Source organism: Pseudomonas arcuscaelestis (genome assembly GCF_016881005.1).
GTDB lineage: Bacteria > Pseudomonadota > Gammaproteobacteria > Pseudomonadales > Pseudomonadaceae > Aquipseudomonas > Aquipseudomonas arcuscaelestis.
This window is the reverse complement of the sequence record NZ_JACOPV010000004.1, coordinates 1-57,671: the sequence shown is the minus strand read 5'-3', so window position 1 is coordinate 57,671 and position 57,671 is coordinate 1. Positions and strand designations below refer to the sequence as shown.

At 58.8% G+C, this 57,671-nt stretch carries 42 protein-coding genes (1 of these 42 running past the window's edge); 24 read left to right on the top strand and 18 right to left on the bottom strand.

Translation table 11 applies throughout. From position 1 onward, the window contains the following. Window positions 1-777, bottom strand: the 5' portion of a protein-coding gene (locus tag H8F21_RS06635; protein ID WP_203584165.1) for a site-specific integrase. 2,340 nt of this gene lie to the left of the window's left edge; only the first 777 of its 3,117 coding nucleotides appear in the window; it begins with the start codon at window positions 775-777; the stop codon falls past the left edge of the window. After that, window positions 774-3,110, bottom strand: coding sequence for a site-specific integrase (locus tag H8F21_RS06630; RefSeq protein ID WP_153428243.1), 2,337 nt, complete (start codon window positions 3,108-3,110; stop codon window positions 774-776). Before H8F21_RS06630 ends, H8F21_RS06635 begins: the two co-directional genes overlap by 4 nt. A 569-nt stretch (window positions 3,111-3,679) precedes the next feature. Between H8F21_RS06630 and H8F21_RS06625 the strand changes: the two genes are divergently transcribed. Beyond that, on the top strand, window positions 3,680-4,228 hold the full coding sequence (locus H8F21_RS06625; protein ID WP_153428244.1) for a hypothetical protein: 549 nt from the start codon (window positions 3,680-3,682) through the stop codon (window positions 4,226-4,228). 123 nt (window positions 4,229-4,351) lie between these two features. Here H8F21_RS06625 and H8F21_RS29520 read toward each other — a convergent pair whose 3' ends face one another. Beyond that, window positions 4,352-4,957, bottom strand: coding sequence for a DUF6088 family protein (locus H8F21_RS29520; protein ID WP_228393571.1), 606 nt, complete (start codon window positions 4,955-4,957; stop codon window positions 4,352-4,354). Window positions 4,958-5,529: 572 nt separating this feature from the next. Between H8F21_RS29520 and H8F21_RS06620 the strand changes: the two genes are divergently transcribed. Both H8F21_RS06620 and H8F21_RS06615 read left to right on the top strand, forming a co-directional pair. Continuing rightward, window positions 5,530-8,877: an STY4851/ECs_5259 family protein gene (locus H8F21_RS06620; RefSeq protein WP_236171968.1), complete on the top strand. Its 3,348-nt coding sequence runs from the start codon at window positions 5,530-5,532 to the stop codon at window positions 8,875-8,877. A 5-nt stretch (window positions 8,878-8,882) separates the two neighbouring features. Next, window positions 8,883-15,071, top strand: a complete 6,189-nt coding sequence (locus H8F21_RS06615) for a DEAD/DEAH box helicase (protein WP_203584163.1) — start codon at window positions 8,883-8,885, stop codon at window positions 15,069-15,071. 160 nt (window positions 15,072-15,231) lie between these two features. On the opposite strand, the gene H8F21_RS06610 is transcribed toward H8F21_RS06615, so the two are convergent. Beyond that, complete coding sequence (locus H8F21_RS06610) at window positions 15,232-15,723, bottom strand: RES family NAD+ phosphorylase (RefSeq protein WP_203584162.1); 492 nt, start codon at window positions 15,721-15,723, stop codon at window positions 15,232-15,234. Then, window positions 15,720-16,190, bottom strand: coding sequence for an antitoxin Xre/MbcA/ParS toxin-binding domain-containing protein (locus tag H8F21_RS06605; RefSeq protein WP_203584215.1), 471 nt, complete (start codon window positions 16,188-16,190; stop codon window positions 15,720-15,722). Before H8F21_RS06605 ends, H8F21_RS06610 begins: the two co-directional genes overlap by 4 nt. 413 nt (window positions 16,191-16,603) lie before the next feature. On the opposite strand from H8F21_RS06605, the gene H8F21_RS29515 reads away from it, so the two are divergent. Beyond that, a complete protein-coding gene (locus H8F21_RS29515; RefSeq protein ID WP_236042932.1) occupies window positions 16,604-16,774 on the top strand; it encodes an AbrB/MazE/SpoVT family DNA-binding domain-containing protein in 171 nt (56 codons plus the stop codon). Between the two features lie 362 nt (window positions 16,775-17,136). On the opposite strand, the gene H8F21_RS06600 is transcribed toward H8F21_RS29515, so the two are convergent. Further along, the gene (locus H8F21_RS06600; protein WP_203481056.1) at window positions 17,137-18,048 is read right to left on the bottom strand and encodes a hypothetical protein; all 912 of its coding nucleotides are present in this window, start codon (window positions 18,046-18,048) and stop codon (window positions 17,137-17,139) included. A gap of 414 nt (window positions 18,049-18,462) precedes the next feature. On the opposite strand from H8F21_RS06600, the gene H8F21_RS06595 reads away from it, so the two are divergent. The 16 genes from H8F21_RS06595 to H8F21_RS06520 all read left to right on the top strand — a co-directional run bounded on the left by H8F21_RS06595 (window position 18,463) and on the right by H8F21_RS06520 (window position 38,262). After that, window positions 18,463-18,780 carry a DUF3077 domain-containing protein gene (locus H8F21_RS06595; protein ID WP_203481057.1) on the top strand — a complete coding sequence of 106 codons (318 nt, stop codon included), beginning with the start codon at window positions 18,463-18,465 and terminating at the stop codon, window positions 18,778-18,780. Window positions 18,781-19,049: 269 nt separating this feature from the next. Further along, the gene (locus H8F21_RS06590) at window positions 19,050-20,492 is read left to right on the top strand and encodes an SrfA family protein (RefSeq protein ID WP_203481058.1); all 1,443 of its coding nucleotides are present in this window, start codon (window positions 19,050-19,052) and stop codon (window positions 20,490-20,492) included. Between the two features lie 17 nt (window positions 20,493-20,509). After that, window positions 20,510-23,587 (top strand): virulence factor SrfB, encoded by a 3,078-nt coding sequence (locus H8F21_RS06585; protein WP_203481059.1) that lies wholly within the window; start codon window positions 20,510-20,512, stop codon window positions 23,585-23,587. Continuing rightward, window positions 23,584-26,277: a virulence factor SrfC family protein gene (locus H8F21_RS06580; RefSeq protein WP_203481061.1), complete on the top strand. Its 2,694-nt coding sequence runs from the start codon at window positions 23,584-23,586 to the stop codon at window positions 26,275-26,277. Before H8F21_RS06585 ends, H8F21_RS06580 begins: the two co-directional genes overlap by 4 nt. 4 nt (window positions 26,278-26,281) lie before the next feature. After that, window positions 26,282-27,304, top strand: coding sequence for a hypothetical protein (locus H8F21_RS06575; protein WP_203481062.1), 1,023 nt, complete (start codon window positions 26,282-26,284; stop codon window positions 27,302-27,304). After that, complete coding sequence (locus tag H8F21_RS06570) at window positions 27,304-29,259, top strand: vWA domain-containing protein (protein ID WP_203481063.1); 1,956 nt, start codon at window positions 27,304-27,306, stop codon at window positions 29,257-29,259. The genes H8F21_RS06575 and H8F21_RS06570 overlap by 1 nt, the downstream gene beginning before the upstream one ends. A gap of 5 nt (window positions 29,260-29,264) precedes the next feature. After that, window positions 29,265-29,963, top strand: a complete 699-nt coding sequence (locus tag H8F21_RS06565) for an ABC transporter ATP-binding protein (protein ID WP_203481064.1) — start codon at window positions 29,265-29,267, stop codon at window positions 29,961-29,963. Then, window positions 29,947-31,170 (top strand): ABC transporter permease, encoded by a 1,224-nt coding sequence (locus H8F21_RS06560; RefSeq protein WP_203481065.1) that lies wholly within the window; start codon window positions 29,947-29,949, stop codon window positions 31,168-31,170. The genes H8F21_RS06565 and H8F21_RS06560 overlap by 17 nt, the downstream gene beginning before the upstream one ends. Window positions 31,171-31,261: 91 nt before the next feature. Beyond that, window positions 31,262-32,710, top strand: a complete 1,449-nt coding sequence (locus H8F21_RS06555; RefSeq protein ID WP_236042939.1) for a formylglycine-generating enzyme family protein — start codon at window positions 31,262-31,264, stop codon at window positions 32,708-32,710. A 70-nt stretch (window positions 32,711-32,780) separates the two neighbouring features. Further along, window positions 32,781-33,467 carry a hypothetical protein gene (locus H8F21_RS06550; RefSeq protein ID WP_203481116.1) on the top strand — a complete coding sequence of 229 codons (687 nt, stop codon included), beginning with the start codon at window positions 32,781-32,783 and terminating at the stop codon, window positions 33,465-33,467. 9 nt (window positions 33,468-33,476) lie between these two features. Further along, the gene (locus H8F21_RS06545; protein ID WP_203481074.1) at window positions 33,477-33,980 is read left to right on the top strand and encodes a hypothetical protein; all 504 of its coding nucleotides are present in this window, start codon (window positions 33,477-33,479) and stop codon (window positions 33,978-33,980) included. 44 nt (window positions 33,981-34,024) lie between these two features. Further along, window positions 34,025-35,431 (top strand): vWA domain-containing protein, encoded by a 1,407-nt coding sequence (locus tag H8F21_RS06540; RefSeq protein ID WP_203481076.1) that lies wholly within the window; start codon window positions 34,025-34,027, stop codon window positions 35,429-35,431. 12 nt (window positions 35,432-35,443) lie between these two features. Beyond that, the gene (locus tag H8F21_RS06535; RefSeq protein ID WP_203481078.1) at window positions 35,444-36,703 is read left to right on the top strand and encodes a VWA domain-containing protein; all 1,260 of its coding nucleotides are present in this window, start codon (window positions 35,444-35,446) and stop codon (window positions 36,701-36,703) included. Window positions 36,704-36,810: 107 nt separating this feature from the next. Further along, window positions 36,811-37,164, top strand: a complete 354-nt coding sequence (locus H8F21_RS06530) for a DUF4190 domain-containing protein (RefSeq protein WP_203481080.1) — start codon at window positions 36,811-36,813, stop codon at window positions 37,162-37,164. Window positions 37,165-37,179: 15 nt separating this feature from the next. Continuing rightward, window positions 37,180-37,644 carry a DUF805 domain-containing protein gene (locus H8F21_RS06525; protein ID WP_236042931.1) on the top strand — a complete coding sequence of 155 codons (465 nt, stop codon included), beginning with the start codon at window positions 37,180-37,182 and terminating at the stop codon, window positions 37,642-37,644. A 177-nt stretch (window positions 37,645-37,821) separates the two neighbouring features. Beyond that, entirely contained in the window at window positions 37,822-38,262 is a 441-nt protein-coding gene (locus H8F21_RS06520; RefSeq protein ID WP_203584161.1) for a CBS domain-containing protein, read from the top strand. Window positions 38,263-38,278: 16 nt separating this feature from the next. Here the strand turns inward: H8F21_RS06520 and H8F21_RS06515 are convergent, their stop codons facing one another. The 3 genes from H8F21_RS06515 to H8F21_RS06505 form a co-directional block, all read right to left on the bottom strand. Beyond that, on the bottom strand, window positions 38,279-38,917 hold the full coding sequence (locus tag H8F21_RS06515) for an NADH:ubiquinone oxidoreductase subunit N (protein ID WP_136473948.1): 639 nt from the start codon (window positions 38,915-38,917) through the stop codon (window positions 38,279-38,281). Between the two features lie 71 nt (window positions 38,918-38,988). Further along, window positions 38,989-39,231, bottom strand: coding sequence for a DUF2789 domain-containing protein (locus H8F21_RS06510; RefSeq protein ID WP_203481084.1), 243 nt, complete (start codon window positions 39,229-39,231; stop codon window positions 38,989-38,991). A gap of 61 nt (window positions 39,232-39,292) precedes the next feature. Then, a complete protein-coding gene (locus tag H8F21_RS06505) occupies window positions 39,293-39,751 on the bottom strand; it encodes an aminoacyl-tRNA deacylase (RefSeq protein WP_203481086.1) in 459 nt (152 codons plus the stop codon). Window positions 39,752-39,853: 102 nt separating this feature from the next. Between H8F21_RS06505 and H8F21_RS06500 the strand changes: the two genes are divergently transcribed. Next, on the top strand, window positions 39,854-41,239 hold the full coding sequence (locus H8F21_RS06500; protein WP_203481088.1) for an NfeD family protein: 1,386 nt from the start codon (window positions 39,854-39,856) through the stop codon (window positions 41,237-41,239). A gap of 2 nt (window positions 41,240-41,241) precedes the next feature. Beyond that, the gene (locus H8F21_RS06495) at window positions 41,242-41,988 is read left to right on the top strand and encodes a slipin family protein (RefSeq protein WP_203481090.1); all 747 of its coding nucleotides are present in this window, start codon (window positions 41,242-41,244) and stop codon (window positions 41,986-41,988) included. Between the two features lie 34 nt (window positions 41,989-42,022). Here the strand turns inward: H8F21_RS06495 and H8F21_RS06490 are convergent, their stop codons facing one another. From H8F21_RS06490 to H8F21_RS06465, 6 genes are all read right to left on the bottom strand, one after another. Next, window positions 42,023-43,441 carry an efflux transporter outer membrane subunit gene (locus H8F21_RS06490; protein WP_203481092.1) on the bottom strand — a complete coding sequence of 473 codons (1,419 nt, stop codon included), beginning with the start codon at window positions 43,439-43,441 and terminating at the stop codon, window positions 42,023-42,025. Then, a complete protein-coding gene (locus tag H8F21_RS06485) occupies window positions 43,438-44,313 on the bottom strand; it encodes an efflux RND transporter periplasmic adaptor subunit (protein ID WP_203481094.1) in 876 nt (291 codons plus the stop codon). The genes H8F21_RS06490 and H8F21_RS06485 overlap by 4 nt, the downstream gene beginning before the upstream one ends. Continuing rightward, window positions 44,310-44,522, bottom strand: coding sequence for a DUF1656 domain-containing protein (locus H8F21_RS06480; RefSeq protein WP_136473941.1), 213 nt, complete (start codon window positions 44,520-44,522; stop codon window positions 44,310-44,312). Before H8F21_RS06480 ends, H8F21_RS06485 begins: the two co-directional genes overlap by 4 nt. Then, window positions 44,519-46,609 carry an FUSC family protein gene (locus tag H8F21_RS06475; RefSeq protein ID WP_203481096.1) on the bottom strand — a complete coding sequence of 697 codons (2,091 nt, stop codon included), beginning with the start codon at window positions 46,607-46,609 and terminating at the stop codon, window positions 44,519-44,521. The genes H8F21_RS06480 and H8F21_RS06475 overlap by 4 nt, the downstream gene beginning before the upstream one ends. Then, the gene (locus H8F21_RS06470; protein ID WP_203481098.1) at window positions 46,606-47,058 is read right to left on the bottom strand and encodes a MarR family winged helix-turn-helix transcriptional regulator; all 453 of its coding nucleotides are present in this window, start codon (window positions 47,056-47,058) and stop codon (window positions 46,606-46,608) included. The genes H8F21_RS06475 and H8F21_RS06470 overlap by 4 nt, the downstream gene beginning before the upstream one ends. 87 nt (window positions 47,059-47,145) lie before the next feature. Beyond that, entirely contained in the window at window positions 47,146-47,970 is an 825-nt protein-coding gene (locus H8F21_RS06465; RefSeq protein ID WP_203481099.1) for a tetratricopeptide repeat protein, read from the bottom strand. Between the two features lie 206 nt (window positions 47,971-48,176). Between H8F21_RS06465 and H8F21_RS06460 the strand changes: the two genes are divergently transcribed. Beyond that, on the top strand, window positions 48,177-49,196 hold the full coding sequence (locus H8F21_RS06460; RefSeq protein ID WP_203481100.1) for a helix-turn-helix transcriptional regulator: 1,020 nt from the start codon (window positions 48,177-48,179) through the stop codon (window positions 49,194-49,196). A gap of 51 nt (window positions 49,197-49,247) precedes the next feature. On the opposite strand, the gene H8F21_RS06455 is transcribed toward H8F21_RS06460, so the two are convergent. Genes H8F21_RS06455 through H8F21_RS06445 form a run of 3 tightly spaced genes read right to left on the bottom strand, consistent with a single transcriptional unit; the run spans window position 49,248 to window position 54,145 of the window. Continuing rightward, a complete protein-coding gene (locus H8F21_RS06455) occupies window positions 49,248-50,609 on the bottom strand; it encodes an HlyD family type I secretion periplasmic adaptor subunit (RefSeq protein ID WP_211202107.1) in 1,362 nt (453 codons plus the stop codon). Window position 50,610: 1 nt separating this feature from the next. Then, window positions 50,611-52,767, bottom strand: coding sequence for a type I secretion system permease/ATPase (locus H8F21_RS06450; RefSeq protein ID WP_203481102.1), 2,157 nt, complete (start codon window positions 52,765-52,767; stop codon window positions 50,611-50,613). A 40-nt stretch (window positions 52,768-52,807) separates the two neighbouring features. After that, window positions 52,808-54,145: a TolC family outer membrane protein gene (locus H8F21_RS06445; RefSeq protein WP_203584160.1), complete on the bottom strand. Its 1,338-nt coding sequence runs from the start codon at window positions 54,143-54,145 to the stop codon at window positions 52,808-52,810. A 344-nt stretch (window positions 54,146-54,489) separates the two neighbouring features. Here H8F21_RS06445 and H8F21_RS06440 point away from each other — a divergent pair. Continuing rightward, the coding region (locus H8F21_RS06440; RefSeq protein ID WP_203584159.1) for a retention module-containing protein at window positions 54,490-57,671 on the top strand (3,182 nt) is incomplete at its 3' end.

Sequence of the window (57,671 nt, the reverse complement as noted above, 5' to 3'; positions counted from 1 at the left end):
TAATAACTCAAATACTCGCTCCAGAGAGCCGGGCTGGTTCTGAGAGCACACTCCTCCTACGGCCAGAGCCGCCTGAATACATTTTAGTTTTCCCTCCTTTCGAGCCAAATGCGGCTTGTTCTCGGCCAGATCTGGAGCGCAGCGCGATATAAATGCCAGGGTTATTGGATCTGGAAACCATTGCCGCTGCTCAGACTCGGGTTGACCGCGAATTGAAAGCTTCAGCCGAAACTCTGGAGCTCCAGATATCCACAGGGCCTGCCCTGGATCAAGCTGAGTAAGCGCATTAAGTTGTGGGATGTCCATCAGGGCACCGTAGTAGGCAGCACTCAGAAGGAGTACCCCAATACGCTCATGGGACGTAAGTTTTTCAAGATCGAGTCTGATTGCACGTTCTAGCGCATTGATAACACCTCGACTGGCCGACAGATTCTCTGAGGTGTACAGGTCTGGATTAATCGGATTAGGGCGGCGCTGCGTTTCGATCGCTATCCGAGCCAGCGGCAAGCTCGGATTAAAACGCTGCGCCCGACGCGTCACGTCTAGCAGCGTGTTGCGTAATGTCGAGCTTTCGAGCTGATTCTCGAGATTTTGCATCTCCTTGATGGGAAAGCTACGCAGCGAACGTTGTCCGCAGAGCCATTCACCGATGCTGTTACCGGAGTCTTTGCAGCGCTCCTGGAGTGTCAGAAGATATCCATTTTTCCACTCTGGATCATGTTTATCCGGGTTCCAGATAACTGACAGCATTTCATCCGAGAGGATTGAGCTATTCATGCATCAACCTCCATGACCAGATGGCTATTGCGAACCATCCAGCCAAGCTCCCGCATGAGCGGCAACAAATAGGCATGAAGGTCTTGGACGTAAGTACGCGGGCAAAAGCTCGAAAAAGCATCTTGTGGCTCTTCGCCACTCAGCCAATGCCCCATGAAAGCCGAAAGTGTTTCAGGTGGGCATCCGCGCTCGGCGAGCTCCGTTCTTAACAATTTGCGGAATCCATTCACTGGATGAGGTGTGAAACCCTCAATCTGGCACATTGCAGCTTTGATGTGGAGCGGCCGAATTTCCTCGTAGGAAAGACATCCCCCGTCGGCTAACCGGAGAAAAAAACCGTTAGTAGGGGCCGGCAGCTGGGGTAGATGAGGCTCAAGTTGTGCGGTAATTGCACTGCAGTGAGCCTTATAGGCCTGTAACTGTCGCTTTAACTGGTCAGGCAACACCACAAGGCGACTCATATGCCCATCATCTGCGCCTTTATCACCCAGCGCGCCGCATGCCCCGCGCGATTCAAATACGTCTGCCTGCCTCAACGGGTTACGAATGGCTCGACATCCAGTTGCCATAAAAAGCATCTGCACAGTCCACAACGACAGGCAGTTGTGCCAATGAACAAGCTGCTGAAGACCTTTTCGAGGGCGTTTACGCAGCACTACCAGCAACGCCTCAAGATTAGCTTTTACCGTATCCAGCCGAAGGCAGTTTCGGGCACCAACAGCCGCCTCCGGAACAGCGGGAATCGGGGCACTAGGAGCCTCCAGGCCCACGGTGGCATAAACCGCAGCCAACACCCGCTGAACTGATTGGCAATACAGGCGTCGTAGATAGTTGATGCTGTACTGGCTGTAATACAGTGGCGTGTTGGCCGATAGACAAGGCATCCCCGATAGCATGGTGGCTGCAACCACATCGTGAGTGTCCGCGATGATTTGGCGATGTAGATAGGAGCGCACCTTGTGCATCGTGTAGCGAGGATCTTCGCCCCCAAGCTCGCTCAACAAGGTTCGGACTTCACGCTCGACGTCTTTGATCTTGCAGGTGATAACGGCAGAGCCATTCACCGGCGACAAGTCCCGGATTGCCATAACGAGCGCAGCTGCCCCAACCATATCTGGTACCGCGATTGCTGGTTGAGACTCTCGAACGGACTCTCGAGGCAAGTGCTCTTCCGCTGCATAGTCCGGTGTCGGTGCAAAAAATCTAAACTCCGCCGGCCCTGCCTCATCAGCCAGAACCAACTCCAGCACCGTGCTCGGGCGCGTATTCCGCTCAGCTATCCGCAGCTTTTTGCAGTCCTCAAGTGATCGACCAAACCACAGCATGAGATGAAGCACCAGCAGTGCCTCCAAGCGCCTCCGGATCTGTATATGCGCCAGTGCTGGCGCAGTACGAATACGTTCCCTACAGAGCATAAATTCATCAGTGACTCCAAACAGGAGGTTCGCTAGCTCATACTGCGTGAGCAGGTTGTAGCCAAACGGTAAAAATTGCCGACTGCGAGAAATATGAGCGAGCATGCCCTCATGGCTGAGCAATTCAGCTACATATGGTCTGACATCACCCCTTGTATCGATCAAACATATTTCGCGCGCTGTGGTTATTTCGCCCAGCGGCAGTGCTTCATCTAAATCATCGTCTAGCGGTTGAGGCGCCACGAAACTTATATATCCAGGGAGCAAATCAGGGTCGTCAGGATCCTCGAGCGGGAACTCGGTAGCCCCTCGGCTAATCAGTACACCCAGGCCTGCGCTATTTGAACCGCCATGCTGACGATGGCCACCGCCACCGTGACGTTCTGGCGGTTCCTCACCACCCAGGTAGCGGGCGAGACGAACGATTGGTGGGTAGTATTCTGCTAGGTAGTCGATTGATCTGCCGGCGTCGAATTGGCGGCAGCCCTGGGCAAATACGGCAGAGCTGGACCATATATTGAGATCATCTGGTATGGACAGTATCTGCAGTGCGCAGAGCGCTCGGAGTTCAAGGTAGGCGCTGTATCTCTGACCGCGAAGACCCAGACCATCCGCCCTTTGCTGGTAGACCACAAGCAGCTGCCCAATAAGACGGTAGTAATCCTGCTTGCTTTCTGAATCCGCAGGTTCGTGCCACAGCGTCGCATATGGGAACGCGTGCTCCTGTACCCCCTTACCGATGACCGGGTTACGCGCACGCCGCTCATCTCCCTGGTAAAACATGGGGCCCAAAGCCGCAATAAAATCAGGATTGTTTCGGATTGAAATAATCCAACGGCACTCGTCCCGCCAGGCTCTGAGATCGCACGCACCTAGGCTGAGCTCCGGCGGTACGTCCATGGCATCAAGCGCATTCACGAGCCCCTGCATGACTCGGGGGAAATCAATTAGCTGCGGGTGAACATCTAGAAACCTCAGCATCTCCGCTATAACACCAACATCACGCCCCGCATCTGCAGCCAACACTAGCAGCTGTGCATGTCGTGAGTCAGGGCTGATGTGTGACTGGTCCACACTCTCCGAATGATTGGATGTGTCTGGCATTTTATGGGCTCTCACTTTTTTGGATTACTACCTGATAGTGGAGGTCCCAAGGCCACAGTTTCTGGGGTAGAGCTACGCGCCAGGCAATTTTATTTTTGAGTTATTCAAAATCCTGCGCATGCGCGGAAAATCGCCGAACACACTGCAACGATGCCATCAAAGAAAGCACTGAAATTTCCGCGCAATGCGCGGGTTTGCCTAGCAAATGAGGTTCGCCTAACCCGTAATCAGAAGGACGCGGTACATGCCGAAGAAATAGGGTAGAACCCAGCGATATCAAATCCCGACTGCATCAACCTGAAAATCAGGGGTAGTCCAACCGCACTCTGAATACGAGGTCAGGCAAAAACTGTCTGGCTGCATCTCGTTTTAGGAGCACGTATATGGGTGACTGGAAGGCATGCATCGGTAAGATGAGCGACCGCGAAATAGCGAGGCGATTTGGCCTTGGAGCGAGCAGTGTCCGGCGTTACCGCCACTCAATTGGCATTCCTGAGTTTCACCCTGAAGACATTGAGTTGCCGACTGGACTGATTGAGCAACTCGCTACAAGAACAAACTATCAACTGGCAAAAGAATTCGGGATTTCCATCAAGCACATCAAGCGAAAACGAGGTGAGCTGGGAATTCAGGAGCCCAAGACTGTCCGGGAACGCTTCAAACCCCTTGAGGACATCTGGACCGATGAAGCCATTGCCATGCTCGGGCAGATGCCTGATACGGAGGTCGCTGATCGTCTGGATATCAGTAACTTTCCAGTCAAAAAGAAACGTCACGAGCTTGAAATAGAGGCATACAAACGTCCGACACCAGGGATAACACCTGAAATTGCATCTGCGTTTGGTGTCGTTTCCGACGCTGAGCTCGCAAGCCAGCTGGATGTGTCAGTGAGTTACATCCGCAAAGCGCGGATCAAGGCGAGCCAACAATAAAACGCTGATTCGCTTTCAAAGCAGATAAGACGGGCAGTCAGATCAGATGACTGACTGCCGACTACCGAGTCAGTCAAGCTTTAAAACCGCGTACGAACGGCCTCACCACCTGATGCGCAGGGCTCATTCAGCTAGCGAGACACGCATCCATTTGGGCATGTTGCAACCCAACAAGGTGGCCAGCTCTTCGGGGTGGAGTGCTGATTTAATCGCTTTGACGCACTCCTGAGTAGCGCCATCTTTACCGAGATAGTAAAGGGCGCTTATAGCCATCCCAACCCTGGTTCCTGCGCACTGCATAACCATCGGAGCCGCATGCACGAGCCAGATCTCGGCCTTCCCGAGAAGTAATGATCGGCTGGGGCCACTCGTGTAGTAGATCGGGATGACCGGCATTTGTGTGCTCAGCCCGAATTGCCTCACTGCATCAGCACCGTGAATCTGAAGCTTCCAACGACTCTGCCTGGCAATCAGACTCAACAAGTCCCAGAGCCCGGGGCAACGAATCCGTCCGGTGTATTGGCTGAATTTTGGCCGTATGTAGATGCCACGGTACACGCGCACAAGCTCACCGCGGCGAACCAGCTGGGTGACTGCCTTGGAGATGGCAGAGCTTGGACCAAGCTCTGCAAGACACCTGATGCTGAAAGGCTTGCCCCTGCGCAGACGCTTAACACGCTGCGTGACGAGGTGAGATACCGACTGTTCAGAGTAATGAAGGCGGGACATCGTTACCGTGTCGAATCTAGGGTGCAATGCCAACTAATGTTTGCCGGGCAGAAAGCTGCAAAGCCCGGAGTCTTGGGAGATCCCATACAGACCAATCTGGATCAGTGTGCACGATCATGACTACGCTCCGTCTTAACCTCCTGCTGCTCCATCCACTTGGCCAGGCCCCATATCGTGGTTCCGAGCACCAGCAGCAGCCAAAGCAACCATTGCGGAACTTGATATTCGGTACTTAGCCAGAGCCCGATGCCACCGCAAAATATCGCTACGCAAAACCATCTCATCAGCGTGCACTCCCATTCCCGATTACCTTCGAGATACTACGGTAACCCGATGTTCGGCTCTGTTAACGCTGGTGCCAGAAATTTCGTCAGATCCCAGGCTGGGAAACGAGAATGACCTATTGGTGGATATGAGAACTTCGCCATCCGGCACTTGGCTCAGTTATCGAACACCTCGTCCCAAGCACCACGAGCTAGATGAATCCGTCGCCTTGTTTTGAGATTGAAAAAAGGACACGATCCAAGGACAGCCTTTGAGGCAGCTCACTCGTTCAAAAAAAGGATTTATGTGTGTCGCTTGTCCAATGGATTTCAGATTTTTTATATAGGCGTGGACTGCAAGAGCCGGATGGCCGCCCCCTATTCGCCTATAAAACCTCATCAGAAGAATTCGAGACACTGCGTCAGCTTTTGCATGGGCTCAACGTGGGGCAACACCCGCACTCCGAATATGCTCAGGCCTGGCTACTTTTTGCGGCCGAATGGTGGAAGCGCGAATATCCGGGAGGAGCATGGCGCTGGGGACCACTGTGCGAGGCAGCCGGCCAACAGGGATTGCCCCACGACAAGACCCGCAGGCTGGTCATCGACGGACGCCACCTATGGCGTCTGCAGACCGCAATCAAGAATGAAGGTAAGCGTTTCATTGGCCTGGTCGCGGTGAATGGCGGCCTACCCATGCGCCTGGTCGAGTCGGCACAGGGGGGGCTGTCCGGCCTGCTGCGCATGGTCACCGAACAGGCGCTGCGTTACGAGCTGCAGGATGAGCAGCTGCGGCAAGCCATCGAAGCACAGGCCGAACTCTTGCCCGCCTGCTACCAGCAGGCGCCGGTCTACGAGCTGCTCGACAATCTGGTCAAGGCGGTGCTGCACATCCGCAAGACCTATGCCCTGCAGGGTGCCCAGGATCCGATCGACAAGCTGCAGGAAGAATGCCCCCACTGGGAAGAACTCTTCCCCATCGCCCTCGACTCCCAGGCCGCCGCGAGCCTGATCAAGGGGCTGGTCAGAGGCGTCATCAGCATCACGCCGCAATCCCGGCGGCCTCCTTTCCAGATCCAGCGCGGCCTACGCTTCAGTTCCGATGGATCCATTCCCGTATATGAGCTGTCCTTTGCGATGCAGGCCCAGGCTAGGCGCGATCAGGTTGCCGAGGCACTTGGGATGGCCGTGGATGCGCTGCCACCGCACTTCCAGCTACTGCTGCGTATCGGCGAGAAGGAGCACCTGGTTGGCGAAGCCCTGATCAGGGACGATGAATATCAGTTGATCGCCAGGCCACTGCCGGCCATTCACAATCTGCACGACGCAGCCCAACTGATCGTCAGCCGCTGGGGCGCAACCTTGCACATCGCCAACCTGCCGGGCGGCGAAGCTCTGAGTCCTGACGAACCGCTGATCTTCGAGAGTGCATATCCCTTTGCCCGCCTGCTTGCCCAAGGCGATGCGCTGGTAAAAGGCGCGTCGGCACTAGCGGCAATGCCAGCAAAAACCGTCGTGTATACCGAAGAGGGCGATGCTCGCGAGCTGTATGACTGCCTTGCCGACGGGCAAATGCTACTGGAGCTGCCCGCCGGCATTACCCGGCTCACCTATCGACAACAACCCTTCGTTGTCACCATCAGCGCCAGCGCTATGCGCCACCCCGATGCCTACTGGCAGGGGAACAGCCTGGAGGCACTCTCCGTCCCGGGACCGCTGTTCCGCGGCACGCCGCGGCTGCGCATCGAGCAGGGGACAGGCTTCTCCAGCTACGCGCCCGCCCATGAGCTGTTTGTCCGCACGCAAGGCAAGGAGCTACCGCTCGCCCTGGCCCAGGCGCCGGGGTTGTGCCGGCTGATCTGGCGCAAGGATGGCCATCGCCTACTGAACACCCGCGCCATGCTCCTCCCGGAGGAGGCGTCCATCACCTACGTTCCGGGCGCCAGCACCCTCGAGGGCAGCATTCGCCTTAATCTCTGGCCTGATGTGCCCGTGCGCTGCGAGAGCGAACAGATCGCCCTGGAGCGCCGCCATGACGGGACAGGCCTGACCCTCCGTCTGAAGAGCACCGGCAGCCGGCCGGCCACCACGGTTCTGCTTTGCCTGCAGTGGCCCGACGGCGAGCAGAGGCTCACGCTGCCCTTCCCGGGCTATGGGGTCACGCTGCTGCGCAACGAAACCCTTCTCAAACCGAATCAAGCCATGACCCTCGAGGATCTGATCGGCTGCCGCGCGGTGATGATGTCGGCACAGGGCGCCGAAAACTGGCAGGTTCGCCTGACGCCCAGCGGCGCCGATGCCCGCTCCACGCTCTCTCAGGAAATTCGCTACACCGGGACTCGTGAAATCCGCCTGTTCGAGCTGATCCCGGCGATACAGCAGATGTTGTCCTGCCACCCGGGGCTCGATCATGTCGTGCAGCTAGAGTTGATTCATGCCCACCAGACCCACGCTCGCCTAAAGGTGGGCCGCTACTCGACGCGCATCCGCCTGCACAGCCAGCGCGAGATGGCGTCACTGAACGATAGCGGCTCCGACGTTCTGCTTGAGCAGCCGCAAGCCGAGGGTCTGATATTGGGCCTGCCACTGGCAGAACCAGAACATGACCCGGTCAGCCTGCCGCTGCATTTTTCCGAACAGGTGTTCACCGGCAGCTGGCTGGTCAGCCTGCCAGACGATGCCGTCGGCCCTTGGTTGCTGTACACCTCTGCCGAGTCACCGCTACACAGCCGTGCGACCATCGTGCCACCGACCGCGAGCCAACTCTCGAAGCCCCTGTCCCCGCTGCGCAAGGCGCTCTGCGAAGCCAATGGCGAAGAACGCATGTGCCAGCTACGGGCTGCGCTACACACCATGGCAGCAGACCCGGAAGCCGAGGACTGGCAGACACTAGAGCTGCTGCTGGACCGGCTGCACCACCTGCCACTGGCCAGCCTAGACATCTGCCAGGCACTAATCCGCGAGCCGCAGGCTCTGACCACGGCAACGCTGCTGCTGGACGATTTCTCCAGTCGGCTGGCAGAGCGCCTGCCCTGCGAGTTGCCCTTCGAGTGGCTGCTGATCGCGCCAAAGCACTGGTTCGACACCTTCGCGACTCTGCGCCAGCAGCTGGCAGCCGACAATCCCCGCCTGCTATCGGTGATCCGCAACGACATCCAGAGCAAGAGCCAGTTCCTTTCACGCTGGCAGCCGGCACTGCGCTTTATCTTCGATCAGGGCTTGCACCACTCGTTCGATCTACAAAGCCCCGATGTGGCGTTCCTCCTGAGAAATCCGGCGATGCTCACCGACTCCTGGTTGTCCCAACTGCTGGATGGCGAGCACTCGGCCATGCAGCAGATGTTCCGACGCAATCCTGCTGAAACCCATCAATATCCTGGCAGTGGCAATACGGATATCGGGGCATTCCTAAAAACACCCCACGGGCAAATGCTCCTCGGCCACTGCAAGCTCCCCGCCAACGACTTCAAGCTGACCACAGTCATGCTGCCCTTCATGGCCGCCTTCGATACCCACTCCGGCCATGGACAGCAGTGGCAAGCCGATCCGGCGCGCCTGTTCAGCCTAAGAAACGTTCGCCAGTTCGATACGGTCTGGTTTGACTCCGCCTATCAACTCGGCCTGGCCATGGCGCAAGCCGCCTCGATGCAGAAGTGAATCCCATGCTCTATCAGAAGAACTATTTCTCCGCCCTTACCGGCAACCTGAGTATCCGCAGCGAGCGCGCCGCCCAGGGCCTGCTCAGCCTAGGCAATCCGCAGCTGCGCCAGTTCCTGCATGATCAGCTGACCGCCGCCGCCGGCACTCCGGGCGCCTGGCTGGCCGACCCAGTCTTCGAACCAACCTTCGGCTGGCAGGAAAGCTCTGAAACCATGAGTTCACTGGCCGGCGGTAACCTACTACACCGACGCCTTGCCGAAGCCATGGAATCTCCGCCCAAGGACCTTGCCCAGGAATATGCTTTCCCCAGCAACCGCCATCCCTTCACTCACCAGTTGGTGGCCTGGGAGACTCTCAACCGCGCGGAGCCGCAATCGCTGGTGGTAACCAGCGGCACTGGCTCGGGCAAGACCGAATGCTTCCTAGTGCCGGTCCTCAACCACCTGGCCAAGGCAATCGACGCTGGCGAAGACCCGGAAGGCGTTCGCGCCCTGTTCATCTACCCGCTGAACGCGCTGATCAACTCGCAGCAGAACCGCCTGGATGCCTGGACCGACGGCTTCGACGGGCAGATTCGCCACTGCCTGTACACCGGCGCGCTGGAGAATGAGCGCAAGGCTTCCGACCTGCAGTACAAGGGCCAGGTGATCGACCGCAAGAGCCTGCGCGCCAGCCCGCCGCAACTGCTAGTGACCAACGCGACCATGCTGGAATACATGCTCATCCGCAAGGATGATGAGCCGATCCTGCAGAAGTCGGCGGGCAAGCTACGCTGGATCATTCTTGACGAAGCGCATACCCATATCGGCTCTCAGGCTGCGGAGATGGCGCTGCTGCTCCGCCGGGTGATGCTGGCCTTCCAGGTCAAGCCGCAGGATGTGCGCTTCGTCGCGACCTCGGCCACTTTCGGCTCGGATACCCAGACCATCGAGAGCCTACGCAGATTCCTGGCCGATATCGGCGGAGTGGATCCGACGCAGGTGCATGTCGTGCAGGGCCACCGGGATATCCCTGCCCTGCTGAACGCTACCCCGAATGCCGAGCAAGACACCCCCGACGCCATCGGCGCCATCGAAGCTGACCAAGAGCAGTCGGCGCTGCGCTACCAGCGCCTGGAGGCCAGCCCGACCGCTCGGCGGCTGCGTGCCCTGTTCATGCCCGATGGCCAGGTAAAGCCGCAAAGCCTGCAAGGGCTGACCCACGAGTCCGGTCTCACCCCGGCGCAGGTACTCGCCTGGCTGGATCTGCTGTCTGGCACCAAGAATGCCGAAGGGCTGTCCTTTCTGCCGCTGCGCGCGCACCTGTTCCATAACGTGATTCCGGCGATCCGCGCCTGTGTGGACCGCCACTGCAGCCACAAGGCCGGAACCGCGCTGAAACATGCCGACTGGCCGTTCGGCATGGTCTATTTGGAGGAGCGGACTCACTGCCGCTGCGGTGCGCCGCTGATGCCGCTGGTGTCCTGCGAGGAGTGCAACGAGAGCTTCCTGCAGGCGGCTACTAAGGGTAGCAGCGAGCTGGTCGACCCGACTCAACAACAGGTCGACGAGTTCGCCCTCGACGAAGATTCTACGGGGGCCGAGGATCAGGCCGAAGATACTGTGTCATCTATTCAGATCCTGATCACTAATCGCGTCGTCAAGAATTATAGTGCCGACTTCCTCGATCGCACCACCCAGCGATTGACACCCAATCGTCCCGCGGATGGCGGTATCGAGCTGCAGCTCTTCCGCACCATCAAGAACGAATGCCCTTGCTGTGGCGCCAATATCCAGGGCCGCAGCCTGCTACGTCCGGCGCGCATCGGCACGCCGTTCACCCTGAGCACGGTGATCGGCACCCTGCTGGAATTCTGCCCACCAGATCCGATGCCTACCGGCAAGCCTTTCCAGGGCCGCAAGCTGATTTCCTTCACCGACAGTCGCCAGGGCACGGCGCGGATTGCCATCAAGCTGCAGCAGGACTCCGAGCGCAACCGGATCCGCGGGCTGATATATCAGCGTTTGCTGCAGGCACAACCGATCGATGGACTGTCCGCAGAGGACTTGGAGGATCTGCAAGACCTACAAACAGCAACGCAACTGAGTCGTATCGAGCAGAAACACCTGCAGTCTTTGCTCGACAGGCAGGCTGAAGCTGCAAAGGGAGCGGAAATAAGCTGGACAGATATAGCCAACCATCTGGCCGGCACCCCAGAGCTGCAGATGGGTATGCTCGACTACTACAACAACCTCGCTCCCAATACGTTCGGCAAGCAGGACAGCATCGCCCTGGCCAACATGCTACTGGCGCGCGAGTTCTATCGCCGCCCTAAACGCGCCAACAGCCTGGAAACCCTGGGCCTGGTGCAGGTCTGCTATCCCAAGCTGGCCTGCATCACCAGCAAGCCCATGGCCTGGCCTGCGCATCTGGATGTCGAGTCCTGGCGTACCTACCTGAAGGTGCTGCTGGACTTCTTTGTCCGCGAAAACACCATCCTGAACATCAACGAGCGCTGGCAGTCGCTGATCGGCGCACGCATTCGCCCCAAATGGGTCGTGGCACCAGTTCCTGGGCAGAAGCCTGAAAAGCTGCAGAGCCGTTTTGTCCGCTGGCCGACGGTAAATACCGTCAATGGTATCCAGTCACGGGCTATCCTGCTGCTCTGCAAGGCATTCAACTGGTCGAATGCGGTCCATCAGGATCAGATCGACTCAATCCTGAATGAGGCTTGGCGCGTACTGACCCAGCAAATAAACCTGCTGACTTCATTCGGCGATGGCTACCAACTCGATCTCAAAGAACTGAGTTTCCGGCTGCCCGAAACGGTCTATCTGTGCCCGGTATCGCGGCGCTTCATCGACACCCCGTTCGAGCAACTCAGCCCCTACACCCCACGCACCGACCGCGACATGGTCGTCCGGGTAACGCCGTACCGCCTGCCACGCCTGCCGGAAGAGCTTCTGCATGCACCGGGCGATGCCGGCCTGCTGGCGATCCGCGACTGGTTGAACAACGAGCCGCGAATCCAGCAACTGCGCAAGGATGCGCTCTGGTCGGACGTCATGGACCGGGTCATCGAGGGCGGCCACTACTTCCGCGCCGCCGAACACTCGGCGCAGCAGCCGAAGAACAAGCTGGACAGCTATGAAGCGCTGTTCAAGACCGGCAAGCTGAACCTGCTGAGCTGCTCGACCACTATGGAAATGGGCGTGGACATCGGTGGCATCAGCGTGGTGGCGATGAACAACGTGCCCCCGCACCCGGCCAACTACCTACAGCGCGCCGGGCGTGCCGGGCGCCGCCGCGAGGGACGCTCGCTGGCCCTGGCCGTCTGCAAGAACACCCCGCACGACCAGAGCGTGTTCAACAACCCGCTCTGGCCTTTCAATACGCCCATGCGCATGCCCAAGGTGTCCCTGCAGAGCCCTGATCTGGTGCAGCGCCACGTCAATGCCTGGCTGCTGTCGCACTGGCTCAAGCACGTGGTCGCGGCCCAAGAAATCAAGTCGATGACCACCGGCGCCTTCTTCCTAGACGGCGAACTGCCTATGTCGCTGGCCGCGCGTTTCTGCCTGTGGTGCGACAACCAGGCGGTCGATGCCGAGGCGCTGGTGGAGCAGGCACTCAGGGACATCACCCGCCGCAGCATCCTCGATACCACCCCGCAGCGCGAGCTGTTCAAGCATGCCAGCCACCGCATGGCCGAGATCATGCAGGCATGGCGGCAGGAGCATTCGGCCAGCCAAGCCCTGCTGCTGCAGATTGCAGACAAGAAGGCCGTCGCCTCCCGCGCCATGGAGGCGCAACTCAGCCGCATCGAGAAGGAGTACCTGCTCAGCGAGCTAGCTGACCGGCGCTTCCTGCCGGGCTACGGCTTCCCGACCGATATCGTCAGCTTCGACAACCGCTGCATGCATACCCTGAAGCGGGAGGAAAACGACCAGCGTGAGGACAACCGCGCACGCTATCGCTCACTGGCTTCCCGCGACCGCATCACCGGCCTGCGCGAATATGCGCCGGGCGCCGAGCTGGTCATGGACGGGCTGGTCTACAAGTCTTCCGGCATCACACTGAACTGGCACGCGCCGGCATCTGCCGAAAACATCAAGGAATTGCAGCTGTTCAAGAAGGCCTGGCATTGCCCCAAGTGCGGCGCCAGCGACACCGCGATCACCCCCGGTCTGGAGATCAACTGCCAGGCATGCGGCGCGCCGATCGAGCGCGAAAACATCCGCGAATACTTGGTGCCGGCCGGCTTTGCCGTGGACTTCTTCGACGAGCCGCACAACGACATAAGCCGCCTGCAGTATGTGCCGGTCAAAGCGCCCTGGCTGAACGTACCAGCCAGCTGGGTCTGCCTGGTCAACCCGGCGCTCGGCCAGTTCCGCACTAGCCAACAGGCACACCTGTTCAACTACACCTCGGGTGCCAATCAGCAGGGCTTTGCCATCTGCCTGGAGTGTGGCAAGGCTGAGCCGATGCTCAGCTATCCCGACGCATCCGCCCCTGCCAATGAACAGTATCTGCCGGCCATCTTCCGCCAGAAGGCAGAGCACACACGCCTGCGCGGCGGTAAGAGCGACGAGGGGAAAAACATCTGCTCCGGCAGCCACAACAGCTGGAAGATCAAGCAGAACGTCCACCTAGGTCATGACAGCCTGACTGACGCACTGGAGCTGGTGCTGCGCACCCCTTCCAGTGGAGAACTACTAAACGACGACATCACCGCCTATTCGATTGCAGTGGTGCTGCGCGAAGCAATTGCCGCCGAGCTTGGCATACAGTCCGAAGAACTGGGCTGCGACAGCCATCCGATCAAGGTCGATGGCCAACCAACCCGCGCCATCCGCGTGTTCGACCTGCGCAGCGGCGGCTACACTACCCAGGCTGCAGAGCATCTAAATGAAGCCAGCCTGTGGCAGCGGGTCATAACCCGTCTGGATAGCTGCAACTGCTCGCATGCCTGCCAGCGCTGCCTGCTCAGCTTCGATACCCGCTTCGAGGCCGACCGTCTCAATCGCCACACCGCACTGGCATGGATCAACCAGGCCTGGCTGGCCGGCCTGGCGCTGCCAGCAGAGCTCGCTGTCTTCGGCCCGAAAAGCCAGGCAGAAATCACCACCCTTCAGGAAGCAGTCGAACGAGCAATTACTAGGGACGACAGTACGAAAATCATCGCCATTTATCTCACTGCACCCGCCGAAGAATGGGATCTTGCTGTCGCCCGCCGCCTGAGGCATCAACTGCAAAATTGGGAGAACGCTGGACACCAAGCGCAGTTACATTTGCTGGAAAGTACAGTTTCCAGCCTGCCAAGAGACCAAAAGGAATGGTTGGCAAAGCTAGCCTTCAGCGGAGTACAGATATGCATACACAATTCCATACCGGATCTCGGGGCGCTGGCACTAAATGTCTCACTGCAAGGCCAACAAGGCTGCATTGCATGGGCTAGCGATAATGCGAACCTGGCCGCACCTGGCCGCACATGGGATCTAGGGGAGGTCGGTGCACAGATCATCCGAGGCACACCCTCCACCCTCAAGGCAGAGCGCGTCTTGAATGCTGCAGATCTCATGCCGGCAACTCCCCCCGGCTTGATCAAGGTCGAGATCGGCAATCAGCTGGATGGCTCGCTCGACAACTTTGCACGCCGGTTCTGGGAGCACCTACGTACTGAGGCCAATGGCCTGATTAATGATGCCCTTACAGGCAAGGATCCGATTACTGAACTGTTCTACAGTGACCGCTACGTATGCAGCCCGCTAGTTGTAAATCTGCTAGTCAGCGTGATCCACGAGCTCGGACGACTGAGCGATGCAGATTTCGCCATCCGAATCCTAGGCCGACAATATCAGCGGGAAGACAATCGCTCGCCTTGGCAGTGTCGGCATGACTGGCATTCAGCTCGCGAGCGCGATGAGGCCCTCCGCCAGGCTCTGGCGTACTGCGGCCTCGAAGGAGAGGTGCTAAGCCTGCCCACCTTACCGCACTACCGACAGCTGCAGCTTAAGCTGCGCTCCGGTAATCAACTGACCATCCAGCTTGATCAGGGGCTTTCGTATTGGGAACCCGAGCGCAGCGAAAAGTCTTACCAGCTCAGGTTCGACTTTGCATCACGCGAGCGTGGAGAAGAAATCATGGAGCGCATCAGGTGTAAAGTTTCGGCGGCAGGGGAGGAAAATACCCAGGTATTCCTCTCTTCCTCTTGAGAGTGGCTCAACTGGTATGAGTATCGGAGGTGATTGCCCAAGCTCCAGAACTCCGACACGCACAGCTGCGAAATAAGCCCCCTGTTCAATGCAAATTTGGACAGGGGCTCTTATGATTTATGGATTGCCACCCACTGTGGCGCAGCCAGCACAATGCCGCTCAGATATTGACGAGGCGAGTATCCTGACCCAAACGCTCTTGGCTGATCATTCGATACCTGCCCTCGGCCAGCTCGCGGCTGACAAGCAAGTTCCAGGAATGGCGAGTGACGACGGATGGGATCAGTACGAACGGATGTTCGGCCAGCAGGGCGTCTGCAAACTTCTGCTGGCTAGGTGAAGCGGATGCACTCGTCAGCCAGACAGGGTTGGGAACATCCTCAGGCTGTACGACCTTGATAAGGCTCTTATCGAGCACTTCGAAGCATGTGAGCACATGCGCAACCGTATCCAGCGCATCGAAGCCGACATGCACCGCCACCTCCAAGATGGCGGTTGAGGGGTCTGTCGAGGCGTACACAACGTTTCGCCCCGGAGGAGTCCAACGGCCACCCAGCTTATGGGCACCAATGCCACTGTCCCAGGTGTCCTTGTAGAGCTCGCGGTCGAGGCGCCATGCGCACCATGAGCCAGACCAGGGAATCGGGTTCACTGATAGACCCCGTACTCGATACGCTCCAGATAATCCTCAACTACCTGAAACCCAACCGGGTTGTCGATGACGTCCAGCGGCACGTCACCGTCCAGATACTTACAAGGGCGTCCTAGCCATTCTTCGGCCAGCTTCTGAGTGCCGAATACATTGATCGCGTGCTCCAGCACCTTCGCGTACTGGAAGGCCACGGCGCTCTGTTGGGAATTGAGATGTGCTGGTTGCTTGCTGCCCTGGCGCTGGATCGTCCTGATGGACTTGCCCACAATGCGACTCATGATCTTCTTCGTCGAATACAGATCAGAAATCGCAAGCATGTCTTGCACATCTTTCAGATCGAAGCCTTTGACCGTGAGCTTGAAGACCATGACCGGACTGAGCTGGTCAGAATCACTTTGGAAAAGGTATTCCGTTGGCTTACGGGCGGCGGATGCTGCCTTGCGAGTACGAGTGTCGGCGGAAACCATAGCGTATTTCTCCACGTGCGACATATGGCATGATTGTAGCGTCATTTGGCGCATCATGCAGCGGGTAAGTGCTGGCATCTGGTATCACTCTGTTCGTGGTCCGAATCGATTGTGCGCATTCCTGACGGCCCATTCCGGGTGCTTGTTACCGACTTGCGCAGTTGAGCTGCTGAGTGAGTCTTCGCACGCCGGCAGCACAGGCTGGGGAGACGTGTTCGTTACCTCTCGGAGCCTGCCCGCTCTTTGCTATGCTGCCGCTCTGCACCGCGGGATTTAGTTGGCAGCGGCCTGCCGCCTACCCTTGCGGGCACCTCATCCAACCGGCCTCTGGGGTCGCGATGAAAGATCATGTAGTGATCGAAGACTGGGAAGACGATGGCGCCATTCGCCTGCCCGACGACGTTCTGTAGGAAATGGGAATCGATGTTGGAAGCACGCTCTACCTGCTTGAGGAATATGTAGGTAACACCCGTTGCCTGGTGCTCAGTAAGACTCCGAGCATTCCTGATCGCGTTGATGAGCTGGCTGGCCCTCGGGAGTCCTTCGGCAAGATTGCAAGCGACTTGGGCTCTAAGGATGGATGAGCTGCTTCTACCTCCCGGGGTTGCTCCGCCGCCTGGCGGCTGACGTCAAGCAAGCTCCAGCGGCAGGACGAAGCCCAGCGAGCTAGTGGTCAAAAACCGAGAATCCAGATTTCGTGTTTTGTGCCTTAAGTAACCGCCCTTAGGTAGCGTCAAGGACCATAAACTGTAGACAGCGACACAGGGCAAAAGCCTTGATTCACGGCACTTAGAGGCGTTCAAGAGCATTACCAGTCAGCCAAGATTCCTGTACCGCATTGCCCTCCGAAGGAGGGGTCGTGGGTTCGAATCCCGCCGAGTGCGCCATATATATGAAAAGGCCCAGGTGAAAACCTGGGCCTTTTTTTGTGCCTGCAACACCCTGATCAGACTTGTGCCTCGCCCTCGATCAACTGGCCCTGCGTCGGTACATTGCCGTGCACCGCCGAATACCTCGCCAACTGGCCCAGGCGCAGGTCTAACTCCTGCAGCAGACGGTTGCGGGTGTTGGTTACTTCCGTTCTGTTGAACAGCCCCGGCTCCACCGTGTACAGGTTGAATTTCTGGTTGATCTCGGCTGGCGAGAAGATGCTGAAATTGCGTTCGGCATTGTGGTTGTAGAGCGCAACCATGGTGCCGGTCTGGCTATCGGCCGGGCGCGCAAACAACATACTGATGTACTGCCCTTCACGAATACGCACATCGCTGTTGCAGAACTGGAAACACGCTTCCCGGTCGTCCTGCAGGCGAACCCAGAACTCGTGCTCCTGAATGTTGTGACTGCTGACATGCATCGATGACGAACTGCCACCCACCGAGCCGTAACCATTGATCATGTAGCCGCCACCGGAACTGTGCGAATGGCTGGCACTCACGTGCGTCTGGTTGCGTTTCTGGCTATCGAGCACTTGCCCGCTGAGCACGAAGAAGTGCAATTGGCGGTCGAAGTGGTTGAACGGCTCATCGATGAAGTTGGGGTCTTCGGCCGACAGGCTGACGTCGTACATGGTACGAATCATTTCATCGCGTGCGGCCTTGTCGTGCTTGGCGCGCTCCTTGAGCTCGGCACGATGCACCTTGGCATCATCTATCGCTTTGAGTGCCTGGGCCTTGAGGATGGGGGTCTTTTCGCTGGCGTAGGCAGCGGCCTTCTCGCTGGCGTCCTTTAATACCGGCGCCGCTTTCTGGCCGGCCTCAACTGCAAGCTCCTTGGCTTTGGTCAATGCCTGAGCTGCTTTGGCAGCCAGTTCGGGGTTGGCGTCGACGGCTTTCTTTTTCAGGTCATCCCAGAGACTCATTCTCTATCCTCTCAACGCTTCATCAATGAACAGGCGCGCACAGCGCTGCGCCAGAGAGTCTACCTACAAGCCGTAAGTTTTCTTTGCTGTTGATGCATGAATGTCAGATTTTATTTCGAACGTTCGAAATTACTGGCTGTTTGGCCGTCCTAGGAAATACCCTACTCGGTCTGTCGATGTCCGTCTGATTGTCCCTAGGAACTCGTCCCTCTAGGCTCCAATCCGTCACCGAAAACTCGGTGATCGGGTGTGGTAACCCGGGTTGAGCATTCTATACAGCCTATGGCGGCTGTGCGTGGGAGGCCTTCGGGCCTGCCGGGTTTAGAAGCTCGTCCGGTTTACCACCCCGCGTACAGCTGCCACCCATTCGTGTGGTAACGGATGGCTGTGCCAGCTCCAACTGGAGCTTCCAATATGAAAAAAATCGTCCCCGACCCACCTTTGGATCATTCCGTCGCTACCGCCAACACCATCTTTGGCAGTTGCCAGGCGGGTCACTCTCCCCTGTTCGCCGTCTGCTCCGGCATCGCTGCCCATGATGCGCTGGTGCATGCTTCGCTGTACCTGAGCTGCGCTTACGACACCGGCTACAAAGCCTTCGACGATATCGACCCGGCCAACAAGAACTTCCTCTGGTCGACCCTGCATTCAGTGGAGATGGCCAAAGGGCTGGTGGAAGCCTTGCTTGATGGCATAGAAGAGCGGGCCTTCAGTAACCTGAACAATCCATGACCGGCCGGCGCGGGCCCTGCTCCGCGGTCGGCTGCGCAGCAGACGTATAACCTGAATACGCGTTGCTTCGGACCCACCAAACAGCCATGTTTGACTGCTGTTTTACGCCAGATCGCAATACAAGGCCTGCCATACGGAATACATAGCAATTTGCCATCCATTTGAATTGACGACTTCTGCGCATGTCGTTAGTGTTGCTCAACATTTCGGGCGCCTCTCTCACAGGGGGCGCCCGATGCTTATTGGAAGAGCGAAAGGGTAGGACAAGGATGCGCGGAGTACTGCTACGCAGCGGTAAAAGTGAACAATTCACTGCACTGGGAGAAACGGGTCAACCGGTCTACCGGGCTGCGCTACAACTTCGTGAAGCGATTCGGCGCAAAAACCCCGACCATCCCGAGCTGATCGAGCACCTTGCAATCCCTCAAACCGACGAGCTTGGCAGCAAGATCGATTGGTACAGCGATCGCCTTGGCGATGTTATTCCCTGGAGCAGCGCGACCGAAGAAGAGCGCGCACCGGCTCGTGCACAGCTGGAACTGCTGCAAAGCAAAATTATCGACCTGAGCAACGACCTGCTGGGTCTGGACGCCAATGGTCAGCCTAAACCAGGGACCAAACCCGGCGCTCAAGGTGACCGGACGGTGTTCGGCAAGCTGTTGACCTGTGTAGTGCCCTTCCCTGACGAAAATTTCGTTTACTTGGTCGATGGCAAGCCTGTTCTGACTTTCTGGGGTTTTATTCACGCTGGCGCCGAACGCAGCCGAGAGCCCCTGCACTGTCTCTATCCAAAAACAGCCAAAGTGGCCGAGCCTGTTTCACCGCCCCCAGTACCGCCCGTGGTGCCGCCACTACAGCCCGAAGTCGCGCCAGTTATCAACGAAGTCACCAAGCGCTCCTGGTGGCGGTATTTGCTCTGGCTGTTGGCGCTGTTGCTGTTGCTGGCCTTGCTTTTCGGCCTACGCGGTTGCTGGCCAGGCTTGGGCTTTGGCGGGTTGCCGCTGGCCGAACTGCCTAAACACGGCATAAACATTCCCAGCGGAAACACCATCGAGCCTTCGGTCAACGGCCAACAAGTGCAGGGCGCAGTAATAGGCACCCATACCGATACGGGTCTGATTCAGGGCCAAGGTGACGCTGGACGCATCGAGCCTGCTCCTGCGCCCGGCGAGCTTCAAGCGCCTGGGTCCAATAACTCGGAAGCTGGAGACCTGCCGGTCGACGCATCGAAAACCGAAGCGCCTCAACCCCCGGACGACAAAGCGCCCACGCCGCCACAAATTGCTGAAGACCAACAACCTCAAACACCACCTGAACTACCAGGCGAGGCGCAACCTCAGTCGGCCCAATTGACCATTCCGCCCAATGCAGGCAACGGCGCCGCAGACTTCCTAAACGGCAACTACAACGGTGCCGGCATTCAGGAAGTGGGCACCGGCAAGCCGCTGAGCCTCAAGTACGACTTCCAGAACGGCAAGGGCCAGGCCACGGTAAAGCGCCCCGACGGCGTGCGCTGCAATGCTCCGGTAGCAGCGGCAATGAATGGCGGCAACTTGTCGATTACCAGTGAAGCGCAAGCAGCTTGCGCTGACGGCAGCAGCTACGACCTCCCCCAAGTGAATTGCAAACCAGGCGCCAACAGCATCGCCGGCTGCACCGGTAACTACGGTGCAAACGAGTTCGACATGCTGATGGAACAAGCCGGCCAATAACACGAGAAGCGCATACGATGTTGCCTGAAATCACTCAGTTCGAAGAAACGGTCACGCTGGTCAGCGATACCGGAATTCAGTTCATGGACTTCGCCTTGTACCTGGGGCCCGATGAGCAGGCCGGCAAGTTCGTTCAGCTCAACAATGGCATGGTTCCGACCCGTCTGTTGTGGTCCAAGGAATACAAGGACTTCTACGAGCCCGAGCCCGACAAAGTGGTTCAGGTGGAGTTCGACTCCACCGAAGACAACCATTTCCGCTTGAGCATGGAAGAGAGCCTTAAGCTCTTCGACGGCATCTGGCTACCGGTTCCCTTCTTGCGCTTCATGCCGCCATACCGTTATGACGAAGGTCCGAACAACTGGTCGCGGATGCGGCTGGTCAAGTTGCCTGAGCCTGACCTCGACGGTAATACCCACCGCCTGACCCTGGCCTTCGACTGCCGCATCATGAAGAACGTCGAAGGCGCCGCCTACCTGGCCCCAAGCGAAGAAGACGTGCGTTCCGGCGTGGCCTTCAAGGCGGCGTGCAGCGCACGCGAGTATGGCTGGTTTCTGACCAATAGCTGGATCCGTGAATGGTTGACCGAGCTGTACACCGACGCTCGCGCCGAATGGACCCGTGAGCGCCTGGACAGAGAGCTGCAAGGCAACCGTCACATCGCCCACTACCTCAACCTGCTGAGCCTGCTACGTCGCCCTACCCCGGCCGAACAAAGCACTGAGAAGCCCAAGGTCGAGATCCCGGAAGTCAAAGTAGTCGCCAACGATGCACAGGGTATCGTGCTGCCGATCAAGGTTGACCTGGTACTGGACGTCGGCAACTCGCGGACCTGCGGCATCCTGATTGAGGATCACGGTCAGGCCGGTGCCGGTATGCGCAACAACTATGTGCTGGAACTGCGCGACCTGACCGAGCCACACCATATCTACAACCAGGCGTTCGAAAGCCGGGTCGAATTCACTCGAGCCTCGTTTGGCAACGACCAGCTGTCGAGCAAGAGCGGCCGCCACGATGCATTTCAGTGGCCGACCTTTGCTCGCGTTGGTGGTGAGGCCGCGCGCCTGGCCAGTCGCCGTCGGGGTACCGAAGGATCCACCGGGCTGTCCAGCCCGAAACGCTATTTGTGGGACGAGAAATCCTACGGCCATGGCTGGCGTTTCAATACCGCCTACTTGAAAGCCAGCGACGAACCAGAAGCAATCGCCGCACCTTTCTCGAACCTGATCAACGACCTCGGCCAGGCCCTGTACCTGCCGCCGAAAAACGATATGCAGGTGTTTACCCCGCATTATTCGCGCAGCAACCTGATGACCTTCATGCTTGCCGAAGTCGTGACCCAGGCGCTGTCGCAAATCAACAGCCCGGCACAGCGTTCACGCCAGGGCCATGCCCGGGTACCGCGCTTGCTCAACAGCATCACCTTGACCGTACCGCCAGGTATGCCCCAGGCAGAGCGCAGCATCCTCAGCAATCGGATGTTCGAGGCCGTTGGCCTGGTGTGGAAAAGCCTAGGCTGGCATGAAGGTGACAGCAACCCCTTCAAGGACAAAAGCGTCGTACCGCGCACGCCGCTGCCAAGCATCCGTGTGGAGTGGGACGAAGCCAGTTGCGGCCAGTTGGTCTACTTGTACAACGAGATCAGCGAGAACTTCGCCGGTCACCCGGAAGAATTTTTCGCCACGCTGGCCCGTCCGGACAAAACCGAAACCGAACAAGTAACCCTGGCGACCATCGATATCGGTGGCGGCACCACAGACCTGGTAATTACTGACTACCGTCTGGATCGTGGTGCCAATGGCGGCAATGGCGCCAACGTGCACATCGTGCCTGATCAACGCTTCCGTGATGGTTTCAAGATTGCCGGCGACGACATCCTCCTGGATGTGATCCGCGAATTCATTCTGCCTTCGTTCAAGCGCGCCTTGCAGCAAGCCGGGGTACCCGCCCCGGATGCCCTGATGTCGCGCCTGTGCGGTAACGGCGAAGCCAGTGCCCAGGAACGTGTGCTGCGCCAGCAACTCAACCTTCAGGTGTTCGTACCGCTGGGCCTGGCATTGCTCAAGGCCTATGAACAATATGACCCTGAAGCACCCCTGCCGGTGGTCGAACAAAGTTGGCAACAACTGCTCGGCGAGGCGAAGGTCAACGACAGTGTGCTGGAGTTCGTCAATGCTGCGGTTCGCCGCGAAGTCGGCCGGGATGGCACGCTGGAGCTGCTAAGTACGCCGCTCGCGCTGGACCTTGAACAGGTGCATCTGGCCTTTGTTGGCGGGCAGATCAACATCACCAAGGTGCTGAGCGAATTGTGTGAGGTCATCTCTCACTATCCGTGCGACGTGTTGCTGTTGACCGGGCGTCCGTCACGCCTGCCAGGTATCCAGGCATTCATTCGTCAACGCCTGCCCCTGCCCCCGGGACGCATTCTGCCACTGCAGAACTACCGCACCGGTGGCTGGTATCCGTTCCATAAGAACGGTCTGATCGACGACCCGAAAAGCACGGCATCGGTTGGCGCCATGATTTGCCTGCTCTGTGCCAAGCACAGTGTGCCGAACTTCTATTTCCGCACTGCTGCGCTCAAGCCGTACTCGACCGTCAAGCATTTCGGCCAGATCGATAACGCCGGCACCATCAAGCATGGCGATGTGCTCTATCACAACCTTACCTCGGACCGTGGCCGCATCGAGTTGCCGATTGTCGGTGAGGGCGAAGAGCGTGGTACGCCGTGGCTGGAAATGCGTGGCGATATGCACCTGGGCTACCGGCAACTGGCCGCCGAGCGCTGGTCAGCTTCGCCGCTCTATACCCTGCGCTTCACAACTCGTGGCAGTCGAAATTTCTCCCAGGCTGTTGGCAAGGATGGTGAAGCGCCGGTGCTGCGCATTCGCCTGGCAGTAGACGAGCCTTCGGACCTGCTGCTCGAACAAGGACTGATCAGCGACAAGCTGATTATTTCTGATCTGAAATCGAACATTCAGGATGCCGACTTCGATTTCGAACGGGATCTTGAGCTCTCACTCAACACTATGCCTACCGGCAACCTGAGTGACAGTGACTATTGGCTCGACAGCGGGAACGTCAAAGGAAAATGAGCAAACTAACGCCAAAGCAGCAACAACTGACCGGCGCTTGGGGCGCCGTCCACAAGGGTGCAGGCGAAGCACTGACGTGGCTCGATCAGGTCCGTGGCAACGCCGCCAGCGTCGAGGCCGAGGCCGATGGCCTGAGCCTGCGCCTGCACCGCGCACGCAACCTGGCCAAGAACCTGCAACAGGCCGCTGAAACGCCGATGGTAATTGGCTTTTTCGGTATGTCCCAGGCGGGCAAGTCGTACCTGATTTCCTCTCTCGCTGCCGACACCGAGGGCAATCTGACGACAGACTTCGCTGGGGAGCCGTTCAACTTCCTTGAGCACGTCAACCCTCCGGGTTCGGGTAAGGAAGCTACCGGTGTAGTGACTCGATTCAGTTGCTCGGCGCAGCCTAGCCCCGATGCCAACTATCCCGTGGAACTGAAGCTGTTCAGTGAAATCGAAGTGGCGAAAATGCTCGCCAACACCTGGTTTGAAGACTTCAACCAGGACAAATTCGATTACGAGTTCGACGAGCAACGTATTCAGTCAGCCCTTTCGGGATTCGAGGGGCGTGAAACAGAAAACCTTCAGCCAGGTGTAAGCGCTGACGATGTGGTTGCGCTTTGGGACTATCTCAATGGCAACTATGAGAAGGCGGTGCGCAAACTGGGCGAGACGTACTGGCCGCGCGTTTTAAAGCTGGCGCCGCGTCTGAACTACCGTCAGCGCGCCAAGCTGTTTTCGATCCTCTGGGGCGAGCAATCGCTGCTGACTGAAGTCTACGAACAGCTGGTTGGCGCGCTGCACAAACTGGGTCACCCGCAGACGGTGTTCGCCCCAGTAAGCGCCTTAGTCGAAAAAGTGGACGGAACCTACCTTCAGGTTCAAAACATTATGAACGTCGACACGCTGGGGCGTTTGGGCACCAGCCGCGACAATCCAATTACCATCTTGCCGATGCGTGACGGCAAGCCTCAGGCCCCTGTTGGGATAACCATCGGCCAATTGGCTGCATTGACGGTGGAGATGACCTTCCGCCTGACCAACCAGCCCCAGGCCGACTTGCTCAAAGACGCGGACCTGCTCGACTTCCCTGGTTACCGCACCCGTTTTCAATTGATGAAAATCGAAGAAGCCCAAGGGTCCGGCATCCAGGAAACCAATCCTGTTTCGAACCTGCTCTTGCGTGGCAAGGTCGCCTATCTGTTCGAGCGCTACAGCGACACCCAGCAGATGAACGCCCTGGTCATGTGCACCAGTACCAAAGTACAGGCGGATGTGGTCACCATCGGGCCGGTGCTGACACGCTGGATTCAAACCACTCAAGGTGCGACACCCAAAGAACGAAGCCACCGAGCACCGGGACTTATCTGGGCGCTGACCATGCTCGATGTATTCATCGGCACAACCCACGACAAGAAGAAGCAAGCGCTGCCTGAGCTTTGGCAGAACATGATGACCATGACGCTGATCGAGCGCTTCGGCAATCTGGAATGGATGAAAGACTGGTCGGGTGCGCCGTTCAACAACACCTTCCTGGTGCGCAAGCCCCGATTCGCCTGCACCTTCATTGACAGGGATGCCAACGGCGATGAATGTGCTTTCCACAGTGAACAGCACGTGCAGGATTTGACCGAGACCTTCGTCGGCCATCCTACCGTTCAACGTCATGTGAAAGATCCGCAGGAAGCCTTCGCGGCGATGCTGGGCCTGAACAACGGCGGCATTACTCGATTCAGTGACAACTTCAAGAATGTGGCCAACATTGACTTCAAATTGAGCCGCATCGAGGAACAACTACATCAGTGCCGAACCGACCTTCTGGAACACGGCATGCACGTCTGGCGCGAAGAGGACTTCGAGCAACTGCTGAACAAGAAACGCCAAAAAACCCAATACCTGCTCGATAACCTGGGCGCCGACCCGGATGTCATCGGGGATTTGATCCATGCGCTGCAATTGCCTGTCGAGCAACTGCGCGAGCTGTACCTGGGTGGCGTGTACGACATTGATGGTTTGGACACCGAAGCGGAGTCTGAACCAGAGCCGGCCCACAGGGCGCCCGCCAACAAGGCACCTGCGTTGAATTTCGGCAACATGTTTGCCAACTCCCAGGCTCCTGCCGCAGTCGCGAAGAAACCCCTGGCCCAGCGCCTGACACCTGAGCAACGCTTCGCCCGCGCCGCGCTGAAGGCCTGGATCAAGCATATGCGTGATGTCGGCACACGCATTCTGCTGCTCAACAGCCTGCGCATGAGCAAAGAACTGGTCGATGCCCTCACCGAAGAGCTGATCAGTGCAGTGCGCAGCAACGCCTTCATGGCGGAACTGGACCTTGCGGTATCGCGCCGTGCGCAAGGTGGCATTCACCGTGACCAACTGGTGCAGCGTCAGGTGCTGTCCGTTCAGTTGTTGATGCGTGACTTCCTTTCCTGGTTCGGCTTGCTTGCCAAGCCTGAAGCCGAGCGGCCCAACAGCCTGTTGGGCGACCGGACGCCAGTGTTCAGCTTCTATCGCTCGGTACCGGCGGGCGACCTGCCGCAATTGTCAGAGCAGCCGACCCACCAGGAACAACGCTACCAAGTGGATTGGTTGTCGGGCCTGGCTTGGCTCACTCAGGAAAACGCCAAAAGCGGCGCCGACCCCGAAATTACCACTGAGCAGCGCCGCCAACTGGCTGTTCTGTTGAACACATTCGAAGCGAGTTGATTGCATGAGTATCAAAGTTGATGTGCTGCCGTTGGACGACAACACGCCGGGCATGGGGTGGCTGCGGCTCAGCGGTTGGACAGGCGCCAGCGAAGGGCTGGAATATTCGGTGCAAAGCAGCCAGTCCCGTGAATTTCTTCAGCCAGGCAAGCAGTGGACAACCGTTGCCCATTGGTTCGCCCTGCCAGGACTGACACCCGTTGAAGGTACAGACGCCCTACAGGTTCAGGTTGGCCCGGATCTGATCGACCCACTGCTGGCTGCCAGCGGCAATGCCAACTTCCGCATCACGCTGAATCACGCAGGCCAGACTGAAGCGACCATGGTGCGTTTGGACAAGCACTTGCTGGCTTCCATCGCTTCGACTGGGGCGAAAAAGCCCGAGCCGACACCGCCACCTGCACCAGCTCCAGCTCCAGCTCCAATTCCCGTACCGGAGCCGGAGCTCTCTGTCGCTGCACCGGAACCTCTGATCGAAACGCCCATCACTGCAGATCCTATTTCTGAACCTGTGTCGGCTAACGCTGCGTCAGCGAAGAAAAGTCGCTGGATGCCGGGACTACTGCTGTTGTTGATCGTGCTGCTGGCAGTTGCTGCTGGTCTGTGGTGGTTCAAGCAGCAGCCCGAGCCAGTGGCCAGCTTACCGCCAGCACCTGAACCTGATACGACGACAACGGCGCCAGCACCAGCGTGCTCCTTGGAAAGCATGCAGAGCCTGCAGGAATTGGCCTTTGTCCAAAGCTGTATTCAGAAGGCCCCAGGTAGCGCAGCGCTGTTGGAAGTGATCAACGTGGCCAAGGCCAACAACAACTGCAACGTGGCTCAGCGTCTGTACGCCAACCGCGCGCAAAGCGGCGATATTCTGATCGCCACCGCCTACGCCCACGAGTACGACCCCAAGTTTCACCAGCCAAGTGAATGCTTCAAGGCGCCAGACAATGCCACTGCGGCGTACTGGTACGAGACCATTCTCGGTTTCGATGCAACCAACGCCGACGCCAAGCAGCGTTACGAGGAGCTCAAGTAATGGCTTTGCACTTGCGCACCCTGAGCGCCGCTCTGCTGGCCTTGAGCCTGAGCCCGGTTTTGCAGGCGGCTGATCAGCCGTTGCTGCAAGCCGGCAAGAAGACCCTGTTCCAGCGCGTGCTGACCACGCCCACCTGCAAACTCGGTACCGCCGCAGGTGATGCAGCCGGCACCGCCCAGCCAGCCTTCAGTCGCTTCTATGTGTACGAACGCAGCACTGTTGGTGCGCAAGAATGGCTTCGCGTCAGCCCTGATACCCAGGGCAAGAGCATTGGCTGGTTGCCAGGTGACTGCACCGTCGAATGGAAGATGCAGCTGACCCTGGCGTTCACCAACCCGGCCAACCGCGACCGCTTGATGTTCTTCAAGGAGCGCAGCCAGCTGGAAGGCATTCTTGACGCGCCAGATCCGGTCAGCCAGGTCGCGCCGTTGCGTGCCCAGCTCAAGAAGGGTGTCGATGCGCCAGGCGTACTGGCCCAGGAACCGGAGTATTTTGTCGACCTGCAGAAAAACTTCTACCTGCTGCCAGTGCTGAGCGGCGAAGAAGTCATGACAGAAGAAGGCTTCCGTACCCGCATTCTCAACGTCGCCTCGGTGAGCAAGGCTGACACGGCCAGTGCACCGGCCGAGAACACGGCTGCCGCCGCCAAGACCCAAATGAAAGCCTTCAGCGCAGCAGTGGTTTTTGTCATCGACTCGACGATTTCGATGGACCCCTACATCGATCGTACCCGCGAGGCGATCAAGCGGGTGTATGCACAGATCGAGAAGGAAAACCTCGGCAAGCAGGTCAAATTCGGCCTGGTCGCCTACCGTTCCAGCACCAAGGCGGTGCCTGGGCTTGAGTACGTCAGCAAGATGTACGCCGACCCGAACACCGTAACCGACGGCGCCGACTTCATGGCCAAGGTCGCAGACCTCAAGCAGGCCAAGGTTTCCAGCAGCACCTTCGATGAAGATGCCTATGCGGGCGTCATGCACGCTGTGGATAAGGTTGACTGGAGCCAGTTCGGCGCCCGCTACGTGGTGCTGATCACCGACGCTGGGGCCATCGATGGCACCGACAAATTGTCGGGTACCGGCCTTGGTGCCGAGCAGGTCAAGATCGAAGCCAGCAACCCTGGTGTCGCCCTTTATACCTTGCACCTGAAAACCCCCAGCGGCATGAAGAACCACAGCAGTGCCGAAGCCCAGTATCGGGCCCTGTCCAATTACCCGGGAACCAGCACGTCGCTCTACTACCCGGTGAACGCCGGCGACGTGGAAGCGTTTGGTCGCAAGGTCGATGGTTTGGCCGCCGCGATCACTCAACAGGTGAAGTCGGCCTACATGGGTGAAGACGCCATTGGCAGTGCAACCAATGCCAAGGCTGATCCCGCCGAGAAGAAGATGCTGGAAGATGCCGCGCTGATCGGACATGCCATGCAACTGGCCTACCTCGGCAAAACCACTGGCACTCAGGCGCCACCGGTATTCCAGGCCTGGATTAGCGACCGCGATCTGATCAAGCAGAACCTGCCGACCACCGATGTGCGGGTACTGCTGACCAAGGCCCAGCTCAGTGACTTGAGTGATGTGCTCAAGCAGATCGTCGATGCAGCCAACGAAGGTATGATTTCGCCGAGCGAAATGTTCACCCGCCTGCGTTCGGTAGCCGCCACCATGGGCGCCGATCCTAACCAGCTCAAGCAAGGCTCGACCACCCGTGTCGCAGACCTCGGTGTGTTGGGTGAGTACCTGGAAGACCTGCCCTACCAGAGTGAAGTGCTCAATCTGGATGAAGAAACCTGGAAAGGTCTGGATGGCCTGGCCCAGGAAAAATTCATCCGCAACCTGAGCACCAAGCTACGCCATTACCAGCGCTACAACGCTGATGTGGATCGCTGGGTGGCGCTTGCGCCCGGTAGCGACAGCCGCGACAACGTCTACCCTGTTCCGCTTGAAATGATGCCCTGAGCTCCATGCTAGATATCAAGGGACTGTTGGTAGAACGCGGACAAGGACCTCAGTCGCACAAAGTGCGACTTGAGACGTTGCAACTACAACAAGGCGAGATCTACGCAATTACCGGCGAAAGCGGTTGTGGCAAGAGCACCCTGCTTGAAGCCATCGGCCTGCTGCTGGCCCCACAATCGCTGGAGCGCTATCAATTGGGCCCTGAGGCCCTGGATGTGGCGCGGTTGCTGGCCGACGACCAACAGCCGGCGCTGGCAGCCGTGCGCTCACGGCAGCTAGGGTTCGTTTTGCAAAATGGTGGCCTGCTGCCGTTTCTCAACGTGCGCGACAACATTCGTCTGCCTCGACGCCTGCTCGGCTTGAGCAGTCGCAGCGATGCCGTGGACATGGCCATCGATGCGCTGCGTCTTGGACCGCTGCTCGACAAATTGCCCCAGGCCTTGTCCATCGGTGAGCGCCAGCGTGTCGCATGCGTCCGGGCGATTGCCCACGAGCCGCGCCTGCTGTTGGCCGATGAGCCGACGGCGGCTCTTGATCCAAACAATGCCCGCCGCTTGTTCGAGTTGCTGCTCAGTCTGGTCAGTAAGCTGGGGCTGAGCGCGTTAGTGGTTTCGCACGACTGGGCTTTGATCGAACACTTCGGATTGCCGCGTCTGGGTGCTGTCAACGGGGAAGGAGAAACACGCTTTGAACCCCTGGTATAAGCGCCTCGCCCTGCTGGCCCAACTATCCCTGGCGGACCTGTGGCACGACCGCAAGGTGACGTTGTGCATGGCTGCCTCGCTGGTTGCGGTGATCGCCCCGCTGCTGCTGTTGTTCGGCCTCAAGCATGGCGTTGTCAGCCAACTGCAGGAAGAGTTGCTGAGCGACCCGCGCAACCTTGAAATCAAAATGCTCAGCAGCGGTCATTACGACAATCAATGGCTGGATAACCTGCGACAACAACCTCAGGTTATTTTCGCCATCGGTCAGACTCGCTCACTCAATACCCAGGCTGACTTGCTGGGTGAGCGTGGCCGTTTTGCCGACAACGTTGAAGTTATCCCTACACAGGCCAACGACCCTTTACTTAAATCGCCGTTGAGCGCGCTGCAAGGCAATCAGGTGATTCTCAGTGCGCGGGCTGCCGAGCGCCTGGCGGCCAAGGCCGGCGACACTGTGCGCCTGCGCGTCGCCCGGCGTATGGACGGCATCAACGAGCATGGTGAACGTACCCTGCAAGTGCAGGAGGTACTGGAACCCGCACGATTTGCGCGCCCGGCAGCGTTCGTTAGCCCGCAGCTTCTGCTTGAACTTGAGTATTACCGTGATGGCTACCAGGTCGCAGGCCTGGGCGGCATTACGGGTAAACCCATGGATGGTGTGAAGGTCGGCTATGCCCGCGCGCGCCTCTACGCCCGTGATATCGATAGCGTCGAACCGCTGGAGCGCTGGCTCAACGAGCAACGTATCGAGACCAGCAGCCGTCTCGCCGAAATCGACAGCGTCAAAGCGATCAACCACGTACTGGGGTTGATTTTCGGCGTGATTGCCGGCGCGGCGCTCATCGGCTGCATCGCCTCGCTGGTGGGTGCCTTCCTGGCCAACATCGATCGCAAGCGCCGCAATCTTGCCGTGCTGCGCCTGCTCGGCTTCGGCACTGCGGCGGTGGCCGGTTATGTGGTGTTGCAAGCATTGTTGTTGAGTGTGGTCGGCTACCTCGGTGGGCTGGCTAGCTACTTCGTCGGCAGCCTGCTGTTCGACCACCTGCTGGGCAGCAGCCAGGCCACCGGCACGTTCATTTGTCACATCACTGTCTGGCATGGCCTGGTGGCCCTGTTTCTGGCCTTCCTTGTCGCTGCCCTGGTCGCCCTGATCGGTGCCCTGCGGGCGATAAACATTCAACCTGCGGAGAGTCTGCGTGAGCTTTAAAGCCTGCTGCCGTCTACTGTTTGTGCCCCTGAGTTTCGGCTACCTGCTTAACGCTTCAGCCGCCGCCTGGGAAGAAAAACATTACAACCCGATGCCCGACGCCGATGACGTGGTGCTGCCAATGCCCTGCGAAGGCTCGATGGTGTTTCGCAAAGTGCTGATCCCGTTGGCCGGGCCACTGGATGACTACCCAATCAATATTGGTCAGGACAGTGCCGAATGGGGTTATGTAGAACAGACTCGCCCGGCCTTTATCTCGGGGAGTTTTACCAACGCCAAGGGCGACAAGTCTCGTTACTACTTGATGGCCAAGTACGAGATGACTCAACTTCAGTATCAGGCTTTGACTGAAGACAACTGCCCGACGCCGTCGAACAAACTGCGCCTGCCGGTGGTGTCGATCAGTTGGCTGGATGCACTGCAGGCTGCGGACAAGTACAACCGTTGGCTGCGCGCCAACGCCGCGGCCAAGCTACCAAGCGAAGACGGCGCCCAAGGCTTTCTGCGCCTGCCCACCGAAACCGAGTGGGAGTTCGCCGCCCGTGGCGGCCTGCAAGTGAGTACTGCGGAGTTTCGTGACGGTCGCTACCCCATGCCGGAAGGCCTGAACGCTTATGAATGGTTTGCCGGCGCGCAATCATCCAACGGCAAGTTGCAGCTGAGTGGTTTGCTCAAACCCAATCCGCTGGGTCTGCACGACATGCTTGGCAACGCCAGCGAGATGATGTTCGAACCCTTCCGCCTGAACAAGCTCGACCGTCAGCATGGTCAAGCCGGCGGTTATGTCGTTCGCGGTGGCAACTTCCTGACCGCTGAAGGTCAGTTGCGCACGGCGCTGCGCCAGGAAGAACCCTACTACAACGCTCAGGGCCCGGTAACCAAGAAAACCAACGGCGTGCGCCTGGCCATGGTCTCGCCGACCCTCACCTCCCGCGAACGGGTCAGCAGCATCGAAAAAAGCTGGAGCAAGCTGGGTAACGATCAGCCGTCCGCCGACCCAAAGGACAAAGGCACCGTCAAAGCGCTTGAAGAGCTGGCATCGAGCGTTGAAGACCAAGGCCTCAAGGACCAGCTCAAGACTGTGGAAAACCAGCTGCGTGCCAGCAACCAGCAGCAACAGGAAGCCCGCGACCAAGCGATTCGCGCCAGCCTGAACCTGGGTGCCTTCCTGTGCACCAAAATGCTCGATGACGGCCAGTACCTGGACTTCCTGCAGAAAAACTATGCCGCCAACTGCAAGGCTGGCGAGGAAGATCCTACCTGCGGCATGCGCAAATCCAAGCTCGACGAGCAGAGCGATCGCCTGCACAAGCTCAGCCGTTACTACGCCAGCTCACTGGTGGACTCCGGCTCGCTCTACGGCCAATCACTGCTCGAAGCTCAAGTGCCGGTGCTCGAAGGCGTGTTGACGGCCAACAAGAATCTTTCGGAACTCAAGCCTTACCTGACGACCCATTGGGCCAACCAGTCGGCGTTCCTGAAAACCCAGAAGATCGACATCAACGCCTGGCTCAAGAGCTGCAAGGCCGTAACTCACTAATCAACAGCGCACAAGGAAAGCCAACGTGAACACAAACAAACCGGGTATTTCGCGGGTATGGATCGGTCTGATGGTTGCATTCAGCCTGGTGCTGAGCGGCTGCGCCAGCACAGGCAGTTCGCTGCTCGGCGACAGCGGCGCCGACCCGCGCTTGACGTCGGGTAACGACGCCAAGTTCTTCAGCGCCTCCGGTTATCAGGCCTGCGCGGTAGCCGCTGCAGGTGGCATTTTGGTTTGCACGCTGTCCAACTCGGGCAACAAGGCGGTCTGCGCCGTGGCTGCGGGACTGGCCGCTTGTGGCGTGGCCATGGGTGCCAACTACTACCTGGATGATCGTCGTGCCAAGTATGCCGACACCACTCAACGTCTGAATGTGATGAGCGCCGACGTGCAGAAAGAAACTGCCAAAGTGGCTGAGCGTACCAACACCCTGCAGCGCGTTATCAATGACGACAAGCAACAGATCGCCGACATCCAGCGCGATATCAAGGCCAAGACTGTCGATAAAGCCAAGGCTCAGCAGAACATCGTCACCATCGACAAGAACCTCGACCTGATGCGCAAAGACGTCAAGAACATGCAAACCCGCATTACCGAGTTCCAAAACGTCGCCAAGCTCGAGCGTGCAAGCGGTTCCGACCAGGTTGAAGTTCAGAAGGTCGAGACCGAGATCGCCAAGATGAACACCAAGGTTGCATCGCTGCAAAAAGAGGTCGATGGCCTCTACGACCAGCGCTCGGCAATCACTCTGGGTTGAGGACAAGGCATGTTGGTAAGAATCGGTTTTTGCGCTCTGCTGCTAGGCACCCTGGCCGGCTGCGCAACCACAGCGTCACAGTGCACGGCCTCCGACAGCAGCGCCAGCCTGATCAGTAAGCTCAACTGCGACTACGGCGGCGGCTATGCCGAGCAGGTGCGTAACAGCGAGCAGGACTTGGTCGCAGCCCGTGAGCAGAATCGCCAGTTCAATCAGGTGTACGACGAGCTTAGCGCCCTACAAGCTTCGACGCGCCAGGACCTGGCCACTCAGCAGCGCCAACAGGCAAACCTGCAAAAGTCGCTGAATGGACTGCTGGCCACCCTCAAGGCGCGTCACGCCAACAAGAGCGATGTGCAACAGCAGATCGCCGGGTTGGAAAAGCAACTCAAGGCAGGCCAAGGCGCTCCGGCAAAAAACGCCAGCAGTGCCCAGGTCGAAGCCCGTAAGCAAGAGCTCAAATCCCTGCAGCAGCAAGTAAGTCGCCTGCAGTTGAGCCTGGGTTACGAGTAAGCCCCATCGGCAGCTTCGGCTGCCGTACTTTTCAGGATTTCATCATGCAGCGGGTTACCCGTGATGCCGGGCCGGACCATTCCGGCCTGGCCGATCTCGTCCAGACAGTCGCGATCATTAGCAAGCATTTCCCTCCCAGTGTTGCCCAACTTTACGCCAGGCCCCGTGCAGGCAATGACGGAGTCCGCGAGTGGTGGACAGAGCTTGAGGGACAGCCACGCTTGTATCGCGAACTCAATGCCGAGCAACAATCGGCTTTGTTAGGTGTGTACGAGCAGCGTCAGGATGCTATTGGGCAGTTGGCCGCTGAACTGGAGCAACGCGGGCAGACCGGCGACGCCTCGGCCCTGCGCCGCCTGATCGGTCCGGCAAATCTGGATAACCTCTACAGCGTCAATGGTTACCCGTTACTGGTACGGTGGGATACGCCTGTAGTCGTAGCCACTCCACCGCCACCGGTCGCGCCGGCGGCCAAGCCTCGACGGCGCTGGATTTTCTGGCTGCCGTGGTTCCTGTTGCCCTTGTTGGCGTTGCTGGCGATCCTGGCAGCGCTGTGGTTCGGCTGCCCTTACCTGCGCCAATGGTTCGGTCAAACTCCACAACCGAACGCAGTGGAACAGCCGGTGATCAGTAGCGAGACGGCGATAACGCCCGCTCCTGAGTTGCCTTTGCCGACTCCAGAGCCTGAGCCTGTACCTGAACCTGAACCTGAACCTCCCGTGGCGCCTGAACCGCCGCCTGTTGCCAAGCCTAAGCAGGCCGAGGCAAGCGCACCGCCAAAGCCTCCTGTATGTCGCAAATACACAAAAAACCAACCCCCTGAATTGGCGGTCGTATTTGATACCTCGGGGTCGATGAACCTCAGTGTCGATGCCTCGTTGAATGATGAGATGTGGTTCTTCAGGAACCTGGACAACCCCTTCGCCGACCCTGCGATCTTCGCCAGAATCACTCAACCGCCTGTACGTATGGACGTGGCCAAGCAGTCTTTGACGCAAATGGTCAAGGACCTGCATCCGGCCATCGACATGCGCCTGGTGACGTTCAACGGTTGCCGTACCCCCGTTGACCACGGCGTGTTTGGCAAGGCCCAGCGACCTGCGCTGATCCGTGGCATCCAGGGCCTGAAGGCCGACGATGGCACAGCGCTGAGCGCAAGCTTGGAGATGGCTGCCAGCAGCATGAACGGCCGAGACCGCGATGGGGTGATTGTCATGTTTGCCGACGGCGAAGATGGCTGCGGTCGTAACATCTGCGAAGTCGCCCAGCGCATCGCCCAGGACCAGCCACGCCTGAAGGTCAACCTGATCAACATCAGCACCAACAGCCTGGCCGACTGCGTCGCTCAGCGCACGGGTGGCCAGGTCTACTCGGTGAACAACGCTTCACAACTGGACATTGCCCTCGAGCAGGCCAGCCAGGAAGTTTCCGCCAATACCAACTGCGAGTAGAGACGCACTCACATGCAGCGAGTCATACGTGATACCCAGGCCAGCCAGGAAGCAGCCACAGCGCTGGAACAGACAGTCGCGCTGATTCGTCAGCACTTTCCACCCACCATTGCCCACCTGTATGCCATACCGCGCCACGCGCGCGACGGTGTGTTGGAGTGGTGGTCGGAGCTTGAGGGCCAGCCTCACCTCTACACCAGCCTTGAGCGCCAGCAGCAGGCCGAATTGCTCAGGCGCTATGAAGAGCGCCAGGCCGCGGTCAAGCAATTGGCCCACGAACTCGAACGACGTGGGCAAGCCGCAGCCGCCCAAGCGCTGAACAAACTGGTTGGCGCACCCGACTTGAACAATCTGTACAGCATCAATGGCGAACCGCTGGTGGTGCGCTGGGGGCAGCCACAGTCGGTGCCTGCGGCGGCCGTGCCGAAGGTTGCTGCGCCTGCGCCTCGACCAGCACCAGCGCCACCTCGACCGACAGCGCCGCGTCGACCGTTGGTACTTTGGCCGTGGCTGCTGGGGTTGCTTCTGCTTGCCCTGCTGTTCGCGTTGTATCTGTGGTGGCCTTCCTTGCGCCAGTTGTGGGCGACGGTTTCATCGCAGAATCTAATCTGCACCCCGACAACAAACTTTCAGCCTTCGGAATTTACCGTGGTGCTCGACACGTCGGGCTCCATGGACGAGCGGATCAGGGTCAAGCGCGAAGGCGAACAGTGGTACATCACGTTGCTACGCAAGGTCCCCTTGATCGAAGAGTTCTTGCCGTATGACAGCAAACAGCGAGTTACACGCATGGATGTGGCCAAAAGCTCACTGAGCACCGTGATCCAGAATCTGGAGCAAGGAATCGATATGCGCTTGGTCACCTTCGACGGTTGTCGCTCGCCTCAGGACCATGGCGTGTTCGCCCCCAGCCAACGCAGCAATCTGATCGAGCGCATCAACAGGTTGCAGCCTCAAGGCGGAACCGCATTAGGCACCAGCCTGGAAGCCGCTGCTGCGCAAATGAACGGCCGCGACCGCGACGGCGTGATCATTATGTTCGTCGATGGTAGCGACAGCTGCGGGCAAAGCGTGTGCGCAGTTTCTCGCCAGATTGCCGAGCAGCAACCACGCTTGCGGGTCAACATCGTCAACATCAGCGCCAGCACGGGCTCCAACTGTGCCGCAGATAACACCGGCGGTCGCGTGTATACCGCCAATGATGCCGCCGCCGTGGCCGCAGCATTGCAGGAAGCCAGCCTGGAGGTTTCAAGTACGTCCGGGTGCAATTGAGCGTCGAAATATCGTCGCCATTATTTCGCCATTACAGAAATAATTGGTAAACTTTACGTCCAAATTCTGCTGCCAATGTGCAGCAGAAACCTACAAACGGATTTGTCATGACAATGGTTTTTTGTCGCGGTTGCGCCAAGGAAATACACGAAACGGCGCCTTCCTGCCCCCAGTGCGGTGCACCTCAGTACCTGCAAGCCCCTACCTCAGCGGCCACCAATGCGTCGCCGTGGATGGGCATTGTTTCGCTGATTCTCGGCATTCTCTGCGTCCTGTCCCTGTTCGATACCTCTGACTGGGACAGTGACACTGTCGCAGGACTCGCAGTGTTCGCTATCGCCAGTCTGGTTTTAGGCATCATCAGCATTGCCCAGCGAAAGCCCGGCAGCAACATGGGTATTGCCGGCGTGGTCATGTCGGGCATTTCGATATTTGTGTTTATTGGATATTCAATTAATTAACGTGAGGGATAACAAATGAGTATGGTTTTTTGTCGTGGCTGCGCCAAGGAGATCCACCAAAGCGCCGTCGCCTGTCCTCAGTGCGGTGCGCCTCAAGCCTTCAACCGCAGTACGCCGGCTTCGACAGCAGCAGTTGCGCCTGAGCAAACAGGTAACTGGTACATCGCCGTACTGAAGAAGTACGCCGTGTTCGCCGGCCGCGCGCGCCGCAAGGAATACTGGATGTTCTTCCTGATCAACTTCCTGATTGCCTGTGGTATTGCCACTGTCGAAGCGTTGTTGGGAATGAATGCAACCCTCTCCAATGTTTACTCGTTGGCCATGTTCATACCCGGCATCGCCGTTGGTGTTCGTCGCATGCATGATAGCGATCGTAGCGGTTGGTGGTTGCTGCTGCCATTCGTCAACATCGTGTTCCTGTGCCTGGACAGCACCCCAGGCACCAACCGTTTCGGCCCGAACCCGAAAGGGATCGCCTGATCATTTATTGATCAGCCTGTCGAAAAAGCGGCCATTCCAGGCCGCTTTTTTGTTTGTGCGTCGGCCAATGACGTTTTTCAATCGCCTCGATGCCGCTTTCTCCCTTGCCCTGCGGCCATCTGTACACGATTCTGTAGGTATCTGCCGTCAACAACTCCCAGCATTGCAGAGGCCTCTATGAAAACCGTGGCACAACTCCTGAAAACCAAAGCCCAACAGCATCATCAAGTTCATACCATTGACCCGGGCCACATGGTGCTCGATGCGCTGAAGTTGATGGCCGAAAAGAACGTCGGTGCCCTGCCGGTGGTTGAGGGCGGTCACGTGGTGGGTATCGTCAGTGAGCGTGACTACGCGCGCAAAATGGTGCTCCAAGGCCGCTCGTCGGTGGGCACGCCGGTCAGCGCCATCATGAGCGCCCCGGTGATTACGGTTGATCCGCACCAGAACGTCGAGTTTTGCATGAACATGATGACCAATAGCCACTTGCGCCACCTACCCGTGGTGGAAAACGGCGAGCTGCTGGGCCTGCTGTCGATTGGTGACCTGGTAAAAGAGGCCATCGCCGAGCAGGCCAATATGATCCAACAGTTGGAGCAGTACATTCGCGGCGACTGAGTAGCCGCGGCATCGATCAGCGGTATTCGCCCTCCAGCTCATCGAGCTGGTGGTCGAAGCTGCGCAGGCGTGCCGACCAGGTGTAGACCAGTACTTCTAGGTCGCGGTTAAGCACTGCCGCGCCGCGTCCGCTGCTTTGCTGGGAATCGCACAAGTCCAGTTGATAGCGCTCACGGGCCATGGCTGTAGCCACGGTAGACAGCTCGCGGGCGTTGTCCAACCAGTGGCGGCGCAGGTCGTGGGTTTCCTTGTCCAGCTCCCGGCACTGACTCTTCAGGGCTTCAAGGCTTTGCTCCAGCGGTGTGCCTTCCAGCTCGCCCATCACCTCCTGGAAGGTTCGACCCGGCTGCCAGTAGCTGCCCCAGAAGTAACGGTCGAACACCGTTTCAACACGGCGTAAGGCAACTTTGGTATTCCAGATAGCTACCAGCGTGCGGCCTTGAGCAAGCTGGCGCCTACTGACGCGCAGTTGCTGCCAGGCAATCCAGGCCAGCGCCGTCAGCGCAAGGGCACCAATGACTCCACCCGCTGCGTAGAGGAATACCAGTGCCTGGTTGAGTTGGTAGGCCTCTTTGACTCCATAGAAGTAACCGACGGTCAGCAGTCCCAAGGCACTCAAGGCGCACCAGAAACCAACTGTGTAGGGATCTTTCATTGGCACTATCCCCTTGTTGTTTTTTTCTGAGCATAGCAACGCCGAACGCCGGTATCAGTGCCACTGAGCGTTTATTTTTTCGGTCGCCGAAGCGCCTCGTTCAGCTGGTCAAAAGGCACGGCCCAGTCGGCATCCTCAATGACGCTTTCTTGCAGAAAAGCCTTTTGCGCCGGGGTCCAGAACGGTGCATCGACCAGCTTTATATCGCCCTTGAGGGGCGAGTGGCTGGTGATGAACTGGTCGATACCGACGGGATCGTCTGGTAGCCCAAGCTGTTTAAACAGTTCCGAGAACTTGTGGTTAGGTGCTTCCATGGGGCACTCCTGTTAGCCAGGCCGGTCGTCCACGACGCCAGGTCTGGCAGTGGGTTGATCATCAACAAACCTCACGCACTTCGGCGTTCGGCACCAGTTTCAGATACTGCGTCATGTTCATGTGGATCAAATGATCGTGATCCCCGGCTTCTACGTAGATATCGCCTTGGCGGGTGAGCGTGGGATCAACCATCATCTTGATCGAGTAGGCGTCTCCCATTGCTGGAATGGCGCCTCGCTCACAGTCGCCGAACAAGTGTGGCAGGTTGCTTTCCGAGGTCATGTGCCACTGACCGGTAGCCTGCACCTTGCTCATATCGAGGTGACGATTGGCCGGTAGCACGGCCATGAGGTAGTTACCGTGGCGGTCGTCGAGCATGACGGACTTGGCCACCCTTTCCGCTGGCACGCCTGCCATACGGGCCGACTCAAGGCTGGTGGATGAGTGGGCATGAGGAACGATGTCGTAATCGCAGCCCGCCGTGTCAAGGCAGCGCTGCAGGGTTTTTGCCATACGCATGATGCACCTCCAGATACAGCTCCCCCACTGATGAAGTTTAGGCCGTGCCGCTGCGGGCGGCGGACTAAACTGATTGGACACGCACAACTCGGGTGAATTCAGGTGATCGCTCGCTGGTGTCGGCAGCTGCTTGTGCTGCTCTTGCTCGGCGCGTTGCCCGGCGGACAAGCTGCGCCCGGCAACCCGGTGTTGGTATTGAGTATTAACGACGCTATAGGTCCGGCCAGTGCCGACTATCTGATACGTGGTTTCGAGCAGGCCAAGTCCGAGCAGGCCCAGCTAGTGGTGATCCACCTCGACACGCCCGGCGGGCTGGACAGCTCGATGCGGGAAATTATCAAGGCTATTCTGGCCAGCCCTGTGCCAGTGGCCAGTTTCGTCGCCCCCGGTGGTGCCCGAGCAGCCAGTGCTGGGACCTATATCCTTTACGCCAGCCACGTTGCCGCCATGGCCCCGGGCACCAATCTGGGCGCTGCGACGCCGGTGCACATTGGCGGCCTGCCCGGTGCACCAAAAGACCCCGGCGCACCGCCTGCTGCGCCGACCGGCGATAAGCAACCTGCGCCGAGCGAGCAAGACACCTTGACGCGAAAACAGGTCAACGACGCAGCGGCCTATATCCGCAGCCTGGCGCAGTTGCGTGGACGCAATGCCGAATGGGCGGAGCAGGCGGTGCGCGACGCCGTAAGCCTGCCAGCCAATGAAGCCTTGCGCCTGAAGGTAATCGACCGCGTCGCCAACGACCTGCCCGACTTGTTGCGCCAACTCGACGGCAAAACGCTGGAGGCCGCTGGCCAGACCGTGCAATTGCACACCGCCAACGCTGTGCTGATCGAGCGCCAACCAGACTGGCGCACACGCTTGCTGGCGGTGATTACCAATCCCAGCGTCGCGCTGATTCTGATCATGGTGGGTGTGTACGGTCTGATGTTCGAGTTCATGAGCCCAGGCACTGGAGTAGGCGGGGTTGTTGGTGGTATCTGCCTGTTGCTGGCGCTGTACGCCTTGCAGTTGCTGCCGGTGAACTATGCCGGCGCCGGCCTGATTCTGCTGGGCGTAGCGTTCATGATTGCCGAGGCATTCATGCCCAGCTTCGGCGTGGTCGGTTTTGGAGGCATCGTCGCCTTCGTCGTCGGGGCGGTGATCCTGATGGACACCGATGTACCCGGCTACGGCATTGCGCTGCCGTTGATCCTGTTCCTGGCGCTGTTGTCGGCTGTGCTTCTGGGCGGAGTGCTGGGCATGGCCATGAAGGCTCGAAAACGGGCGCTGGTGAGCGGCGATGCCGAACTGATCGGCAGCCTGGCGACGGTAATGGCGGTCAACGACAGGGATCCGTTCATCGGCTCGGTACAGGCACAGGGTGAGCAGTGGCAGGCGCAGAGCCAGACGCCGCTGCAAGTAGGGCAACACGTGCGCGTTATCTCACGCAAGGGCGTACTTCTGGACGTCAGCGCAGCAGCTGAAACTGTGGCGCAAGGAGAGTGATTATGTTTTTCGAACTGGGCATTGGTGCGCTGCTGGCATTCACCGCCGTGCTGTTGCTATCGGCATTTCGCATTCTGCGCGAATACGAACGAGGAGTGGTTTTCCAGCTCGGCCGTTTCTGGAGAGTCAAGGGGCCGGGGCTGGTACTGCTGATCCCGGGTATCCAGCAGATGGTCCGGGTCGATTTGCGTACCGTGGTGCTCGATGTACCGCCGCAGGATGTGATCACCCGCGACAACGTGTCGGTGAAGGTCAACGCCGTTATCTACTTTCGTGTGCTCGATCCGCAGAAGGCGATTATCCAGGTTGAGGACTTTCTAATGGCTACCAGCCAACTGGCTCAGACCACACTGCGTGCAGTGCTAGGCAAACATGAGCTGGATGAGCTGCTGGCCGAACGCGAACGCCTGAACCTGGATATCCGTGAGGTGCTGGATGCACAAACCGATGCCTGGGGCATCAAGGTCGCCAACGTCGAGATCAAGCATGTTGACCTCAATGAGTCGATGATCCGTGCCATTGCCCGTCAGGCGGAAGCCGAACGGGAGCGGCGGGCCAAGGTGATACATGCCGAAGGGGAACTGCAAGCCTCGGAGAAATTGATGCAGGCAGCAGAAATGCTCGGGCGCCAGCCGGGGGCCATGCAGCTGCGCTACATGCAGACGCTGGGAAGTATTGCCGGAGACAAGTCGTCGACCATCGTCTTTCCATTGCCGATCGATTTGCTTAAAGGAATGCTGGAGAAGTAGCGAGTTGGCACCGGACCGCGGGGCCAGCCCGCTTCTACCGCCCAGGTTCGGCTGACCAACCTCCACCCAAGGCCAGGAACAGGCGGATTTGGCCCATCGCTACCTGGGTATTGGCCATTGCCAGTTGAGCACGCATGTCGGTGTAGGTGCGTGTCGCTTGAAGATCTGCCAGGAAGGATTCACGCCCTGCCTTGTAGAAGCGGTGTGTCTGCTCAGCTGCCTGTTGCGCCGATTGTTCCGCTTCGAGCAAGGCATCACGCCGCTGCAGCAATGCACTGTATTGCGCCAGACTGGTCTGGGTTTCACGGATGGCGTTGAGCACCACGCCGTCAAAATGCGCGAGCGCTGCCTGGGTAGATGCTTCAGCCTCACGGATCCGCGCCCGCGAGCCATTGGTTGGCACAGTCCAGGTCAGCAGCGGGCCAAAGCCCCAGCGATTGGTTTGAGGCTCTCCGAGGTTGTCCAGAATACCAATGGTGCCAACTTGCGCACCGATGCTGATGTCCGGGTACAGCTGGCCGGTAGCCACGCCGATGGTTGCGGTGGATGCTGCTAAATGGCGTTCCGCCTGACGAATATCTGGACGACGCTTGAGCAATGCGGCGCCATCGCCCACAGGTAGAACCTGGGCGATATGTGGCAGCTCGGCACACTCGGCGGTGCCTGCCGGCAATTGCGCCACCGGCTTGGCCAGCAACATCGATAGGGTATACAGACCTGCTTCGCGTGCGGCCTGGTAGCGTGGCAACTCGGCACGCAGCGACTTGAACTGAGTTTGCGAACGCGTCACTTGGGTTTCGTCGCCTCTCCCAGCGTCACGCAGGCGTTGCGTCATAGTCACGCTCTGCTCCTGCAGATCCAGGGATTCGCGCGCGATGTGGTATTCCTCATTGGCCGCACAGACCTGGGTATAGGCACGCACGACGTCAGCCACGACGGTGATACGTGCAGTGTCGGCAGCCGCCTGGGTTGCATCGGCATTGGCCTGGGCCGCTTCCACCCCGCGCTTGAGGGTACCCCACAGGTCGAACTGGTATGAGGCACTGATGATTGCCTCACCGATGTTCGCCACCGGTACTTTCTCCGGTAGCAGGAACGCTTCGCCAGACTCCTGCAAGCGCTGGGCTCCCAGCTTTACACCACCGTTGAGCCCGCCCTGAGACTGGGCCTCTTCAACCTGGGCGCGGGCACGGCTGATGTTGGCGGTTGCAACACGCAACTCGGTATTGGCCGCCAATGCTTGACTGACCAAGCTGTTAAGCCGCTGGTCGTGATACAGGTGCCACCAGTTTTGCGGCACTGGCGCAGATACCACGCTGTCGACGTCCTGGCGCAAGTTACCTTGCAAGTCAGCACGCTGGATTGCAGCGTCTTTGGGCAACTGATAATCCGGTCCGACCATCTGGCAGGCCGAGAGCATCAGACCTATGCCCAGCAGGTAGAAACGCTTCATTGCCCGTTACCGTCGATGATCGACACCGTGGCGGTGCGCCCGGCAATCATTCGAAAATCCGCGGGCACTTCATCAAAGGCAATGCGCACCGGAATCCGCTGGGCCAGGCGCACCCAGCTGAAGGCCGGGTTGACGTTGGGAAGCAAGTTGGCGCCGCTGGTGCGGTCACGGTCTTCGATACCGGCAGCAAAGCTCTGCACATGGCCACGCAAGCGAGTGTTGTCACCCATCACCCGAATGTCCACCGCCTGGCCAATTTTGATGCCACCCAGTTTGGTTTCTTCAAAATAGCCATCGACATGGTAGGAAGCGCTGTCGACGACGGCCAGCACCGGCTTGCCGGCACTAACGAACTCGTGCGCACGCGGCGCGCGGTCATTCAGATAACCATCCACCGGACTGCGCACCACCGAGCGATCGAGGTTGAGTTGAGCGGCGTCCACCGCCACTTGCGCCTCGGCCATTGCCGCCTGCGCACGCGCTTCCCGGGACTGGCTTTCCTCGAGCTGCTCCTGCGCCACCAAGTTGCCCAAACCACGGTTGCGCCGTGCCTCGCGCTGGGCCTGGGCCAAGGTTTCCTTACGTTCAGACAGGATGGCCTGGGCATGACGCAGCGCCAGCTTGAAGCGGTCCTGGTCGATGGTGAAAAGCACGTCGCCGCGCTTGATCATCTGGTTGTCGCGCACCTCGACCTGTTGGATTAGCCCGGAAACGTCTGGAGCAATCTGGATGACATCGGCACGGATATGCCCATCGCGTGTCCACGGGGCGAACATGTAGTACATGACCATCTGCCAGACCAGTACGGTCGCCAGTGTCACAACCAGCAGGGTCAGGACCACACGGCCCAAGGTCAATAAAGGTTTTTTCATGGCAGCATCAGGTTTCGGCAAAAGTGATCGACCGTGCCGAGCAGCACGGCGTATAGCGCAACGTTGAACAACGCCCGGTGCCAGACCAGGCGGTAGAAATGCAAACGGGTGAGCAGCGCGTGCACCCCAAGAAATAACAGGTAGGTGAGGACCATCATCACCAGCAACGTGGGCAGAAATACCCCGCTGATATCCAGTTCACCGATCATAGGGGCGCTCCATCGATGCCATAAGGCAGTTGCGGCTTATCATCAGACGGTTCCAGCACCACTTCCACACCGGGCAGCAGGGCCAGGCGCAAGCCGCTCAAGCCGTGCAACAGGTGTATCCGGGCATCGCCACTGTCGGCCAGGTCATTGAGATTAAGCGCCCGGCGAGCGCGCTCCATGCTCTGCAGCAGCACTTCGGGCGCATGCAGGCGGCGGCGAGCATCGAGACAAGCCTGAAAGTGCTCGCCCACCTCCTCCACGACCTGCTGGAGCAATTGGCGCGGCCCAACGTCAACCCGAGGCATGTAGGCGAGCAAGTCGAGCAGGTTCAAACCCACGCGCAGATCACGCAACGCCGACCCCGTGTCCTGGCCGGTCTGGATTAAACGTGGCAGGTGTTGCATCAAGCGGTCGAGCATCTGTACGCCCAAGTAACGATGTTCGGCCAGCGTCGCCGGTCGGGTCATGCCCACGATGTCCCTCCAACTAAAGCGCGTCAGCCGCTTGGCCGCCAGTTCCACCCCGAACGGGCGCATCACCAGCGTCCAGATAAACGCGAACAACAACCCCACAGGCCCGGCCAGGTTGGAGTTGATGAAGGTCAGGAAGTTGGCATCGTAAGCACCCTGGATACTGATGAACGAGGCCGTGTTCACAATAGTCAGCAAAGTGCCAAGGTAGAACTGCGGTTGCACCGTCAGGGTTCCGACGCAGATGAAGGGAATGGCAAAGGCCAGCACCAACATCGGAAAGTCATGCAGGTTGGGCAACACCAGAAACAGATAAAGGCTGGCGAACACAACAGACAGGGCGGTCCAGAAAAAGAACCGGTAAATCTGCGGTGCAGGATCGTCCATCGCCGCAAAAAAGCTACAGGCGACGGCAGCTAGAATCACCGCACTGCCGCCATCGTTCCAGCCTGAAAATATCCACAACGTGGTCGCCGCGATAATTGCCGTTACCGTGGAAAACACCGAATAGAGCATCAGGCCACGATCGAAGAACGGCGTCAGGCGACCCAGGCGCCAATGGCGGTACACCGCCCGCCACGGCGACAAGTCTTCGTTGCGAATGGCGTGCTGCAGGCTGCAGCAGTCCTGCCACAGGTCAACCCATTCGGCCAGGCGGTAGAGCGCATTGGACAGCAACAACGCCGGACGCTCATCGAGGTCCGCCGCACTGGGCTGCAAGTGTTCAAGTTGAACCCTGAGAGCCGACCAGCGACTGGGGGCCGCGTCGCTGGAAGTACGTTGCAGCCATTCACGAGCCTGCTCCAGGAGCGGCTGCAACCGCTCGGCCTGGGCCGGTGCGCGTGCCTCCAGGGCCAGCAAGGCATCGTCCAGGGCATCGACCACGGGCAGCAGGTGGATCATGCGACCGCGAAGCTCACGAGCGTTCTTCACCGTCTGCGGGCGTGCGCCCTCATGTGACAGTTGCCCAATCATCAGCTCCAGCGTGTTGAATGTGGTTACCATCGACGCGCGCAAGGGGCCGACAGTGTCGGGAGACGCGGTGCGGGCAAGAAAGGTATCGCTGTAGCGGATTGCTTCGTTGAACCAGTTGCCTGTGGCGCCAACAACCACCGGGGTTAAACGTCGCGGCCAGAAGATAGCGCCAACCACTGCAGCGCAGACAATGCCCAGGCAAATTTCCTGGGCCCGGGACGAAGCGATATCGAACACCCGCAACGGATCATCGACTACCGGCAGGGCAATCATCGGCAAGGTGTAGCCCGCCAGCATCAAGGCATAGCTGTTGGCGGTACGCAGGTGCAACGAGAGAAACAGCAAGGTGCCAGTCCACAAGGCAATGGCCACGGTAAGCAGCAGCGGTGTCTGTACCAGCAGCGGCACCATGAACACTGCACCTGCAGCACCCAGCAAGGTGCCCATGGCGCGGTACAACGCCTTGGAGCTGGTGGGGCCGACAAAGGGGCTGGAAACGATATACACCGTGGCCATGGCCCAATAAGGCCGGGGCAACTGCAACAGCAAAGCGATGTACAACGCAATCATCGAGGCGGCGAAGGTACGCACACCATAGAACCAGTCGCGAGCAGGCGGCAGGGAACTGAAAAAGTCCTTCACACCAGCACGCCCGGCGTGCGTTGCGCTGCCTGTTCGAAGGCACGGATGACGCGCAGGGCCGCCATCAGATCAGCCTCGTCGATGCCCTGCAGCACATCGCGGCGCAGTCGCACCAATTCATCTTCGATGGTTTCAGCCAGTGCACGGCCACTTTCGGTCAGACTCAGCGCTTTGGCGCGACGGTCGACAGGATCTTCAGTCCGGCAGACAAGCCCGGCACTGCACAGTTGATTGAGCAAGCGTACCAACGAGGGGCTTTCAAGGCCGGCCGCATGGGCCACCGCCACCTGATGCACGCCATCACCCAGGCGCACGATCATCAGCAACGGCATGGCGCAGGCTTCGGAAATACCGTAGCCAGCCAGGGTCGCCTGGCAGATCCGCCGCCAGTGCCGACCGGCCACCACCATACCGCTGCTGATAGTGCGTTGCAGTGCATCGAGAGTCATGAAGGGAAGGCCTTCGCATATTCATAGTTTGCTAACTATCTATATTCTTCGATCCACGCCCTTAACGTCAAGTACGGCTGACCGGCGTCACGCTCCAGGCTGGAGTTGGTCATCCAGCTTCATGGTCAAGGCAAGCGAGCTGCCCATATGGATAGCTTGGTCACGCCAAAACAAGTAGCGCAAGGCATCATTGGAAACACTGAAGTGCACCGCCAGCTCTTCAGCCGCCTGCATGACCCCAGCCACTGCCGCCAACTCCAACCAGTACACACCAGCCTTGTGGTCGGCTGCTACGCTCTGGCCGTGCAACAGCCGATAGCCCACTTCAAAGCGGCAACGCGCTTCGCCGCTCTGAGCGCCGCGCGAAAACCAGCTGTAAGCCATTTGTAGATCAACACGCCAGGTCTGCAAGTCGCCGTCGCAGATTTCCTCTTCGTAGAGATCACCCAAGGCCGCAGCCGCCTGTTCCAGGCCGCGCTCGAACGCATGCTGGTAGTACTCGGCCGCGCTGGCATAGGCGACTTCGACCCCCTTGCCGAAGTAATACTGCTGGCCGAGGTTGAACCAGGCCACCGCGCTGCCCTGCAATGCCGCCATACGCAACAGGTGCCCGGCCAGTGGGGTGTCGGCGCGCCAATACTTACCATTCAGCCAGATCCAGCCCAGGTCGTTGAGCGCCGCGACACTGCCGTCCAACGCCTGGCTGCGCAGATCGCTGTACAGCGCCTGCAGGTCCGAAGCTTCTTCGAGGCGACTGATCAGGATGAAGCTTTCGCCCAACGCTGCCCGCTGACTGGGCATGCCCACGCCAGCGTACATCCGCTCCAACTGGCCGGCTCGACCCGACACAGGGGTGATTCGCTCAGGCAGCAGACGCTCGAGCAGTGGGTAAATATTGCTGGCAGCCGACATGTTCATCCTCGTTGAACAACCCTCCCAAACGCTGGCGGGTGTAATGAGGCGTGATTCTGCGCAGCGCCACGACAAAACCTGTCGCGAACGATTCGGTTGAGGCAAATCAACTGCTTCATCCTTGATCTGATAGTTAAATGGCCAATTGCCATATCTCGCCACTGAGACCATGCTACAACCGCAAGCCTAGACAAGGACGTTACCTTTTGCCCTCCGCAACCACCCGTGCCACTCTCAGCCGTCAATGGGAGTTACTGCGCCAACTGCCCAGCCGGTCACCAGGCATAACCAGTGCAGAGCTTGTAGCTCGCCTGCAAGATGCCGGTTTTCCTATCAGCAAACGCAGTATCGAACGCGACCTCAACGAGTTGTCGCTGATCTTTCCGCTAGAGCGTAATGACAAGAGCATTCCCTACGGCTGGCACTGGGCAGCCAACGCCTGCATCGAACTGCGCGGCATCAGCATCAGCGAGGCTTTGAGCCTGGCGCTGGTCGAAGAAGCAGTACGACCTTTGCTGCCAAGCAGCATGCTCAGGGTGCTTGATCCACGCTTCAGCCATGCGCGGCAGAAGCTTGAACATCTTTCCGGTGCCAACAAGGCGGCACGCTGGCTGGACAAGGTCGCCAGTGTGCGGGCAGACATGACTATGCAGGCCCCGGAAGTGCCGGACAGTATTCTGGAGACTCTGCAACAAGCGTTGCTCGAGGAATACCAGCTGCACTGCCAGTACTACTCGGCGCACACCGATAAGGTCAGCGAGTTGACCCTCAATCCGCTGGCATTGATCCAGCGTGGCCAGATCAGCTACCTGATCGCCACCGCTGCGCCCTACAGCGATATTCGCCAATTCGCAGTGCATCGCTTTCGCCACCTGCGCGTGCTCGGCAGCGCAACCGAAGGCTTGCGCGACTTCGACCTGCAGGCCTACTTGCGCAGCGACGCCCTGCAGTTCGGGGATACCGACAAGATCGAGTTGCAAGCCTGGATCAGCGACAACCTGGCACGCCTGGTACGTGAGACCCCGCTGTCAGCGGATATGCAGCTCATCAAGCTGGAACAGGGTCATTGTCTGCGAGCCACCGTGAGCAACAGCTGGCAACTGCGCTGGTGGCTACTGAGCCAAGGCGACGGTTTGATCGTCGAGCAGCCCCTGACCCTACGCCAGCAAATGGCTGAAACCCTGAGTAACGCGGCCGCCCAGTACCAGGCGGCGCAGCAGGCCTGATTCAACAAGCGCTCAGACTACTGCCGCGTTGCCCAGGATCGCGGGGCAGGCTTAGCGCTCGCGCAAGGCCTCGGCGCGGGCGCGGATGATCGGCTTGAGCAGGTAACTCAGCACGCTTTTCTTGCCCGTGATGATATCCACCGACGCAACCATGCCCGGGATGATCAGCAACGGCTTCTCGTCAGAACCCAGGTGACTGCGCTCCGTACGCAGTTTGATCACGTAGAAGGTGTTGTTGTCTTCGTCGGTGATGGTATCGGCGCCGATCTGTTCCAGCTTGGCTTTCAGGCCACCGTAGATGGTGAAGTCGTAGGCCGTGAACTTGACCATGGCTTCCTGGCCTGGATGCAGGAACGCAATGTCTTGCGGACGAACGCGTGCTTCGACCAGAAGGGTGTCGTCAAGCGGTACGATTTCGACCAGGTCACTGCCCGGCTGGATAACGCCACCGACGGTGTTGACCAACATCTGCTTGACGATACCGCGCACCGGCGAAGTGACCAGGGTCCGATTGACGCGATCGTCCAGCGCCTTGCCCGTGGCCTTGGCCTTGTTCAGGTCGGTGCGCGCCTCGTTGAGCTGGGTAAGGGCATCGCTGCGAAACTTGCCGCGGGTCTCGTCAATCTTGCGCTCAACTTCCTTGATCGCCGACTCGGCTCGCGGAATGGCCAGGGAGGTAGCATCGAGCTGGCCGCGGTTTTCAACTTCAGCGCGTTTCAAGCGCAAAACTTCAACCTGAGAGATTGCGCCCTGGGCCACCAACGGCTCGGACATGCTGATTTCCTGGCGCAGCAGCTGCAGGCTGTTGCGATATTGCGACTGCTTGGAGCTGAACTCACGCAGCTCCTGCTGACGCTGGACCAGTTGCTCGTGCATTCCGCCAAGTTCGTCCTCTAGCTGCTGACGCCGGCTCTGGTACAAGGCTTCTTCGTTGGCTGCCTGGCTGGGGACAGCTTTGCGAATTTCTTCGTCAATCTTCAGCGGACGGTCTTCGACTTCCGCGCTCAGACGCTCGACACGCAGCGCCATCGCCAGGCGGTCAGCCTCGGTCTCGCCGACGTTGGAAACAAAACGAGTGTCATCCAGGCGCAGCAATGGCGCGCCTTCTTCAACAATCTGGCCTTCTTTGGCGTAGATCTGCGCAACGATGCCGCCTTCCAGGTTCTGGATTTTCTGCAGCTTGGACGAGGGAATTGCCTTGCCTTCACCGCGAGTGACTTCGTCGATGATTGCAAAATGAGCCCACAACCCCAGAAACAGGAAGAAGGCGATCACCCCCCAGATGGTCAGGCGCACGATGCGCGGCGCATCTTCGATCAGCGCCTTGTTGACCTCGGGAAGCGGCTGGCCGCCGAGGGATTCCGAGCCTTTGAAATACTTGCGCAGGCTTTCCTTGAACTGCCCCATATCCATCTTAAGCAACACTGATCTGCCCCTTCTTCAGCGCATCCATAACGGCGGCTTTCGGGCCATCCGCAACAATCTGTCCCCGATCAATCACAATCAAGCGATCGACCAGTGACAACAACGATGCCCGGTGGGTGACCAGGACCACGGTCTTGCTTTCGATAACGGCTTGCAGGCGCTGCTTGAGGCGCTCCTCACCGGTGTTATCCATCGCGCTGGTAGGCTCGTCGAGCAGCAGAATCTGAGGATTGAGCAGCAATGCACGGCTAAGTGCGACGTTCTGACGTTGCCCACCAGAGAGGTTCTGGCCGCGCTCCCCTACTTGCAATTCATAGCCCTGGGGATGCAAGCGCGCAAACTCATGAACACCCGACAGCTCGGCCGCCTGCAGGACCATTTCGTCCTCGACATACCGCGCGCCAATGACCAGGTTGTCGCGCAACGTACCGGCCATCAGCTGAATGTCCTGAGGTACGTAGCCGATGTTGTGGCGCAGCTCGCTGACGTCGATCTGGCGGATATCCACGCCATCGATCAGCAGCGATCCTTTATCAGCTTCGTAGAGACCGACAATCAACTTGGCCAGCGAGCTTTTACCCGAGCCGCTACGGCCGATGATGCCGATTTTTTCACCCGGGCGAATCGTCAGGTTGACGCCCTTGAGGGCTTGGTTTTGCTGATTCGGGTAGGTGAAGTCAACACCGCGGAATTCGATTGCGCCCTGCAGCACCTGGCGGCTCAGCGGACGCTCCTCAAAGTTGCGTTCCTGGGGTAGCTCCATCATCTGGTCAGTTGAAACCATGGTGACCTTGGCCTGCTGATAGCGCGTAAGCAAGCCAGACAGTTGGCTCATCGGACCCAGCGCACGGCCACTGAGCATGTAGCAAGCAATCAGGCCACCCATGCTGAGGTTGCCGGCGATAATCTGGTACACACCGGCACAAATCAGCGCCACACCCGCCAACTGCTGGATAAGCAATGTGATGTTCATCGCCAGGCCAGAAAGCACCTTGACCCGCATCTCCAGGCGACTGAGGGTGCCGATGGTCTGCTCCCACATGTACTGACGTTCGCTCTCGGCATTGTTGACTTTAACCGCGTCAAGGCTTGCCAGCGTTTCGATCAGGCTGGACTGACGCTCCGAAGCCAGGGCCATGGTCTGTTCCAGCGTCGCCACCAACGGCTTCTGCAGGGCATAGCCGATACCCAGGGCCAGCGGGAAGGCAATAATCGGAATCCACACCAGATGCCCGCCGATGATGGCAATGACCATCAAGATCAACAGCGTGAACGGCAGGTCAATAAGGCTGGCAAGGGTCAGCGAAGCGAGGAAATCGCGCAGGCCCTGAAATTCATGAATGTTCTGAGCAAAGCTGCCGACCCGCGCCGGACGAAACTTCATCGCCATGCCGACGATGCGCTCGAAAAGAGTCGCAGAAATGATCAGATCGGTCTTCTTCCCCGCAAGGTCAAGGCACAGGCTACGCAGGCTCTTGAGTATCAGGTCGAAGATGTAGGCACCGCCAATGCCGATAGCCAGCACCCACAACGTCGAGGTCGCCTGGTTGGGCACCACGCGGTCGTACACGTTCATGACGAAAAGCGGTGCGGCCAAAGCAATCAGGTTGATCACCAGGCTTGCAGCGATGGCATCGATGTACAGCCAGCGGCTGCGCTTGAGCGTGTCACGGAACCAGGATCGCGCGCGCGGTATCAGGTTGCCGTGATTAACGTCGAACTTGTGCTGCGGTTGAGCGAAGAACACCCGACCGCTGTAGTCAGCCTGCAACGCATCACGGCTGACATGCACCTCGCCGCCGTCACTCTCACTGAGCATCAGCCGCGCGGTGTCATCATTCTCCCACCCGAGCAACACCGTGCTGCGACCATCCTTGAGCAGCAGCATGGCCGGCATGGCAATGCTCGGGATCTGCTCAAGCTTGCGTTGCAGCAAGCGCCCCTGTAGGCCGGCACGGGCTGCTGCACGAGGCAGCAGTTCCGGGTTCAGGCGCTGGGCGGGCAAGGGTAGACCGGTGGTCAACATCGCCCGGCTGGCAGGCTTTTGATGCAGAACGCAAAGCGAGAGCAAGCTGTCCAGCAACGGATCATCGTGCTGGCTGCGTGGATCATGACTGAGTTGAACTCGACTAACTTCTGATTCCACGCGGCTTCTCTTGGTAAATGCGGTTGGGGGTAACTGAGCCTCAGTTCATACCTGGCAGGCTCACTTGGGGCTTCAAATCGTTCTGCACAACAGTTGCCATTGGCGCTACAACACCCTGGCTCTTGAGCAGTTGGCCAATGGTCGCCTTGATTCGATACTGAGTAAACACTTGAATGTACTTCACCTCAGTCAGACGACGCTGGGCGGTGAAGAGTTCGTTTTCACTATCGAGCAAGTCGAGCAGAGTTCGCTCGCCAAGGCTGAATTGCTTCTGATACGCACTGCGCACGTTGTTGCTGTAATCGACATATTGCTGGGCAATCGGCAATTGCGCGTTGGCGTTATCCATAGCATTCCATGACAGGCCCAGTTCTTCATTGAGCTGGCGCAAAGCATTGTTGCGGATGTCCAGAGCCTGATTGGTCAGGTAGGACTTCGATTCCAGGTCGGCCTTGTTGCTGCCACCGGAATACAGGTTGAAGCTCATACGCAGCATAGCCTGCCATTCGTTATTGTGGCCGTTCGCACCATCAATATCGTTATCTGCCGTCCGTCCGAGTTCTGCATCGAAACGTGGATAGAACGTAGACTTGGCGGCTTCATATTGCTTTTCTGCCGCTGCGATGTCGGACTCAGCCGAACGCAGGATCGGGCTGCTTTCGACCATCTGATGGCGAGCTTCATCAAGGTTGGCTGGCAGCATGTCGATAAACGGTGCAGATGCGCTCAACTCATCGGGCATTTCACCCACCACGCTCAGGTAGTTGGTTTTTGCATCCGCCAGGTTGGTTTGCTCGGTGATCAGGTTGTTCTTGGCTTGGGCCAGACGCGCTTCGGCCTGGTCGAGGTCAGCCAGACGCCCAACGCCGCGGGTGGTACGCAGTTTGATCTGATCATAAATACGCTCGTGACTGCGCAGGTTGTCTTCGGCCAGACGCACCATTTCGCGTCGAGTCAGGACATCGAGATAAACCTGAGCTACGGTCAATGCCGTGCGCTCGGACGAACCAAGCAAGGAATAGGCACGAGAGTTAACGGTGGCTTGTTGACGCCCTACTTCGCTGGAAGTAGCGAAACCGTCAAAAACCATTTGGCGCAGACGCACGCTTGATTCACCCCGGTTGAGAGTCTCCCAACGGTTGCCGGTACTTGGGCTATCGGTCCCTTCGCGGCCGTACCCTGCCAGCACATCGACCTTGGGCAGATAGCCGCCCTTGGCAGCACGCAATTGGTAGTCAGCAGCGATACGGCTATTGACCCCAGCCTGGATCTCCGGATGCACTTCCAAGGCTTTCTGCATGGCCTCTGGCAGCGTCTGTGCCTGAACAAAGCTGGCAGCGAAAGCGAATGGAACAGCGGTGAACAATAACGCGCGCATTAGAATTTTTTCCTAGGGACCTCTTGTCCCAGATCACAGCAAAAGAACGTTGCTGCATTCGAAAATGGCAACCAAGTAGACGTTCTGTCGGAAACTTCCGGATGGGTACTCGAGCGTACGTAGGAAGGGTGGAAGCCGCTTAAATATCAATGTGACATTACGGTGGTGATTGTTTAGGATGGCAGCAGGAAGGTCAATAGTTTGGCATAAAGTTAATAGCCAAAAATTATAGACAAGTTTTTGACGCCATAAGCGTCAAAATAACATTTGAAGCATTCCAAAGAAGACGGCGTCACGCGCGCGCCGGCATGGAAGCCAACTGATTTGGTAAACCGGAGAGTCCAATGAGCAGTGTTGTTGCCATCGTCAAAAGCATTGTTGGTCAAGTTATCGCTGTATCTCCCGAAGGGGCTCGGCGCGTACTCATCGAAGGTGACCGCCTTTTCATTGGTGATCAGGTACTGACTGGCCTTGCAGGCGCAGTTACTTTGGAATTGGCCGATGGCCGCACCCTGGATTTGGGCCGGGACACGCAATGGAGCGCCGATGCGCCGGACAGCAGCACCGACCTCGCAGCGGCCACAGCTCAGGCTGCGCCCTCGGTTGAAGAGCTACAACAGGCGATCGCCGCCGGTGCTGACCCGACTACCGAACTTGAAGCCACCGCTGCCGGCCCCTCGGCAGCAGGCAGTGGTGCTGCCGGTGGCGGTCACAGCTTCGTCATGCTTGATGCCACCGCAGGATCGGTCGACCCGACCATTGGCTTCCCGACCGGGCCAATTGGTTTTGCCACCGGTGACGAGCGTGAAGAACTGGGCCGCCTGGACAACAGCAACAACCCGTTGGCTCCTACCCCGGACGTCGCGACCGGGCTGACTTTGACTGCCACGCCGTCGATCACCGAAGCGGGCGGGGAGATCATCTACACCGCCACCGTCGGTCAGCCGCCTCTGACTGACCTGACAGTGACCTTGTCCAATGGCCACACCATCGTCATCAGCGCCGGCCAGACTTCTGGTAGCGTCAGCGTGGTCATCCCGCCAAACGATACCGTGTACATCGATGGTAGCGAGATTTCAGCGACTATCACCGGCACCACAGGTGGTGGCGGACTGGTTGTCACTCCCGACAAGACGCCAGCGACTACCCAGATCACTGACACTATCGACACGACTACGGTTAACCTGACGGCGAATCCGAGCGTCACCGAAGGGGGCGTGATCACCTATACCGCCACCCTTACCAACCCGGCGCAGACACCGGTAACTGTCACCCTGTCCAACGGCACCACCATCACTATCGGTGCAGGCCAAACGACCGGTTCGGTTGATGTACAGACGCCTCCGAACGACGTTTACAACAATGGCAGCAGTGTCAGCGCGACCATTACTGGCGCCACGGGCGGCAACTTCGAGAATCTGGTACCTAATCCGAATCCAGCCGTCACCAATATCATCGACTCGATCGACAACACCGGCCTGAACCTGACGGCCACCGGTACGGTTGCCGAAGGTGGCCAGATCGTTTACACCGCGACGCTGACTAACCCGGCCGGCACCGCGATGACCGTAACCTTGAGCAACGGTGCGGTGATCAATATTGCCGCTGGTCAGACTCAAGGGACTGTCAGCGTAGCTGCACCTAAAGATGACGTGTACATCGATGCCGGCAATGTCGGCGTGACCATCAGCAAGACCGAAGGCGGCAACTTCGAAAACCTGGTGGCAAGCAAAGAGCCAGCGGTGACCAAAGTTACCGACACCATCGATACCTCGACGGTAACCCTTACCGCCACCCCAAGCGTCGCTGAAGGTGGCGTGGTTACCTACACCGCTTCGGTGACGGCACCTGTTACCGGATCGGCGCTGGTCATTACCCTGGCCAATGGGCAGCAAATTACTATCCCTGTCGGCCAGAGCACTGGCTCCGTCGAGTTCGTCGCACCGAACAACGTCCACACCACCAACGAAGCCCTGACCAACAGCATTACCGGTACCACTGGCGGTAACTACGAGAAGCTGGACACTGCCGGCAAGCCAGTGACCACCGTTACCGATGGCCCTGGCTCGCAAGACACGACCGGTTTGAAACTGACCGCCACTGACTCTGTCGACGAAGGCGGCCAGATCACCTATACCGCCACACTGACCCACCCGGCTGGCACGGCGATGACCGTGACCCTGAGCAACGGCGCCGTGATCAACATCGCGGCTGGTGGCACTTCCGGAACCGTTACCGTCGACGCGCCGAAGGACGACGTTTACCTCGATGCCGGTAAAGTTGAAGTCACGATCGACGGCACTTCCGGTGGCGATTTCGAGAAGCTGGCTGTGGATAACACTCCAGCGATTACCGACGTTGCAGACACCATCGACACCTCGACCGTGAAACTCACCGCCGACGTCGGCACCGTCGGTGAAGGTGGCGTGATCACCTACACCGCGACTGTCAGCGCGCCAGTCACCGGCTCACCGCTGGTGGTCAAGCTCGATAACGGCCAGACCATCACCATCCCAGTGGGTCAAACCACCGGCACCGTGCAAGACACCGCGCCGAACAACGTCCACGAAACCAACGAAGCGCTGACCAACAGCATCGAATCGGTCACTGGTGGCAACTACGAGAAACTCGAAGCCTCCGGTGAAACCAGCGTCACCGTCACCGACGGTCCTGGCACTGAAGACACTACCGGCCTGTCCCTGACCGCGACGGATAAAGTCGACGAAGGTGGCCAGATCACCTACACCGCGACGCTGACCAATCCAGCCGGCACCGCGATGACCGTGACCCTGAGCAACGGCGCCGTGATCAACATCGCTGCCGGTGCTACCACGGGTACCGTCACCGTCGATGCTCCGGACGATGACGTCTACATCGATCGCGACAACGTCGAAGTCACCATCGATGGCACTTCCGGTGGCGATTTCGAGAAGCTGGCTGTGGATAACACTCCAGCGGTCACTGACGTCACTGACACCATCGACACTTCGACCGTGAAACTGACGGCAGATGTCGGCACTATCGGTGAAGGCGGCATCATCACCTACACCGCAACTGTTAGCGCGCCAGTGACTGGCTCGCCGCTGGTGGTCAAGCTCGATAACGGCCAGACCATCACCATCCCGGTTGGCCAGACCACCGGTACCGTGCAAGACACCGCGCCGAACAACGTCCACGAAACAAACGAAACCCTGACCAACAGCATCGAATCGGTCACTGGCGGCAACTACGAGAAGCTCGAAGCCTCCGGCGAGACCAGCGTCACCGTCACCGACGGTCCAGGCACTGAAGACACTACTGGTCTGTCCCTGACCGCGACGGATAAAGTCGACGAAGGTGGCCAGATCACCTACACCGCCACGCTGACCAATCCAGCCGGCACGGCGATGACCGTGACCCTGAGCAACGGCGCCGTGATCAACATCGCTGCCGGTGCTACCACGGGTACCGTCACCGTCGATGCTCCGGACGATGACGTCTACATCGACCGCGATAATGTCGAAGTCACCATCGACGGCACCGACGG

Coding starts and splice junctions, on each gene's coding strand:
- H8F21_RS06625 (WP_153428244.1), top strand. CDS start 3,680: ATGGGTGACTGGAAGGCATGCATCGGTAAGATGAGCGACCGCGAAATA.
- H8F21_RS29520 (WP_228393571.1), bottom strand. CDS start 4,957: ATGTCCCGCCTTCATTACTCTGAACAGTCGGTATCTCACCTCGTCACG.
- H8F21_RS06615 (WP_203584163.1), top strand. CDS start 8,883: ATGCTCTATCAGAAGAACTATTTCTCCGCCCTTACCGGCAACCTGAGT.
- H8F21_RS06605 (WP_203584215.1), bottom strand. CDS start 16,190: ATGGTTTCCGCCGACACTCGTACTCGCAAGGCAGCATCCGCCGCCCGT.
- H8F21_RS29515 (WP_236042932.1), top strand. CDS start 16,604: ATGGGAATCGATGTTGGAAGCACGCTCTACCTGCTTGAGGAATATGTA.
- H8F21_RS06600 (WP_203481056.1), bottom strand. CDS start 18,048: ATGAGTCTCTGGGATGACCTGAAAAAGAAAGCCGTCGACGCCAACCCC.
- H8F21_RS06595 (WP_203481057.1), top strand. CDS start 18,463: ATGAAAAAAATCGTCCCCGACCCACCTTTGGATCATTCCGTCGCTACC.
- H8F21_RS06590 (WP_203481058.1), top strand. CDS start 19,050: ATGCGCGGAGTACTGCTACGCAGCGGTAAAAGTGAACAATTCACTGCA.
- H8F21_RS06585 (WP_203481059.1), top strand. CDS start 20,510: ATGTTGCCTGAAATCACTCAGTTCGAAGAAACGGTCACGCTGGTCAGC.
- H8F21_RS06580 (WP_203481061.1), top strand. CDS start 23,584: ATGAGCAAACTAACGCCAAAGCAGCAACAACTGACCGGCGCTTGGGGC.
- H8F21_RS06575 (WP_203481062.1), top strand. CDS start 26,282: ATGAGTATCAAAGTTGATGTGCTGCCGTTGGACGACAACACGCCGGGC.
- H8F21_RS06570 (WP_203481063.1), top strand. CDS start 27,304: ATGGCTTTGCACTTGCGCACCCTGAGCGCCGCTCTGCTGGCCTTGAGC.
- H8F21_RS06565 (WP_203481064.1), top strand. CDS start 29,265: ATGCTAGATATCAAGGGACTGTTGGTAGAACGCGGACAAGGACCTCAG.
- H8F21_RS06555 (WP_236042939.1), top strand. CDS start 31,262: ATGCCCGACGCCGATGACGTGGTGCTGCCAATGCCCTGCGAAGGCTCG.
- H8F21_RS06550 (WP_203481116.1), top strand. CDS start 32,781: ATGGTTGCATTCAGCCTGGTGCTGAGCGGCTGCGCCAGCACAGGCAGT.
- H8F21_RS06545 (WP_203481074.1), top strand. CDS start 33,477: ATGTTGGTAAGAATCGGTTTTTGCGCTCTGCTGCTAGGCACCCTGGCC.
- H8F21_RS06540 (WP_203481076.1), top strand. CDS start 34,025: ATGCAGCGGGTTACCCGTGATGCCGGGCCGGACCATTCCGGCCTGGCC.
- H8F21_RS06535 (WP_203481078.1), top strand. CDS start 35,444: ATGCAGCGAGTCATACGTGATACCCAGGCCAGCCAGGAAGCAGCCACA.
- H8F21_RS06530 (WP_203481080.1), top strand. CDS start 36,811: ATGACAATGGTTTTTTGTCGCGGTTGCGCCAAGGAAATACACGAAACG.
- H8F21_RS06525 (WP_236042931.1), top strand. CDS start 37,180: ATGAGTATGGTTTTTTGTCGTGGCTGCGCCAAGGAGATCCACCAAAGC.
- H8F21_RS06520 (WP_203584161.1), top strand. CDS start 37,822: ATGAAAACCGTGGCACAACTCCTGAAAACCAAAGCCCAACAGCATCAT.
- H8F21_RS06515 (WP_136473948.1), bottom strand. CDS start 38,917: ATGAAAGATCCCTACACAGTTGGTTTCTGGTGCGCCTTGAGTGCCTTG.
- H8F21_RS06510 (WP_203481084.1), bottom strand. CDS start 39,231: ATGGAAGCACCTAACCACAAGTTCTCGGAACTGTTTAAACAGCTTGGG.
- H8F21_RS06505 (WP_203481086.1), bottom strand. CDS start 39,751: ATGCGTATGGCAAAAACCCTGCAGCGCTGCCTTGACACGGCGGGCTGC.
- H8F21_RS06495 (WP_203481090.1), top strand. CDS start 41,242: ATGTTTTTCGAACTGGGCATTGGTGCGCTGCTGGCATTCACCGCCGTG.
- H8F21_RS06490 (WP_203481092.1), bottom strand. CDS start 43,441: ATGAAGCGTTTCTACCTGCTGGGCATAGGTCTGATGCTCTCGGCCTGC.
- H8F21_RS06485 (WP_203481094.1), bottom strand. CDS start 44,313: ATGAAAAAACCTTTATTGACCTTGGGCCGTGTGGTCCTGACCCTGCTG.
- H8F21_RS06480 (WP_136473941.1), bottom strand. CDS start 44,522: ATGATCGGTGAACTGGATATCAGCGGGGTATTTCTGCCCACGTTGCTG.
- H8F21_RS06470 (WP_203481098.1), bottom strand. CDS start 47,058: ATGACTCTCGATGCACTGCAACGCACTATCAGCAGCGGTATGGTGGTG.
- H8F21_RS06465 (WP_203481099.1), bottom strand. CDS start 47,970: ATGTCGGCTGCCAGCAATATTTACCCACTGCTCGAGCGTCTGCTGCCT.
- H8F21_RS06455 (WP_211202107.1), bottom strand. CDS start 50,609: ATGGATATGGGGCAGTTCAAGGAAAGCCTGCGCAAGTATTTCAAAGGC.
- H8F21_RS06445 (WP_203584160.1), bottom strand. CDS start 54,145: ATGCGCGCGTTATTGTTCACCGCTGTTCCATTCGCTTTCGCTGCCAGC.